Genomic DNA, 57671 nt, shown 5'->3' on the forward strand with positions numbered 1-57671 from the left:
GTCCGCGACACCGGGGGCGAGCAGCCCATGGCCGCCGCCTTCCTCTTCCTCCTCGAACGCCTGAACGTGATCGAACCCCGTGAGGACCGGCCATGACCGACGCCCCACCACCGCCGGACACCGGGCTGGACTACCGCGTCGCCCACCTCGCCGAACGCCTGGCCACGGGGAGTCTCGGCGAACTCGGCGTACGCCTGGAACTGCGCGGCGACACCGTCCTGCTCACCGGCACCGTCCCGTCCGCCCAGTGCCGGGACGAGATCCTGGCCACGGCCCGCGAGGAACTGGCGCACCACCCGGTCCACAGCGACCTCCTCGTCGCCGGCACCTCCTCGCCCGACCACGGAGAGGACCTGACATGATCCGCGTCGCGGCCGTCGGGGACATCCACATGGGCCCCGACAGCCAGGGCACGCTGCGCCCCTCCTTCGACACGCTGTCCGAGTGCGCCGACGTCCTGCTGCTCGCCGGCGACCTGACCCGGCACGGTACCCCTGAGGAGGCCGCGGTCGTCGCCCGGGAGATCAAGGACCTCGGGGTACCCGTGGTCGCCGTCCTGGGCAACCACGACCACCATGACGACCACCCCGAGGAGGTCACGGCGATCCTCCGGGACGCGGGCGCGCACGTCCTGGAGGGCCAGGCCGTCGTCGTCACCGCGGGGGACGCGCGCATCGGGGTCGCCGGGACCAAGGGCTTCGGCGGCGGCTTCGTCGGGCGCTGCGCCGGTGAGTTCGGCGAGCCCCTGATGAAGGAGTTCGTCCGCTACACCCGGCGCTGCGCCGACGGGCTCCACGCCGCGCTGAAGGACCTGGAGCAGTGGGACCCCGACGTGCGGATCGCCCTGACCCACTTCTCGCCCGTGCCCGACACCCTCGCCGGAGAGCCGCCGGAGATCTACCCGTTCCTCGGCAGCTACCTCCTCGCGGAGGCCATCGACACGGCGGGCGCCGACCTCGCCGTCCACGGCCACGCCCACGCGGGCAGCGAACACGGCATGACCACCGGCGGTGTCCGCGTCCGCAACGTGGCCCAGCCGGTGATCGGCCAGGCCTTCCACGTGTACCACCTGCCCGACCACCCGGGGTGAACCCGGCGCCGGACCACCGCGCCGCGGCGCGCGTTCCCGTACGGCTCGGGGCCGCCGCCGTACCGGCCGCCGCCCGTTCCGGTGCGACCCCCGTCAGGCTGCCGTGCCCAGGGCCGCCGCCGTACCGGCCGCCGCCCGCTCCTGTGCGACCTCTGTCAGGCCGCCGTGCCCAGGGCCGCCCGTTCCGGCACGTCCCCGTCCGGCGTCGGCACCGCGGCCACCGGCAGCAGCCCGCCACGGCTCCGGAGCAGCAGGCCCGCGCCCACCGAGGCGGCGATGAGCAGGCCCCCTGCGACCAGGGCGCCGCGCGCTCCGGCCGTCTGCATGAGCAGACCCAGCAGGGGCGGCCCGCCGAGACCCCACACGGTGCCGATGGTGCTCCACACGCCGAGCACCCGGCCCCGCAGATGCGCGGGCGGATCGGTCTGGAGCACCGCCGTGCCCGCGGTGTCGGAGACGGACTCCACCACGGCCATCGGCAGCACCAGCACCAGCAGCACCGCGAGCGAAGGCGACAGCCCGGCCACCACCTGGAGCAGGCCGCCCGCCGCCGCGAGCAGCCCCACCGTGCGCACCGACGGGCTGCGCAGCCGGGCGCCGAGGACCGCGCCGAGGATGCCGCCGACGGCCAGCACCGTGGACACGGTGCCGAAGGACCCGGCGCCTCCCGCGAGCGGTCCCGTGACCAGGACGGCGAGCGTGAGGCCGTAGTTGCGGCCGAAGACGGAGCTGACCGCGGTGATCCCGGCCAGTGCCATCAGCCGGGGCCGCCGCACGAAGTAGGCGAGCCCCTCCCGGGCGCTCGTCTCCACACGCTCGGGCCGGGGGCCTACCTCGGCCACGGGCCGCTCGGCGGCCCCGCGCACGGGCCGCAGGAACGGCACCACCGACGCCACGAACAGGAAGGAGAGCCCGTTGGCCGCGTAGGCGGCACCGGTGCCGAGGAAGGCCACCGTCACACCGGCCAGCGCGGTGCCCACGAGCCGCCCCGCGCTGTGCACCAGGGCGCCGACACCGATCGCGGAGGGCACGTCCTCCACGGGGACGAGATCATTGCCGAGCAGCGCACAGGCCGGGCCGTCCACGGTGGCGATCACACCCGTGACGGCGGCCAGCACCAGCAGCGCCGGCATGTCGATCCGGTCCAGGGCCACGAGCAGCGCCATGGTGAACGCCACCGCGCCGAGCAGCGCCTGGCTGACGGCGACCGTCAGCTTGCGGGGCCAGCGGTCCACGGCCGCGCCGCCCAGCAGACTCACGAAGAGCGCGGGCGCCGCCTGCACGGACATCGACAGACCGGTCGCCGCCGCCGAGCCGGTGATGTGCAGCACCAGCAGGTTCTGCACCGTGAGCTGCATCCAGGTGCCGGTGTTGGAGACCAGGTTCGCGACCGACCACCAGCGCATGCCGTGATGCCGCAGCGACCGCCACGGCGCACGTGAGGCCGGTGCGGCCATGTCAGGAGAAAAGGACACGGAGGTACTCGACAACCAAGGGTCGGGAGGAGTGACCGACGGTGACCCGCGAGCCGGCTGCGCTGCACGGCCGGACCACCCGGTCAGGGCGCAGCCCATCGTGACAGACGGCGGGGGAGGGCCGTCGGCGGACACCCGCGCCGGCAGGGTCGTACGGCGGTCAAAGTGCCTTGGGCGCCCGGCGGTTGGGGCACCGCGTGGGGTTGCTCACAGACTCCGCCGGGCGCCGGTTTACGGGCGCCGCCCCGGGCTACGCGGACCGTGGCACCCGAGGCGGCCGAGACGGGTGCGAGGAGGCTGTCATGGCTGATGACCAGCGTGGACGGACGTCCCCGCCGACGCGCCGCGCACCGCCCGCCCGCACCCCCGCCGGCACCGAACCGGCCACCGCCCGCAGCGCCCTCGGCCTGCGCCTGATCCTGTCCGTCCTCTTCCTCCCCCTCTTCACCGCCGCCACCGTGGGCTTCGCCCTCTGGTCCGCGCACCAGGGCCCCGGCGACAGCCCCGGCCGCGGCCCGCTGACCGCCCTCGCGGTGGTGTGCGGAGTCCTCGCCCTGGCCGCGGCACTGGACCTGGCGCGGGTGACGGGACGCCGGCGGCGGGAGCGCGGCACGAGCGACGGCCTGGGCTGACCGCGGCCCCCGAGGTGCCTCGCGCCTGGTGGCACGTGACACCCATTGCTCGGCTTTGGTCGGAAGAAGGCCGTGAATATGCCAATCGACCGCTACTGAATCCGGGATTCCGGGAGCAGTCTGCTGACGTACCGCCTGCCCCGCCGTGTCCCGAGGTCCGGAAGCCTCCCCGCACACGGCGGGGCTGGTCTGCCGGGGCCGCAAATGGGTTGCGGCGGGGACGGCGCGCTCGGTGAGCTGGGGTCATGGACTCCACGGCGGGCGGCATCGAGCGGGCGGAACGGGTCGGCACCGGGCGATCGGCCTCCTGGCGCGGGCCGGCCGTGCTCGGCGCCCTGATGCTGGCCGCCTTCACCTTCAACACGACGGAGAACCTGCCGGTCGGCCTCCTGGACCTGATCTCGCGGAGCCTGAAGGTGTCACCCTCCGAGGTCGGTCTCCTGGTCACCGGTTACGGCGTGACGGTCGCCGTCGCGTCCCTGCCGCTCGCCCACGGCGCGCGGTCGGTGCCCCGGCGCCATGTGCTCACGGGGCTGCTGGCCGCGCTCGTGGTGTCCAGCCTGCTCGCCGCGTCGGCACGTTCCTACGGGCCGCTGCTCGCGGCGAGGCTGCTCACCGCGCTCGCGCAGGCGCTGTTCTGGGCCGTGATGGGGCCGGTCGCGGTGGGCCTGTTCGCGCCCGAGGCCCGCGGGCGGGTGGTCGGGGCGCTGTCCGTCGCCGGTTCGCTCGCCCTCGTGCTCGGCGTGCCCGCCGGCACCTGGCTCGGCGGCCACACCGACTGGCGGATGCCCATAGGCGCGCTGGCCGCCCTGGGTCTCGTCTCGCTGGTCACGATCGCGGCGCTGCTTCCCAGCTCGCCCCCCGAGGCCGAGCCCGCCGCCTACGGGACCGCCCCCGACACCCGCCGCTTCGGGACCGTGCTCGCGGCCGGCGCCCTGTCCGCCACCGGGGCGTTCACGGGATACACGTACATCGTCAGGTTCCTCGGCGAGGTGAGCGGGTTCTCGCCGGGCGCCGTCGACGTCCTGCTCGTGACGTTCGGCACCGCGTGCCTGGCCGGCGTGAGCGTCACCGGGGCGCTGCTGGACCGCTTCGCGCGCGCCGCGCTGACCACCGCCGTGGCCGTCCAGGCGGTCGGCATGCTCGGTCTGTACGCGGCCGGTACGCGACCGGTGGCGGCGGTGGTGTTCCTCGCCCTGACGGGCGGCGCGCTCGGGCCGGTGTTCATGGCCGCCCAGAACGAGATGCTGACGTGCGCGCCCGGCCGTACGGACATCGCCCTCGCGGCCAACTCCGGTGCCTACAACGCCGGTATCGCGGCGGGCGCCGCCCTCGGCAGCCTGCTCCTGCCGCTCGCGGACGTGCGCGGCACCTTCCTCGCCGGCGGGCTGCTGACCGCCGGGGCGTGCGCGGTGCTGCTCGGCGGACGGCTGTCACATCCGTAGGCCCACCGGTGTCTTCATTCCGTACCCGCGGACATCGCCTACGGACGTACGGCGTACCGCACCCGGATCTACCGCATACGAGGAGAACACCATGGCGCTCCGCCTCCCCAGGGCCGCACTCCCCGCCCACATCGAGGAGAACATGATCAAGCAGCTCGGCGCCGTGCCCGAGAACGTCGAGGTGACCTGGCACAGCCCTCAAGTCGCCCAGGACAACCTGGAGTTCGGCGGCAAGGTGGGCGCCTGGGGGGCCGCCGACGCGGCCCTGAAGTCGTACGCGCACATGGCCGTCGCGGCGCAGGTCGGCTGCGGCTGGTGCCTCGACGTCGGCTACTTCCAGGCGCGGAACCAGAACCTGGACCTGGCCAAGGCGAGCCAGGTGCCCGTCTGGCGGGAGTCGGACGTGTTCACCCCGCTGGAGCGGGACGTGATGGAGTACGCCGAGGCCATGACGAACACGCCGCCGACCGTCACCGACGCGCAGTACGCGAGCCTCTTGGAACGACTCGGGGCCCCGGCGATGGTCGAACTCACCGCGTACGTCGCCTTCGTCAACCTGGCGACGAGGGCCAACGTGGCCAACGGCGTCACCTCCCAGGGCTTCTCCGACGCCTGCGAGATCCCGCTGGCGACGCGTCCGGAGCGGCCCGGGGGCGCCGCCCGATGACCGAGGACCCCTTCGTCGCCCACCGCAGCCTGCTGTTCACGGTCGCCTACGAGATGCTCGGCTCGGCCGCCGACGCCGAGGACGTGCTCCAGGAGTCCTGGCTGCGCTGGGCCGGCGTCGACCACGCACAGGTGCGCGACCCGCGCTCCTACCTCGTGCGGACCGTCACCCGGCAGGCGCTCAACCGCCTGCGGACACTCAACCGCAGCCGCGAGGACTACGTCGGAGAGTGGCTGCCGGAACCCCTGCTGACCAGCCCCGATGTCGCGGAGGACGTCGAACTCGCCGAGAGCGTCTCCATCGCGATGCTGACCGTGCTGGAGACGCTCGCTCCCGTGGAGCGGGCGGTGTTCGTGCTCCGGGAGGTCTTCGACGTGCCGTACGCCGAGATCGCCGAGGCCGTCGGCAGGTCCGCGGCCACGGTACGCCAGATCGCGCGCCGCGCCCGCGCCCACGTGGCGGCCCGGCAGCCGCGGGTACGGGTGAGCCGCGCGGAGCAACAGGCCGTGCTGGAACGGTTCCTGGCCGCGCTGCGCACCGGGGAGATCCGGGACCTCATGGATGTCATGGCCCCGGACGTGGTGATGGTCGCCGACGGCGGCGGGCTGGCGGCCGCCGCGCGGGTCCCGCTCCACGGGGCCGGACCCGTGGCGGCGCTCCTGTCCCGCGTGGACCGCTCGGCGTCCCGCACGACGATCGTATGGCTCAACGGCGCCCCCGCGGCCAGGATCGACACGGACGGCCGACCGGTCACCGTGAGCCTGGTGGTGGCGGACGGCCGGGTCAGCCGCATCTACGCGTCGGCGAACCCGCACAAGCTGACCCGGCTGGACGAGCCGGTCGCTCTCGCCCGGTAGGCCCGCCGGGTCCTGGTTCTCCCTTCCGTCCCCCTGTGGGGCTTCCCACCCGTTGAAGATCTTGACGCTCGTCGTCCGGATCGCTGAACTGTCCCCGGGCCGTGCGACCACGCGGCCCGGGGGAAATCCGCCGGCATTCACCTGGTGATGCCTGAAACGGGCGGACAACGGGAACAGCCTCGTACGGCCGATCACCGGACACGGGGCGAAGGGGGAGATGTGCATGGCAGGTGCGTCGAAGTCGAGGGCGAAGGCGACGGGCTGTCCCGTCTCATGACCGCCGAAGGGCATCTCGACCGGCTCCGCCCGACGGCGGCCCGCCTCGCCCGGTTCACCGGGCGCACCCTGCGCGGCGAGTGGCACGCCATCGTCGTCGACCCGGTACGGCAGCTCGCCCGGCGCGGGCTGTCCGGGCTGCTGCTGGCCTTCCTCGCCGCGTTCGGGGTCATCTTCTTCCACGACGTCGCCCAGCACCCCACCGGAGCGGTGTGGGTCACGCGGCTCGGCGGCGTCAAGGCCGACCTGCCGCTGTGGCTGTCGCTGCTGCGCACCCCGGTGTCGCTGTACGTCCCGGCGCTCGACCTCCCGGTCTGGGCCGGCATCACCCAGCTCTTCCTGGCCTTCGCCCTCGCCGAACTCACCCTCGGCCGCTCCCGCACCCTCGCGATCGCCTACGCCACCACGCTGGCCGGCACCCTCGTCGCCCGGCTGATGATCGCGATCGGGCCCGGCTGGCACGGCCTCGGCCTGCCGGCGGACTGCGGGCACGTCCTCGACACCGGGCCCTCGGCGGCGGTCGTCGGCCTGTTCACCTACCTCTCGGTCGTCCGGCGCGCGCCGGTGGTGTTCACCCTGACCGGCGGCTCGATGGTGTGGGAGTCGATCGCCGTCCCCAACCTCGCCGGCCGCGAGCACCTGATCGCGGTGGGCTCGGCCGTCGTCCTCGGCCTCCTGCACGGCCGCCGGGAGCGGCTGCGGACCCTCGGTCGCTCCCTCCTCCCCACCACCCGCACCCCTCGACCATCCCCTACGGCCCCTACGGCCCCTACGGCCCCTACGGCCCCTACGGCCCCTACGGCCCCTACGGCCCTCCCCGCGGCCGCCTCCGTCCCCGGCCCCGCGTCCCCTCGCCCGGCCGGCGGTCGGACCGGCACCACCGCGATGACCTCCCTCGAACGCTGACCGTGCCCTGTGGCGCCGCGCACACCCTCGGTGTGATGGTTTTCGCATACGGCCCCGCACGGGCAGCCCCTAGGGTTGCGCGGGAAATGGCAGGGCAGGGCGTGTCTCACACCATGACGTTCGTCGCCGCCAGGCAGCTGAAGGGATTCCAGGATGTTCCGTAAGGTGCTGGTCGCCAACCGCGGAGAGATCGCGATCCGCGCGTTCCGGGCGGGCTACGAACTCGGCGCGCGCACCGTCGCCGTGTTCCCGCACGAGGACCGCAACTCGCTGCACCGGCTCAAGGCCGACGAGGCCTACGAGATCGGGGAGCCGGGGCACCCGGTGCGCGCCTACCTCTCCGTGGAGGAGATCGTGGCCGCCGCCCGCCGGGCCGGCGCGGACGCCGTCTACCCCGGCTACGGCTTCCTGTCCGAGAACCCGGAGCTGGCCCGCGCCTGCGAGGAGGCGGGCATCACCTTCGTCGGCCCCGGCACGGCCACGCTGGAGCTGACCGGCAACAAGGCGCGCGCGGTCGCCGCCGCCCGCGCGGCCGGCGTACCCGTGCTCGGCTCCTCCCAGCCCTCCACCGACGTGGACGAACTGGTGCGCGCCGCCGAGGAGATCGGCTTCCCGGTGTTCGTCAAGGCGGTCGCGGGCGGCGGCGGGCGCGGCATGCGCCGGGTCGAGGACCGCGCCCAGCTGCGCGAGTCCATCGAGGCCGCCTCCCGCGAGGCCACGTCCGCGTTCGGCGACCCGACCGTCTTCCTGGAGAAGGCCGTCGTCGACCCGCGCCACATCGAGGTGCAGATCCTCGCCGACGGCGAAGGCAACGTCATCCACCTCTTCGAGCGCGACTGCTCGCTGCAGCGCCGCCACCAGAAGGTCATCGAGCTGGCACCCGCCCCGAACCTCGACCCCGCGCTGCGCGAGCGGATCTGCGCCGACGCCGTCCGCTTCGCCCGCGAGATCGGCTACCGCAACGCGGGCACCGTGGAGTTCCTGCTCGACAGGGACGGCAACCACGTCTTCATCGAGATGAACCCGCGCATCCAGGTCGAGCACACCGTCACCGAGGAGGTCACGGACGTCGACCTGGTCCAGGCGCAGCTACGGATCGCGGCCGGCGAGACCCTCGCCGACCTCGGCCTCGCCCAGGACACCATCACCCTGCACGGGGCCGCGCTCCAGTGCCGTATCACCACCGAGGACCCCGCCAACGGCTTCCGGCCGGACACCGGCCGGATCAGCGCCTACCGCTCACCGGGCGGCTCCGGCATCCGGCTCGACGGCGGAACCACCCACGCCGGTACGGAGATCAGCGCCCACTTCGACTCGATGCTGGTCAAACTCACCTGCCGGGGACGGGACCTCAAGGCCGCCATCGGACGCGCCCGGCGTGCCGTCGCCGAGTTCCGCATCCGCGGCGTGGCCACCAACATCCCCTTCCTGCAAGCCGTGCTGGACGACCCGGACTTCCAGGCCGGGCGGATCACCACCTCGTTCATCGAGGAGCGCCCGCACCTGCTCACCGCCCGCTCCTCCGCGGACCGCGGCACCAAGCTGCTCACCTTCCTCGCCGACGTCACGGTGAACAAGCCGCACGGCGAACGCCCCGACCTGTTCGACCCGTTGACCAAGCTGCCCGCGGTGCCCGCCGGTGAGCCGCCCGCCGGCTCGCGCCAGCTCCTGGTCGACCTGGGCCCCGAGGGCTTCGCCCGCCGGCTGCGAGAGTCGCCCACGATCGGCGTCACCGACACCACCTTCCGCGACGCCCACCAGTCGCTGCTCGCCACCCGGGTGCGCACCAAGGACCTCCTCGCTGTCGCCCCGGTCGTCGCCCGCACCCTGCCGCAGCTGCTGTCCCTGGAGTGCTGGGGCGGCGCCACCTACGACGTCGCCCTGCGCTTCCTCGCCGAGGACCCCTGGGAGCGGCTGGCCGCCCTGCGCGAGGCCGTGCCCAACATCTGCCTCCAGATGCTGCTGCGCGGCCGCAACACCGTCGGCTACACGCCGTACCCGACGGAGGTCACCGACGCCTTCGTGCAGGAGGCCGCCGCCACCGGCATCGACATCTTCCGCATCTTCGACGCCCTCAACGACGTCGGCCAGATGCGCCCCGCCATCGAGGCCGTACGCGAGACCGGCACGGCGATCGCCGAGGTCGCCCTCTGCTACACCGGCGACCTGAGCGACCCCGCCGAGCGGCTCTACACCCTCGACTACTACCTGCGGCTCGCCGAGCAGATCGTCGACGCGGGCGCCCATGTCCTGGCGATCAAGGACATGGCCGGGCTGCTGCGCGCCCCGGCCGCCGCCACGCTGGTCTCGGCGCTGCGCCGCGAGTTCGACCTGCCCGTGCACCTGCACACCCACGACACCGCGGGCGGTCAGCTCGCCACCTACCTCGCCGCGATCCAGGCGGGCGCGGACGCGGTGGACGGCGCGGTCGCCTCCATGGCCGGGACGACCTCGCAGCCGTCGCTGTCCGCGATCGTGGCCGCCACCGACCACTCCGAGCGGCCCACCGGCCTCGACCTCCAGGCGGTCGGCGACCTGGAGCCGTACTGGGAGGGCGTGCGCCGGATCTACGCGCCGTTCGAGGCGGGTCTCGCCGCCCCGACGGGCCGCGTCTACCACCACGAGATCCCCGGCGGCCAGCTGTCCAACCTGCGCACCCAGGCCGTCGCCCTCGGCCTCGGCGACCGCTTCGAGGACATCGAGGCGATGTACGCCGCCGCCGACCGCATCCTCGGCCGCCTGGTCAAGGTCACCCCGTCCTCCAAGGTGGTCGGCGACCTCGCCCTGCACCTGGTGGGCGCCGGGGTCTCCCCAAAGGACTTCGAACAGACCCCCGACCGGTTCGACATCCCCGACTCGGTGATCGGCTTCCTGCGCGGCGAGCTGGGCACCCCGCCCGGCGGCTGGCCGGAGCCGTTCCGCACCAAGGCGCTCCAGGGCCGCGCCGCGGCCAAGCCGGTGCCCGAGCTGTCGGCCGAGGACCGCGAGGGGCTGGCCAAGGAGCGCCGGGCGACCCTCAACCGGCTGCTGTTCCCCGCGCCCACGAGGGAGTTCGACACCCACCGGCAGTCGTACGGCGACACGAGCGTCCTGGACAGCAAGGCGTTCTTCTACGGTCTGCGGCCGGGCAAGGAGTACGCCGTCGACCTGGAGCCCGGAGTACGGCTGCTGATCGAGTTGCAGGCGATCGGCGAGGCCGACGAGCGCGGCATGCGCACGGTGATGTCCACGCTCAACGGCCAGCTGCGGCCCATCCAGGTACGTGACCGGGCCGCGGCCTCGGACGTGCCGGTGACGGAGAAGGCCGACCGCTCGAACCCGGGCCATGTGGCGGCGCCGTTCGCCGGTGTGGTGACCCTCGCCGTGGCCGAGGGCGACGAGGTGGCGGCCGGTGTCACCATCGCCACCATCGAGGCGATGAAGATGGAGGCCGCCATCACCGCCCCGAAGGCAGGCCGGGTGTCCCGGGTGGCCATCAACCGGATCCAGCAGGTGGAGGGCGGCGACCTGCTGGTCGAGCTCGGCTGAGTCGACGCGGGAGCGGCCAGATCCCTCCCGGATCCGGCCGCTCCCGCGTCGGGGACGTCTGTCCGGGGCCGTCCGGCCTCGGACGAGCCGCGCGTCAGGCCTGGGGCGACAGGGGTCCGTCCCAGAGCGGATACGACATGACCTGCTGGAAGCCCTCCGGCCGCGCGCCGGTGTAGGTCAGGCTCAGCCGCGTGTAGCGCTCGAAGGACGGGTGCTTCTTCCACTGCGTGTCGCCGCTGAGCCGGATGACCACCGGGTAGGGGTGGAAGGCGCCGGCCGCGCAGTACGGCTTGCAGTCGTTCACCCAGTTGGTGCCGGTGCCGGTGGCGCCGTCGGCACCCCAGGAGGTCCACCGGAGCCCCTTGAGGCGGCTGTTGCCGTCACCGCAGGCCAGGATGAAGTCCGTCGGGCGGACGTTGCGGTGGGAGAAGCAGTCCACCAGCACCCTGTCCCCGCGCGCGGCCGGCGCTGTCGCGGTCGGCGACGCGGTCGCGGTCGGCGGGCTGGCCGAAGCCGTCGTCATCCCCGCCGTCAGCAGCGCCGCCGCCGTCAGGGTCACCGCCGTTCCCGCCACTGTTCCGCGCATGGCCGCTCCCACCGTTCGTGCCGTGTCCGAGCAGGTGCCATCGACGCTACGGCCACGCGGCGTATTCCACCAGTCGCGCAGGTCGCACCGCGTGTCACCCGCCCGGACCGGCCGCCCGGCGGATGGGGACTCAGCAGGCGCCCTCGTCCTGCCAGGGACCCCAGGTCGAGGCGCCGGGCACCTCGTTCTGAGTCCACCACTTCGCCTTCCAGTTGTGCGCGCCGTACGACACCTCGGACCCGCCCGTGTACGCGGTGGTCGCGTTCCACGCTGGCTTGCACGAGGTCGGCGTGGGAGTGGGAGTGGGCGTCGGGGTGGGCGTCGGCGTGCCGGTCGGCGGGGTGACGCCCGCGAACTTCACCGAGTACTTCGCGAAGTCCCAGTCGCTCTGCGGGACGCTCGAACAAGTCCCGGACGTGAGGCCCCCGTTGTCGGCCGGGCTGCACTGGCGGTCGCGGTTGAGCGACCAGAAGGTGAACCGGTCCATGTGGTGGCTGGTCGCGTAGTCCAGCACGGTCTGGAAGTCGCTCTGGCTGAAGATCTCGCCGGTGTCGCTGCGGCCGTTCATGCCCGAGAAGCCCTCGTGGGCGTAGGCGGTGGCCGCGTCCCAGCCGAAGGTGGATTGCAAGATCGAGTTGAAGTTCGTCAGCGCCGCGGTCTGGCTCGCCGCCCCGTTGAAGCCGCCGTCGAACGGCATGATGGAGAAGTTGTTCGGGGTGAACCCCTGCGACTTCGCCTCCAGCAGCATCTGCTTGCCGAACCAGCCGGTGCCGTCCGCCGTGCCGGCCGTCGTCACGGAGACGTACAGGCCCGGGTTGTTCTGCTGGAGGATCTTCGCGGCGCCGATCTCGTTCTTGATGGCCGCGGTGTTCTCGTACTCCGGCTCCTCCAGGTCGAAGTCGATGGCGCGCAGGTTGTACTTGGTGATCACCTGCTGGTACGCCGCCGCCGTGGACGCCGCGTCCGCGCAGGCCTGGCCGAGCTTGGTGCCGCCGTAGCCGCCGATGGAGACGGACACGTCGCCGCCCTTGCCGCGGATGGTGTCGATCATCGACTTGACGGCCGTGTCCGAGGAGACGGGCGCCGTCCCGCCCCAGGTGGGCGAGCAGCCGCCGCCGTTGGGGGCGAGCACGAAGGCCAGCTGGAACGCCTTGAGACCGGTGGCGTCCATGATGGCGGCCGGGTTCGGCGGGTCGTTGTCCAGCGGCATCAGATAGGGAGCGGCCGCGTACCAGCGGTTGCTCAGCGCGTCCTGGGGCGTGGCGCCCGAGGCGTCGGCCGCGAGCAGCGCGGTGGTGCCCGCGGCGGCGAGCGTGACGGCGGCCGCCGCGCTCAGACAGGCGTGAAGACGTCTCACTGCGTGCCTCCAGAGGGTGGGGATGAGCCCGGGTGGGGGAGAGGAGTCCCCACCCTCCGGGAGCTGTTGCGTCCACGTCAATAAGTTGGACTAGACCAACGCGCTCTTTGGACTAGACCATACGATCCCTTTACCGTTTGCCGACCGGCCCCATACCGAAGTCGCGGCCCGTCGGGTGTCTCAGCCGGCCTGCTTCCGCAACACGATCTGCGTCTGCGTCGTCTGCCCGACCAGCCGGTCCCGGTCGTCGCGCAGGTCCGTCTGCACCACGATGAGCGTGCCGCCGAGGTGCAGCGGTCGGGCCGTGGCGTGGACGTGGCCCGAGGTGACCGCCCGCAGGAAGTTGGTCTTCGACTCGACCGTGGAGGTGCCGGCGGCGCCCTCGGGCAGGTTGAGGTAGGCGCACACCGCGCCCACGCTGTCCGCCAGCGCCATCAACGCCCCGCCGTGCAGCGCGCCACCGGCCGTGCACGCGCCGGGCGTCCAGGCGAGCGAGCCCACGGTGCGCTCGGCGGTGGCCTCCCGCAGCTCGATGCCGAGGCCGGCCGCGAACGGCATGGTGGCCAGCAGCTCGGCGGGCTCGGAGAGGGACGTCATGGCGTACCGCCTTTCATGAGGGCCAGGTTGATCAGGCAGTCTGCCAGCCGGCGTCTTCTCCCGCGCCGAAAAGGGAAGTTCGACGCCATTGCGGGGGCGGGCCCGGGGTGGCGCGGGGAGGAGCGCTACGGACGCGGGTGAGCGAGGTTCGCGTCAAATGTTCACCAAGTGGTGGAGGGCTGCCTGTTGATGTGATCGGGTCTCCTGCGTCGGCAGAGTCGAATGCCTGTTCATGGAGGTCTGGTGTCCGAACCCACCCGTAGAAGACGGTGGTTCACCGTCTGCGCGATCACCGCGTCCGCCGCGCTGGTCGCGATCCCCTCGTCGTCCGCCGCCGGTCGCTCGGCGAGCCCCTTCGGCGCCCGCGCCCTCGACCAACTCGCCAAGGAGCGGACGCAGTCGGTGGGCGCCAGGACGCCGAACCTGGCCGGGGAGGACGACGACGGCGGCAACGAGGCGGACGAGATCGCCGAGGGCGCGGACCAGTACGCCGAGGCCCGCACCTCGCCCGGCATCGTCGCGCCTGGCGCCTACGGCGCCGCCTGGGGCGACCTCGGCAAGCTCAAGAGCACCGGCGGCAGTTGGCACAACATCACCGACCTGCCCTACGACTCGGACGACCCGCGCTACCGCGACTACGACTCCAACTCCAGCGGCGGTTCGGGCAATGTCACCGGCCGGATGGCCGCCGTCGCCGCCGACGACGACGGCTACGTCTACGCGGGCAGCGCGGGCGGCGGCGTGTGGCGCTCGGCCACCGGCGGCGGGAAGTGGCAGCCCATCAGCGACAAGCTGCCCTCCCAGTCCACCGGCTCCCTCGCGGTCGACGGGGCCGGCCGGCTGTGGCTGGGCACCGGCGAGGCCACCACCAACTCCGACGCCTACCTCGGCAGCGGCGTCTACGTCCTCGCCCACCCGCACCACGGCACCTTCTCCCAGCGCACCCGGGTCGGCGGCGACGAGCTGGAGAGCACCACCATCCACGAGCTGCGCTTCGGCGGCGGCAAGGTGTGGGCGGCCACCAGCGAGGGCGTGTGGAGCCACTCCACGAAGGACCTGAGCGCTCCCTGGAAGCTGGAGTTCGCGCCCAACCCGGACTACCTGCCGAACGGTCCCAAGGCCCACGACGCGGACGCGGCGTACAAGAACATCGCCAACGACATCGCCATCGACCCCGAGGACCCCTCGAAGGTGGTCCTCGCCGTCGGCTGGCGCAGCGGCGACGACTACAACGGCTTCTACACCAGGACCGGCGGCACCTGGACGCGGATCACCAGCGGTCTCGGTGACCTCCCGGCCGACCCGGACAACGTCGGCAACGTGACCTTCGCCCGGTCCGCCGACGGCTCCCGCTACTACGCCATCGACCAGTCGCCGGAGCAGCTCAACACCAACCCGGACAGCGGCCTGGAGGGCATCTACGTCTCCAAGTCCGGTTCGCCGTCCGGCCCCTGGACGAAGATCGCCGACTACCAGGGTCTGGCCGCCGACAACTCGGCGCTGGACTCCGACGGTTACATGCCCGGCGTGCAGGCCTGGTACAACCAGTTCCTCGCCGTCGACCCGGCGAACCCGGAGCACCTGTACGCCGGTCTGGAGGAGGTCTACGAGACCAAGGACGGCGGCAGCACCTGGTCCACCGTCGGCCCGTACTGGAACTTCACCTTCTCCTGCTGGAACATCGACCCCGCCAAGCAGACCGGTGACTGCAACCCGACCACCCACTCCGACCAGCACGGCGTCGCCATCGGCACCTACCACGGCAAGCCGTACGTCTACGTGGGCAACGACGGCGGCGTCTACAAGCGCCCGGTGAACGGCTCCCAGGACGCCGACGGCCACGCCACCGACTGGACCTCGCTGAACGACGGCACCATCGACACCCTGGAGTACTACTCCGTGGGCATCGGCAAGGACCTCGACAACGGGGGCGTCTCCGTCACCGGCGGTCTTCAGGACAACGGCCAGTCCATACTGCGCAGCAACGACAAGGTGATGGGCTCCAACTTCGGCGGTGACGGCGGCGACACCCTCACCGACCCGGCCAACGGCTGCAACATCGCCCAGGAGTACGTGTACCTCGCCATCCAGGTCACCCAGAACTGCGCGGTGAACGACGGCGGCTGGGTCGACGACCCGAGCAAGATCACGTCGTACTCCGTCGCCCCGCCCGACAACGCCACCGGCGAGGCCCGCTTCATCGCCCCGCTCGCGGCGGACCTGAAGGACAGCGACACCTGGGTCGCCGGCGGCCGTCACGTCTGGGTGCAGCACCACGGCTACGCGATCCGCAGCGGCTCCGAGTGGACCAGCGCCTACGACCTCGGTGAGGGCCGTACCGCCACCGCCGTCGCCGCCTCCGGGGGCAAGGTCTACGCCGCCTGGTGCGGCCCCTGCAACGACCAGGGCTTCGCCCGCGGCATCTCCGTCGGCAACGCGGACGGCACCGGCTGGCACGACATCAACCTGCCCGTGGACGGCACGGTGCCCAACCGCTACCTCAGCGGCTTCGCCGTCGACCCGGCCGACGCCGACCACGTCTACCTGACGGTCAACGGCTTCTCCCGGCAGTGGACCGAGGGCCCCGGCGCCGGCATCGGCCACGTGTTCGAGTCCACCGACGGCGGCACCACCTGGAAGGACGTCTCCGGCAACCTGCCCGACGTGCCCACCAACGCCGCGCTGGTGACCGCGAACGGCGGCCTCGCCGTCGGCACCGACCTCGGCGTCGTCTACCGGGCGCCGGGTGGCACCACCTGGAAGCGCGTCGGCGACCTGCCGGCCGTCGCCGTGCTCCAGCTGAAGACCAGCCCCGACGGCGGCACGCTCTACGCCGCCACGCACGGCCGGGGCATCTACACCATCCAGGTCGGCAAGCTGCGCTGACCGGGACCGGGGGAGGGGCGGCCGTACGGTCCCCCCTCCCCTCGGGCTATGCGGAGGGCCCTACGACGCTCCGCAGTGCCACTCCCGAGGACGGCGCCGGCGTGAGACAGGCCCCCGTGGCCCGTGTCCACCAGTCGGCGCCGTCCTCGACGTAGCGCAGCAGGATGCCCTCGCGGATCGCCCAGGGGCAGACCACGGCCCGGCGCAGCCCCATCAGCTTCAGGGCCGTGTGCCCGACGACGGCACCGGCCAGGCTCTGGGCGGCGCGCGGCGCGGAGATGCCGGGTAACTGGGCGCGCTCGTCGGCGGGCAGGGCGGACAGGGTGCGCACCGCCTCCCGGAGGTCCCGGCGCAGCAGCGCGCGCGGCTCGAACGGGCCGAACCGTCCGGGCGCGGCCCCGCACAGCCGGGCCAACTGCTGGAACGTGCGCGAGCTGACGGCCGCGGTGCGCGGCGACTCCCACCGTATCCGCGCCGCCACGTCCCGCAGTTCGTGCCGGATCCGGCGGCGCAGTTCCTTCAACTCACCCGCGCCGGGCGGGTCCTGGACGTCCAGGTACTCACGGGTCAGCCGGTTCGCGCCCAGCGGCAGCGAGGCCGCGAAGTCGGGCAGCCGCCCCCGCCCGAAGGCCACCTCCAGCGAGCCGCCGCCGATGTCGAGCAGCGCGAGCGGGCCCGCGCGCCAGCCGAGCCAGCGGCGGGCCGCCAGGAACGTCAGCTCGGCCTCGGTCTCACCCGGCAGGGTGCACATCCGGATCCCGGTCCCGGACGTCACCCGTTCCAGCACCTCCGCGCGGTTCGGAGCACTCCGCACCACCGCGGTGGCGAACGCCAGCGGGCCCGCGGCGTTCCACCGCAGCGCCGTGTCGCCCGCCTCGGCCACCGCCTTGACCAGCCGCTCCACCGCCTCCTCGGCGATGGTGCCGTCCGCACCGACCTGTTCGGACAGTCGCAGCTTCCACTTGACGGTGTGCACCGGCAGCGGAACACCCCCCTCCACATCCGCGATCACCAGTCGGACCGTGTTCGACCCCGCGTCCACCACACTCACACGCATGGCCGGGTGCGTACCCACTCCACCCGCCGGAACGCCTGCGCACGAGGGGCGGCCGTACGCACTTAACGCCCCGGCGGGTGCCGCCCGGAGCACGCCCGGCACCGGCCGGCGCGCACCGGCCGCGCGTCCGCCCCTCACCGCGGACACCCCCGCCGAGGTCACGTCGTAACCGAGGGTGAACTCCTTCGTGCTGCGGGCGAGTTGCACGTAGGCTGCTCGCATGACGATCATCAACGGGGAATCCGACGCCCGGCTGGCCGTGACCGCGGCGAAGGCGGGTGCCGCCGTCGTGCGCGATCTGTACGGCGGCCGGCTCGCCCGCTACGAGAAGACCGCGGGCGACTTCGCGACCGAGGCGGACCTCGCCGCCGAGCGGGCCATCCTGGACGTGCTGGGCGCCGCCCGCCCGGACGACGCCGTCACCGGCGAGGAGGGCGGCAGCACCGGCTCCGCCGAGGCCCGGCGCCGCTGGCTGGTCGACCCCCTGTGCGGCACCCTCAACTACGCGGTGCGGTCCATGCTCGTCGGGGTCAACGTCGCGCTGCGGGTGGACGGCGAGACCACCGCGGCGGCCACGGCCGACCCGTTCAGCGGCGAGGTCTTCTGGACCGACGGCACCCGGGCCCGGCTGAGCGCCGAGCACGGCGACGAGGAACTGGTCCCGTCCGCCGCCTGCGCGCTGGTGGACGTCAATCTCGACCCGCCTTTCGTCAACGCCTCCGGGTTCCGGGCGGCCCTGCTGCTGGCCGACCCCGACTTCGCCGAGTGGTTCCGGCCCCGGGTGATCTCCAGCACCCTCGCCCTCGCGTGGGTCGCCGCCGGGCGCCGCGCCGCGTACGTCACCGACGGCGACATGCGCGACAGCGTGCACTTCACCGCCGGTATCGCCCTGTGCCAGGCCGCGGGCTGCACGGTGACCGGCCTGGACGGCGAGCCGGTGTACACGGGCAGCAGCGGACTGATCGCCGCGGCCGACCCCGGGACCCACGCCGCGCTCCTCGCCATGATCAAGCGGCAGGCGTGAAAAGGGGCTTGACGGTACGTCGATAAGAACCCCCGCCGAAACGTTCGACTCCCGAAGGCTTGTGCACCGCACGGCTCACCACTTAAATCAAAACATGAACTAAGTAGTGAGCAAGCGCGTTGATCCCACAGTCTTCAGGGAGCCGCACCATGAGATTCAGATCCGCGGGTGTCGCGCTGGCCGCCCTGGCCGCGCTGATCACCCTGCCCCTCGGCCACGGCCGGGCCGCGGCGGCCGAAACCCCGTTGTCCCAGGGGAAGACGGCCACCGCCTCGTCCGAGGAGAACAACGGCACCACCGCGGCGGACGCCGTCGACGGCGACACCGGGACCCGCTGGTCCTCCGCCGCCACCGACAGCCAGTGGCTCCAGGTAGACCTGGGCGCCACCGCCTCCGTCACCCGCGTCGTCCTCGACTGGGAGGCCGCGTACGCGACGGACTACAAGGTCCAGATCTCCCAGGACGCCACCAACTGGACCGATCTGAAGTCCGTCACCGGGTCGGACGGCGGGACCGACACCCTCGACGTGTCCGGTCAGGGCCGCTACGTCCGCATGCTCGGCGTGCACCGCGCCACCCAATGGGGCTACTCCCTCTGGGAGTTCCAGGTGTACGGCAGCACGGGCACCGCGCAGCCGGCCTGCGGCACGGCCAACGCCGCCCAGGGCAGGCCCGCCACCGCCTCCTCCACCGAGAACGCCGGCACCCCCGCCTCCGCCGCCTTCGACGGCGACACCGCCACCCGCTGGTCCAGCCAGGCCGCCGACCCGCAGTGGATCCAGGTAGACCTCGGCTCCGTGCAGGACCTGTGCAAGGTGGACCTGAACTGGGAGACCGCCTACGGCAATGCCTTCCAGATCCAGTCCTCCACCGACGGACAGAACTGGAGCACGCTCAAGAGCGTCACCGGCGCCACCGGCGGCACCGCGTCGTACGACGTCAGCGGCTCCGGCCGGTACGTGCGCGTCTACGGCACCGCTCGCGGCACCGTCTACGGCTACTCCCTGTGGGAGGTCGCGGTGCACACCGGCACCACCGGCACCCCGCCCGTGCAGGGCGGCGGCGACCTCGGGCCGAACGTCATCGTCGTCGACCCCTCCACGCCGAACCTCCAGCAGAAGTTCGACAGCGTCTTCGCCCAGCAGGAATCCGCCCAGTTCGGCACCGGCCGCTACCAGTTCCTGCTCAAGCCCGGCACCTACAACAACATCAACGCCCAGATCGGCTTCTACACCTCGATCTCCGGGCTCGGCCTCAACCCCGACGACACCCAGATCAACGGTGACGTCACCGTGGACGCGGGCTGGTTCAACGGCAACGCCACCCAGAACTTCTGGCGTTCGGCCGAGAACCTCGCCATCAAGCCGTCCAACGGCGACGACCGCTGGGCCGTCGCCCAGGCCGCGCCCTTCCGCCGCATCCACGTCGAGGGCGGCCTCAACCTCGCCCCGAACGGCTACGGTTGGGCCTCCGGCGGCTACATCGCCGACTCGAAGATCGACGGCACCGTCGGCCCGTACTCCCAGCAGCAGTGGTACACCCGCGACAGCTCGGTCGGCGGCTGGACCAACGGCGTGTGGAACATGACCTTCTCCGGCGTGCAGGGCGCGCCCGCCACCAACTTCGACAGCGGCCCGTACACCACGCTGGACAACACGCCCGTCTCCCGCGAGAAGCCGTTCCTGTACCTGGACGGCTCCACCTACAAGGTGTTCGTCCCGTCCAAGCGCACGAACGCCCGCGGTGTCTCCTGGCCCAACACGCCGGGCACCTCCCTCCCGCTCGACCAGTTCTACGTCGTCAAGCCGGGTGCGACCGCGGCCACCATCAACGCGGCCCTCGCCCAGGGCCTCAACCTCCTGTTCACCCCGGGCGTCTACCACCTCGACCGGACCATCGACGTCACCCGCGCCAACACCGTCGTCCTCGGTCTCGGGCTCGCCACCCTGGTCCCGGACAACGGCATCGACGCCATGCACGTCGCCGACGTCGACGGCGTCAGGCTGGCCGGCCTGCTGATCGACGCCGGATCCGTCAACTCCGACACCCTCCTGCGCATCGGCGACCCCGGATCCGCCGCCGACCACTCCGCGAACCCCACCACCGTGCAGGACGTGTTCTTCCGCATCGGCGGCGCCGGACCCGGCCTCGCCACCAACTCGCTGGTGGTCAACAGCGACGACACGGTCATCGACCACACCTGGATCTGGCGCGCCGACCACGGCAGCGGCGTCGGCTGGACCACCAACCGCGCGGACTACGGCCTGCGCGTCAACGGCGACGACGTCCTCGCCACCGGACTGTTCGTCGAACACTTCAACAAGTACGACGTCTACTGGAGCGGAGAGCGCGGCCGGACCATCTTCTTCCAGAACGAGAAGGCCTACGACGTCCCGAACGCCGCCGCCGTCACCCACGACGGCATCGTCGGCTACGCGGCCTACAAGGTCGACGACTCGGTCACCACGCACGAGGCCTGGGGCCTGGGCAGCTACTGCAACTTCACCGCCGACCCCTCGATCGTGCAGGCCCACGGCTTCCAGGTGCCCACGGGCTCCGGCATCAAGCTGCACGACCTGCTGGTGATCTCCCTCGGCGGCATGGGCCAGTACGCCCACGTCGTCAACAACACCGGGGCGGCCACCTCGGGGACCAGCACCGTTCCCTCCAAGGTGACGTCCTTCCCGTGACCCCACCGACGGCGCTCCGGCCTCCCCGGCCGGAGCGCCGCCGCGGGTTTGCGCGGCGCGCCCGGTGCAACCCGTCGGGTACGGCACCCAGCGGCACAGGAGGACGGGCATGGACCACTCACGCGCACCCGTACTGGAATCCATCAAGGAGTTCCGGCGCCGGGGAGACGTGGTGTTCGGCCCACCGGGACACAAACAGGGACGCGGCACCGACCCCCGGGTCGCCGACGTACTCGGCCTGGACGTCTTCCGCTCCGACGTGCTCACCCTGAACGGCCTCGACGACCGCCGGGAGTCCCAGGGCGTGCTGGAACAGGCCCAGGAGCTGATGGCGGACGCCGTCGGCGCCGACCACGCCTTCTTCTCCACCTGCGGCAGCTCCCTGTCGGTGAAGACCGCGATGCTGTCGGTCGCGGGACCGGGGGAGAAGCTGCTGCTGTCCCGCAACGCGCACAAGTCGGTCATCGCCGCGGTGATCATCAACGGCGTGGAGCCGGTCTGGGTCCACCCGAAGTTCGACACCGAGCGCCACCTGGCCCATCCGCCCGAGCCCGACGACGTGCGGCGCCGGCTGCGCGAGCACCCCGACGCCAAGGGCATGCTGCTGATCACGCCCACCGACTGGGGCACCTGCGCCGACATCCGCGGGGTGGCCGACGTCTGCCACACCCTGGACGTGCCGCTCATCGTGGACGAGGCATGGGGCGCCCATCTGCCCTTCCACCCCGGTCTGCCGGCCTGGGGCATGGACGCCGGCGCCGACCTCGTGGTCACCAGCGTCCACAAGATGGGCGGCGCCATCGAACAGAGCTCCGTCTTCCATCTCCAGGGCGACCGCGTCGCCCCCGACGTGCTCAAACAGCGCGAGGACCTGCTCGGCACCACCAGCGCCTCCTCCCTGGTGTACGGCGCCCTGGACGGATGGCGGCGCCAGATGGCCGAGCGGGGCCGGGAACTGATGGACGCCGCCCTGCACCGCGCCGAACGGATCCGCGCCGTGCTGCGCGAGCTGCCGGGGCGCCACCGAATGGCTACGAGCCCACTGCCACGTCGACATGGGCGGCTCCGACAGCTGCCGGATCAACGCCTCCATCACGCACGCCGACGACGACGAGACCGAGAAGGTCCTCGTGGAGTCGCTGCGCTCCCTGGTCGAGCGCGCCGGCTCGATCGAACGGCGGCCCCCGGTGCACCTGCCCGAGCCCGCCGTACTCGAACTGGAGCAGGCGATGCTGCCCCGTACGGCCTTCTTCGGGCCCGCCGAACAGGTGCCCGCCGAACGCGCCGCCGGACGCGTCGCCGCCGAGATGATCAGCCCCTATCCGCCCGGAGTGCCGGTCGTGGCACCCGGCGAGGTCATCACCGAGGACGTGCTGGACTACCTGCGCAGCGGCGTCGCGCACGGCTTCCTGATCGCGGACGCGGCGGACCCCTCCCTCGCGTCCCTGCGGGTCGTCGCCCGCGACTGACGCCCCGGGCCGCACCCTGACCGCCCCCGGACTCGTACGACCCGGCAGGCCCGGGTACGCCTGACCGGCCGCTCCGAACTGCGCGGCCGCGGGACTGCCCCTAGGGTGTCGTATGCGGGCGGCCGGGTGCTGCCCTCCCCCTCGGGTCAAGCAACCGGCCCCTGGCGAACACACCCTCGGCAGGGAGCACTTGACCCTGCCCGAGCGGTCTCCGGGTCCGGACCAGCGCGTCCGGCGGGCCAGCTGTCCCGGCAACTCGACGGGAGACGGCCCGACTTCACCCCGGCCGGAAATCCTCGATTCCCGGTTTCGGACGCCCCGGCCCGGGGACCTCGGTGGACGACCGACCCAACCCTTTCCCACTTCTGGCCCGACCCGTCCGGCCAGTCGCGCCTCGCCATGCCGAGCCCGCCCCGTGAGCAGCGAAGGAATGGTATTGATGAGCGAGAAGAACCCTCTGAAGCGAGCGGCAGACGCGCTGATGGGCGCGGGCGAGGAACCGCAGGAGGGCATCCCCGGCAAGCCGGGAGCCGAGTCGCCACCGGTCGCCGAGCCGACCGAGCCCCGCGAACCGCTGCCCCCCAAGCCCGACCAGAGCGGCCCGGACACCGTCTCGCCGACCGGCCAGCCCACCGGCGCCGACCAGGCCCGGATGGCCCAGAGCGGCAGCTATCTCACCAACGCGCAGGGCACCCGGCTGGCCGACACGGACCACTCCCTCAAGGCGGGACCCCGGGGCCCGGTCCTCCTCCAGGACCACCATCTGCGCGAGAAGGTGATGCACTTCGACCACGAGCGCATCCCCGAGCGCGTGGTGCACGCCCGCGGCGCCGGTGCCCACGGGGTCTTCCGCAGCTACGGCACGGCCGCGAACGTCACCAAGGCGGCCTTCCTCGCCGAGGACGTCGAGACGCCGGTGTTCGTGCGCTTCTCCACGGTCCTCGGCTCCCGCGGCTCCGCCGACACCGTCCGCGACACCCGCGGTTTCGCCACGAAGTTCTACACCAGCGAGGGCGTCTTCGACCTGGTCGGCAACAACATGCCGGTCTTCTTCATCCAGGACGCGATCAAGTTCCCGGACGTCATCCACGCCGGCAAACCGCACCCGGACCGGGAGATCCCGCAGGCGCAGAGCGCCCACGACACCTTCTGGGACTTCGTCACCCTGCACACCGAGGCCACCCACCACACCATGTGGAACATGTCCGACCGGGGCATCCCGCGCTCCTTCCGCACCATGGAGGGCTTCGGCGTCCACACCTTCCGTCTCGTGGCGGCCGACGGCGGGACCACCCTGGTGAAGTTCCACTGGAAGCCGAAGCTGGGCGTGCACTCCCTGGTGTGGGAGGAGGCGCAGATCATCGGCGGCGTGGACCCCGACTTCCACCGCCGGGACCTCGCCGACGCGATCGAGGCGGGCGCCTACCCCGAGTGGGAGTTCGGCATCCAGACCTTCCCCGACACCCCCGACCAGACCTTCGAGGGCATCGACCTGCTGGACCCGACGAACATCGTCCCCGAGGAACTGGCCCCCGTGCAGCCGATCGGTCTGCTCACCCTCGACCGCAACCCCTCGAACTTCTTCGCCGAGACCGAGCAGGTGGCCTTCCACGTCGGCCACCTCGTCCCCGGCATCGACATCACCGACGACCCGCTGCTGGCCGGCCGGCTCTTCTCCTACCTGGACACCCAGGTCACCCGACTCGGCGGCCCCAACTTCCCGCAGATCCCGATCAACCGGCCGCACGCGCCCGTCAACGACATGCTGCGCGACAGCTTCCACCAGACGGCCGTGCACCGCGGCGTGGCCCCCTACCGCCCCAACTCCCTCGACGGCGGCTGCCCGTTCACCGCGGGCGCCGACATGGGTGCCTACGTCGAGGCGCCGGTACGGGTGCCGGAGGCCACCAAGGTCCGCGAGGCGCCGGAGTCGTTCGCCGACCACTTCAGCCAGCCGCGCCGGTTCTGGCTCAGCATGAGCCCGGTGGAGCGCGAGCACATCATCGGCGCCTACACCTTCGAACTCGCCAAGTGCTACGAACAGGCCATCCGCGAGCGGGCGTTGCAGGTGCTGGCGAACATCGACCCCGAGCTGTGCGAGGGCGTCGCCGAGGGCCTCGGCCTGCCGGTGCCGAAGCCCACCGAGCCGCTGGCCGACGTGGCGCCGAGCCCCGCCCTCTCCCAGGTCGGCCGCACCTGGCCCACCGACGGCCGGGTCATCGGCATCATCACCGGCGAGGACGGCGACCTGGACGGCGTGGCGGCCGTCCGCCAGGAGGTGCTGAACGGCGGCATGGTCCCGCTGGTCATCGCCCCCAAGGGCGGCAAGCTCGGCGCGGGCGGCGACGCCCTGACCGTGCAGCGGACCTACGCCACCGCACGCTCGGTGGAGTACGACGCGCTGCTGGTGGCCGGCACCCCCGGCGTCGGCGCCGACGCCTACGGTGCCCGCGACGCCAAGGCCGGCCTGTCCACGGCACTGTCCACCCCCGACCCCCGCGTGGGGCTGCTGCTGGCCGAGGCGTACCGGCACGGCAAGGCCATCGGCGCCGCCAAGGGCGGCGAGAGCGCGCTGGAGGCGGCGGGCATCCGGCTCGACGAGCCCGGCGTGATCGTCGGCGACGGCGCGACGGCGGTCCTTCAGCAGCTCGTCGAGCTGCTGGGCGCACACCGGGTCTGGGAGCGCTTCCCGTCCGCGGCCTGAGTCCGGCCGGTGACGACGGCCCGCCCGTGCGCCGGTACCCCGCCCCGGGGGCCGGCGCACGGGCATGTCAGGCGGCGGTCCGGCACAGCAACAGACAGATGTCGTCGTCGTGCTCGGAGTCCCGCAGCATCGGCTTCAGCAGGGCGTCGGCCGCCGCGTCCAGCTCCCGCAGCTCCGCCGCGCCGAGCGTGCCCAGGGCCTGGGCCAGCCGCTCGATGCCCGCGTCGATCCCGGCGGACCGGCGCTCCACCAGGCCGTCCGTGTAGAGCGCGAGGGTGGCGCCGGGTGCCAGTTCCTCGCGGTGCTCCTCGTACTCGTACGGCACCGGCACCCCGAGCATGATCCCCGGCTTGGCGTCCAGCACCCGCACCTCGCCCCCGGGTCCGCGCACGAGCGCGGGCGGATGCCCGGCCGCCGCCCACACCACATCGGGCTCACCCGGCGTGAACCGGGCGATGGCACAGGTGGCGTACAGCTCCGGCTGCTGGTGGCGGAGCATCCGGTGCAGCAGGGTGAGGATGCGGGCGGGCCCGTTGCCCTCGACGGCGTAGGCGCGCAGCGCGGTGCGCAACTGCCCCATGATCACCGCGGCGCGCAGCCCGTGTCCGGTGACGTCCCCGATCACCGCCAGCACACTGCCGTCGGGCCCCGGGAAGGCGTCGTACCAGTCGCCCCCGATGTTCAGCCCGTGGGTGGCCGGCAGATAACGCGCCGCCAGCGCGAGCCCCGGGGTGTCCGGCAACTCGGTGAGCTGGGCGCGTTGCAGGGCCTCGGCGACGTCCCGGTGCTGCTCGTACTGGCGGGCGTTGTCCAGCGCGATGCCCGCCCGCCGGGCCAGCTCCAGCAGCATCACCGTGGTGTCCGGCGCGAACCGCTCGCCGGGCGCCGCGAGGGTCAGCACGCCCTGCACGGTACGCGCGCCGAGCGGCAGGCACAGCAGCGGCCGGTCGGGGGAGAGCGCGGAGGCCGGCAGATCGTCCACGCCCGGCAGCCCGCCGGGATGCGGCCCCGCGTGCTGGGGGCGCCCGGTGCGGGCCGCCGTCACCGCGGCCGCCGCCCGCTCGGCCGGCGGGGTCTCCTCGTCGTCCACCAGCCACACGTCCACGTGCCGGGCGTACTCCGGGACGAGCAGCTTGGGCAGCCGGCGCAGGATGTCCTCGTGGTCCAGGGAGGCGTTGAGGGCGGCGCTGGCGTCGGCGAGGAAGGTCAGCAGCCGGCGGGCGTCCTCCGCCTCCGCGCGGGCCGCGCGCTCGGCGTCGAGCAGTTTCCGCTGCGCCACCGCGGCCGCCTCCAGCTCGCCGTGCAGCGCGAGCACGCCCTGGTTGGTCTGGTGCAGCTCCTCCCGGTGGAACCGGACCAGCTCCTCCGCCTCGTCCAGCCCCGCGAGGACGGCGGCGGTGTCCTCGCCCGCGTCGAGCAGCGCGGCGGCGAGGTCGGCCTCGGCCAGGTCGCCCGGCCGGGGCAGGGGCCGGGGCGGCGGGGAGGCGCAGGCCACGGTGTGCCGCCAGGGCTCGGGACCGTCCAGGGCGAGGTGGAGGTTCCCGTCGACGGTCACGGTCAGCTTCTGGGGCCGCCCCTCCCAGCAGGGCCGCAGTTGGGCGGTCAGCGCGGCCAGGAAACCGGCGCGCTCCCGTGCCGGCACCCCCGCGTCCGCCGTGAGCCGCGCCAGCAGGGCACGGGCGCGGGCCGCGTCGACGGGGCCCGCGAGGGTCCAGGTGTCGCAGGTCGTGGTCATGGGCGCCGGTCCGGGACGAGTACGGCGACGCTGATGTCGTCGCGCGGGGGGCGGGCGGGGCTGCCCGCGTCCCGCAGCACGGTCGCGGCCAGCACCGACGGGTCGTGGGCGAGCAGCCGCGGGTCCGTCGGCGGGGTCCAGCGGCTGGGCAGCCCGTCACTGTGCACCACGAGCAGACTGTCCCGGTGCCACGGCACCCGGCGCAAGGGGACGTGCGCCGGGAAGTACGCCCCGACGATCCCCGGATGCGACACCAGGGACTTCCAGCCGTCCGCCGCGTCCGAGGCGCGCAGCCGGGCGCCGATGTTGCCGACCCCGGAGAAGGCGAGTTCCCCCTTCTCCGCGTCCACCTGGGCCACGGCGACCGCGGCCCCCCGGGTGGGGCGCAGGGCCGTGTGCAGCCGCCGCAGGATCTCCGGGGGCGGCAGATGCGCGGCCCGGCGCAGCTCCGCCACCGCCGCGGAGGACGCGTGCGCGGCCTTGGGCCCGTGCCCCAGCCCGTCGGCGAGCAGCAGGCTCACCAGCCCGCCGTGGTGCACGCAGCCCCAGGCGTCACCGGAGGTCTCGGCCCCGGCGAGCGAGAGGACGATGCCGCCGGCCGAGGGGCCGTCGAGCGCCCGGCCGCCCCTCTCGGACTCCGGGTCGATCCGCGCCGTCGCCACCGTGCCGCGCCCCGGGGCGCCGTACAGCCGGAAGGCGTCGGCGTTGCGCAGGCAACTGCCCAGGCCCGCGCCGAGGGAGGACTCGGCGGTGGTGCAGCCGTCGCGCAGGGCCGCCGCGACGTCGGCGATGCCCGGCCCGTGGTCCAGCGTGAACAGCCGCACCGAGGTTGCCTCGCCCGACGGCGACGGCACCAGGTTGACCACCAGGGTGCCCCCGCCCGCGTGCCGGAGCAGGTTGGTGGCCAGCTCGGTGGCCACCAGCTCCCCGGCCCCCGTACGCTCCGGTCCAAGGCCCGCCTGCCCGCACGCCTGACGGACCGCCCTACTGGCGTCCCGTACGCGCGTGGAGTCGTGGACCGGGACCTCCCAGACCCGGCTCATGCCATCCCCGGTCGCGACGAGGGCACCTGGGCCACCCAGGCCACGGCCGTGACGGTCGTACCCCGGCCCGGCGCGGTGTCCACGCTGAACTCCTGCACCAGCCGCTTGGCCCCGCTGAGCCCCAGCCCGAGGCCGCCCCCGGTGGTGTAGCCGTCGGTCATGGCCAGCTCCAGATCGCGGATGCCGGGGCCGCTGTCGACGAAGCTCATCCTGAGGCCGCGGGCGCGGCCGTTGTCCAGCGGGGTGATCTCCGCGTGCCCGCCACCGCCGTGCACCAGGGTGTTGCGGGCCAGCTCGCTCGCCGCCGTGACCAGCTTCGTCTGCTGCACCAGACCGAATCCGAGGGCCGCCGCGTACTGCCGTACCTGCTGCCGGACCCAGGCCAGATCCGCGTCCGAACCGATGGGCAAGCTGGTCGCGGACGCCTGGCCGGACGGCTGCATCATCTCCCCCTCTGGGACAGCACTTCCATGGCCCGGTCGACGTCCAGCGCGGTGGTCAGGCCGGGCAGGGCCAGCCCCAGCTCGACCAGGGTGATCGCGACGGCGGGCCGCATCCCGGCCAGGACCGTACGGGCGGCGAGCAGCCGGGCGGCGGACGCGATCTCCGCGAGCACCCGGCCGAGGAAGGAGTCGACGATGTCCACTCCGGAGATGTCGATGACCACCCCGGTCGCCCCGGTGGTGGCGATGCGGTGGCTGAGGTCCTGCTGCAACTGCTCGGCGAGGCCGTCGTGCAGTTCGCCCTGGAGCGAGACGAGCAGCACGTCGCCGAGGGCGAGCACCGGTACGGGGCCCGGGTGGCCGGGTACGGGTTCGTTCACCGGGCGTTCGTACCCGTCTGCGCGCGGGAGACCTCGATGCCCTGCCGGCCCAGCGCGTAGGCCAGCGCGTCGGCGAGCGAGGCCCGGGTGAGCACCGAGCCGAGGTCGATGCCGAGCTGCACGATCGTCTGGGCGATCGCCGGACGGATGCCGGAGACGATGCACTCGGCCCCCATCAGCCGCGCGGCGGCCACCGTCTTCATCAGGTGCTGCGCCACCAGCGAGTCCACGGTGGACACCCCGGTGATGTCCAGGATGGCGTACCGGGCGCGCTGGTCGACGATGGCCTCCAGCAGCGACTCCATCACGATCTGGCTGCGCGCGCTGTCCAGGGTTCCGATCAGCGGGACGGCGACGGTGCCCTCCCACAGCTTGATGACGGGTGTGGCCACTTCGAGCAGCTGCTGGCGCTGCCGCTCGATCAGCTCCGCGTTTGCGTCCAGAGCGGTCTCCATCACGACCAGGCGCAGGGTGCCCACCAGCAGCGTCAGCGCCAGCACGCTCTCCTGGGCCTGCGGGGCGGTGGGGTCCGCGAACTCCTCGCGCAGCAGGTCGACGGCGGAGGCGCGCAGGGCGGCCACCTCGTCGGCTATCCCGGAGGGTGTCGCACCGGTGCGTGCGCGGTTCTGGGTCATCCGCCCCAGCTGATCGCGCACCGGTTCGTACCCGGGCGCGCCGGTGTCCTCGAGACGCCCGCTGACGGCGACGTCGGAGAGGGCGTCCACGACCGCCTTGCTGGCCTCGACGGCCTCGTCCCGGGAGACCGTGAACACCGACCTGAACAGGGGGGCGTCCGCCCAGCGCTGGGCGATCTGCTCCCTGCGCCGCTCCAGGAAGGAACCCACCAATTGCGGCGCCGACGCGGCCACGTCCTGCTCCTTCGGCACTGTCACGTTCTCCTCTCGCACAACCCGGGAGCCGCCGGCCGGCGGCTGATCTCCACCGTCCGGCAACCCTAGCCGCCGCTGTCCGGCCCGGCCAAACCCGAGAAGGGCGCTGACGTGCCAACTTCCCTTGCCGTATGGCCAGTTCACAGCGGCTGCCGACCGGTGACGACCGGCCGGCGCCGCGGTCCGGCGCGGCTGCCGGTGGGCCGTCTACCCAGGATGGCGCGAGACTCTCCCGACTGTTGCGGACATCACCTTTGCCGGCCGTCGGCCGCGGCGGCCCGGTCGGCGGTACCCGAGGTGGCCTCCCGCCGTCCCGGCACGGGGTCCGGCTCCTGCCGCGGCTGCCGTGACGCCGCCGCGGGCTCCCGTCGGCGGCGCAGCAGCAGCCGTCTGGCCGGGCACTCGACCGCCTCGTAGAGCACCCAGGACAGCCCGAGCGAGACGGCGAACGCGGTGGCGGTGACGGCGAGGCCCGCGAGGACGCCGAAGTGGGGCTTCGCGCCCAGGAGGTTGGTGGCGGCGCGCAGCACCAGCAGATGGATCATGTAGAAGGAGAACGACAGTTCCCCGAGCCGCACCAGGCGCCGGTGCCGCCACAGGGACGGCAGCCCGTTCAGGTCGGCGACGGCCGCCGCCGGGATGAGCAGGGTGAACCCGGCGAGGGTGCACACGGTGGCGGAGTAGCCGGGGGTGACCTGGGGTACCAGGAAGTAGCCGATGATCGCCAGCGCGAGCGAGGCCTCCAGCCCCGGCCCGCGCCACCGGCCGAGCAGCACCAGGCGGGCGGCGACCGCGCCGAGCACGAACTCGGGCAGCCGGGCGGCGGGGAACGAATAGAGCGTGTACGTCCACCAGTGGTGCGCGTCCGACCAGGCCAGCAGCAGCACCGAGGCCGCCGACAGGGCGCCCAGCGCGGTCGCCGCGCGCGCCCCGAGGCGGCGCAGCACCAGGATCAGCAGCGGGAAGCAGGCGTAGAAGAACGCCTCACAGGCGAGGGACCAGCTGACCGGGTTGAGCGTCTGCCACCAGGGGTGCCACCAGGAGTGCAGCAGCAGGACGTTGGCCAGCGCCTGCCGCGGCGCGGGTCTGCCCTGGTGCGCCAGGGTGAGGGCCATCAGCAGGGCCACGGCGAGGGTGACCAGGTGCACCGGGTAGATACGGGCGATGCGCCGCCGCCAGAAGGCGAGGGGTCTGTCGCCCGGCCGGGCCGACCAGGTCAGGACGAATCCCGACAGGACGAAGAAGAACGACACTCCGGTGGCACCGGCACCGAATCCCCAGCCGACCAGGTGGCCGCCGGTGCCTCCGAAGTAGCCGAAGTTGTTGACGTGCAGTCCGAACACCAGCAGCGCCGCCATCCACCGCAGCCCCGTCAGGGACGGCAGGGAGGGATTGGCGGCGGGCGGAACACGGGCGTTCGGCGTGCCGGTCGGAGCGGGCGGCGTCGTCCGGAGCGCCCGGGTCGTCGCCGTGGTCATCGAATCACCTGCCGCAGAGGGTTGGTGTGGGGCATGGAGGGGAACGTTGCCGGTCCACTTCCGTTCATCGCATCACGTGGCAAACATCACACAGATGCCGAACGACCCAACCCCCCACGCGCCACGGACCCGACCCCCGCTACACCCATACGAGCGACAGGGTCTCCACCGGCTGGCGGCCCCCTGGCCACGGGCACGAAGCCGGCCGGTACGGCGGTCACCGCTCGCGAAAGGGGCGCGGTTCCGTGAACCGCGCCCCTTGGAGGTACTCGGGGGTCAGTCGGTGTCGTGGTGGCCCACGTGGAGGTCCAGTTCGCAGGTCTTGCCCTCGCCCAGGGTCACCCCCGTGGGGACGGGGGCGTAGCCGGAGGTGACGACGGTGTAGGTGCCCGGGGCCAGGTTCTCCAGGGTGTACGTGCCGTCGGTGTCCGTCGCCGCCGAGGCGACCACCTCGCCGGAGGCGCTCAGCAGGGTGATGCGCGCGTCCGGGACCGGCCGGCCGGTGTGCTCGTGGCGCACCGTGCCGTGGACGTTGCCCGTGCCCGTGAGGGTGACGTCCGGTACGGCGGGACCGGCTCCGGCGTCGAGCTGTACGGCCCGCGGCTGGTGTCCGGCGGCCGAGACGACCAGGGTGGACGGCGAGGCTTGCGCCGGGGTCAGCTCGTACGTGCCGTCCTCGTCGGTGCCGGTGAGCGCCTGCTGGCGCCCGGACCGGTCGACCAGGGTGACGGTCGCCTCGGCGAGGGGCCGACCCGTGCTGTCGTACACCCGGCCGCGCAGCACCCCGGCGGGCGGGGCGGTGGTCGTCGCCGCCGCGGCCGGTGCCGGTGCGGGAGACGGTGAACCCGCCGTCGCAGGTCGGCGGCTGCGGATCAGCGACGCGCCCGCCGCCGCCAGTGACATCGCGATGGCGAGGGAGAAGACCACGACCAGGCCGTCGTGGAACGGCTGCGAGATCAGGTGCGGGAAGAACTCGCGGCCGGTGAGATGCGCGGACGCGGACGGCGACAGATGGCCGAGGATGTCCGGACCGAGCAGATGCTGGATGGGGTTGTAGCCCAGGAACGCGGCGAACAGGACGCCGACCGGCGGAATTTGGGCCACCGTGTGCGCGGCCCCCGCGGGCACGCCCTGGGCCGTCAGGCCGGTGGAGAGGGTGTCGGGGAGGGACCCGGCGAGCCCCGCGACCATGAGCGAGAAGAACACGCCCATGGACAGCACCATGCCCGCGTTCTGGAAGGTGGCGCGCATGCCGGAGGCCGCACCGCGGGCATCCGCAGGCACGCTGGACATGATGATCGCCGTGTTGGGGGCGGCGAACAGGCCGCCGCCGAGCCCGTTGAGGAAGATCAGCGCGGCGAACACCCAGTACGAGAAGTCGCTCGGCAGCACGAGCAGCCCGGCGAAGGACACCGCCATCACCAGGAAGCCGCACGCCGCGAACAGCCGCGCCCCGAACTTGTCCGACAGCGCGCCCGAGAGGGGCCCGGCGAGCAGGAAGCCGATGGTCAGCGGGAGCATGTAGATGCCCGCCCACAGGGGGGTGTCGGCGTAGTCGTAACCATGCAGCGGCAGCCAGATGCCCTGCAACCAGATGATCAGCATGAACTGCAGCCCGCCCCGGGCGATCGCGCCGAGCAGGGTCGCCGCGTTGCCGCCGGTGAAGGCCGCGTCGCGGAACAGCCGCAGCGGGAACATCGGTTCGGGGACCTTGGTCTCCACGACGCAGAAGACCGCGAGCATCACGGCGCCGCCGATCAGGCCCGCCAGCACCCAGGGGTTGCTCCAGCCCATGGTGTGGCCGCCGTACGGCTGGATGCCGTACGTGATCCCGGCCAGCAGCGCGGTCAGGCCGATGGCGAAGGTGATGTTGCCCCACCAGTCCATCCGCCCCGGTCTGCGGATGCCGGTCTCGTGCAGCGACTTGTACGCCCACACCGTGCCGATCAGGCCGATGGGCACGTTCACCCAGAAGATGGAGCGCCAGTTCCAGGTGACGAGCACACCGCCGAGCACCAGGCCGAGGAACGAACCGGCGATGCCCGCCACCATGTTGACGCCCAGGGCCATGCCGCGCTGGCGCGCCGGGAACGCGTCGGTGAGGATCGCCGCCGAGTTGGCCATCAGCATCGAACCGCCGACGGCCTGCACGATGCGCCAACCGATCAGCCACAGTGCGCCGTTGCCGCCGTGGAAGGGGTCGAGCGAGAGGACCACCGAGGTGAGTGTGAAGATCAGGAAGCCCGCGTTGTAGATGCGGACCCGGCCCATCATGTCGCCGAGCCGGCCGAGCGCCACGACCAGCACCGCGGTGACGAGCATGTAGCCCATCAGCATCCACAGCAGATAGCTGACGTTGGCGGGCTGCAGCGGGTCAAGGCGGATGCCGGTGAAGATGCCGGGCAGCGAGATCAGCACGATCGAGCTGTTGATCGTGGCGAGCAGCATGCCCAATGTGGTGTTGGTCAGCGCCACCCACTTGTAGCCCGGGTGGTCCGCGCCGATCCATCCGCGCCGGCGGTGCGGCCCGGTGTCGGCGGCACCGGATATCCGGTCGGTCTCGTGGGTCGTCATCGGTTGCTCCCGGTGTCAGGCCGTTCGGGCAGGGGGGCGGGCGGGGCGGTGTCGGTGAGCATGCGCCGGACGAGCGGGGCCACGACGCGCATGGCCGCGGTGAGCGCGCGCTGGTCGTCGGCCGGCAGACCGGCCATCAGGTCGGCCAGGCGTGCGTCCCGGGACCGGCGGCGGGCGGCGAGCACCTCCCGCCCGGCGTCGGTGACGGCGACCAGCGTCACCCGGCCGTCCACGGCGTCACCGACGCGCATGACCAGGTCCTGGCGTTCGAGCCGTTGCACCAACTGGGTCATGGACGGCTGGGCCACGCCCTCCGCCGCCGCCAGGAGCGTGAGCCGGACCGGACCCTCGCGTTCCAGCCGCGCCAGGGTGGAGGCCGCGGTGAAACTGAGGTCCCTGTGGTCCGTCACGGCTCTGATCACGGCAGATGCCGTCTCCGCCAGTAACTGTGCGGTCTGCTGCACGTCCGCATCTCTGTGAGAGTGATCCACACCCTTTAAGTATCACCCGCCTATATAGGAATCCTATGAAAATCTTCGTTAAGAAGTTTGGGGGCGGCGCGGGGAGGGATCGGACCGGCGGGCGGAGGGACCGGACCGGTGGGCGGAGCGTCAGGACATGCCGGTGCCGGGACGGATGAGCCCGTCCCGGCACCGGTTCCTCGGGGAAAAGCGGTCGCTCAGAGCACCGTGACGCCGAAGACCGGGGACGCCGTGCCGCCGCCGATCATGCGCAGGTCGTTCCTGCCCTTCAGGCCCAGCTCGACGCGCAGCGCGTAGGAGCCGCCGCGGTTGACGGGCGTGGACGCGGGCAGGGTGACCCACTTGCCGCGCTGCTTCTGCTGGAGGGTCAGCTTGGTGCCCGCCGCGATGCCGGTGGTCTTGCCGGTGACCCGGAACAGCGTCCAGGCGCGCACGGACGACACCGACGGCGTGGCCGTGATGCCGGGCTCGGCGACCGTGGCCGCCCGGACGCCGGCCGGGGCCGCGATGGGGGCGGCCGGGGTGGCGGCCGGCGCCGTGCCCGCGAGGGCGAGCGAGGCCGTGCCCAGGACGCCGACGACGGCAACGCGCAGGGAACGCCGCTTCGTGACCGTCATGAATCTGTCCTTTTCTGTGGTGAGTTCAACTGTTCACGCCAAAGGAGAGGAACATGCCGATTGGCGCGGTCACTTGAGACGACGTCACCACAAGGGCGGGCGTTCACTGACGGTTTGTCCCCGTCCCGTAACAGCCGGTGCGGTCCTCACGCGCGGGGCCCGATCTCCTTCCCGTCGGCGTCCCGGACGGTGATGGCCTGCATCGGGCAGATGTCGGCCGCGTCCAGGGCGCGTTCGTCGCCCTCCGGGATGTGCTCGCGCACCGGGTGCGAGCGGTCGCCGTCGAGGGCGAACAGGTCCGGCGCGGTCCCGGCGCACATGCCGGAGCCGATGCAGTGGCCGGGGTCCACGCGCAGCCGCCAGCTCATCGCCGCCTCACCACCCCACCGGCATGACGCGGGGCCCGCGCACCAGCATCTCGGTCTTCCAGGTGATGTCACCGGCGACATGCAGTGCGGGGAAGCGCGCCACCAACGCCCCGATGGCCTCCTGGAGTTCGAGGCGGGCGAGCGGAGCGCCGAGGCAGTGGTGCACGCCGTGGCCGAAGCCGAGGTGCGCGTTGCCGTCACGGGAGATGTCGAGCGCCCCGGCCTCGGTGAAGCGCAGCGCGTCCCGGTTGGCCGCGCCGATGGCGACCAGCACCGGCTCCCCGGCGCGCACCAGGGTGCCGCCGACCTCGATGTCCTGCGTGGCGTACCGGGCCTGACCGGCCCCGCTGCCCAGCGGGACGAACCGCAGCAGCTCCTCGATCGCCTGCGTGATGAGCGCGGGCTCCGCGCGCAGCCGGGCCAGCGCCTCGGGGTGATCGAGCAGGGTGAGCACGAAGTTGGGGATCTGGGTGGCGGTGGTCTCGTGACCGGCCACGAGGATGCCGACGCACAGGTCGACCAGCTCCAGTTCCGACAGCCGGTCGCCGTGGTCGCGGGCCTCGATCAGCGCCGTCATCAGATCGTCCTGGGGCTCGGCGCGGTGCGCGGCGATCAACTCGGCCGTGTAGGCGCGCAGTTCCCCGCGGTTGCGGTCGAACTCCTCGGCCGTCAGCGAACTGGTGGACAGCGCCGCGTCGCTCCACACGCGGAACTGCGGACGGTCCTGCTCCGGCACCCCGAGGAGCCGGCAGATCACCGCCACCGGGATGGGCAGCGCGTAGCTGTCGACCAGGTCGACGGGCGGCCCCGCCGCCTCCATCGCGTCCAGCAGGGTCGCCGTCAACTCCCGTACCTGCGGCCGGAGTTTCTCCACCTGGCGCACGGTGAACGCCTTCGCCACCAGGGAACGCAGCCGGGTGTGGTCGGGCGGGTCCATGCTGAGGATCCCGCTGTCCCGGCGGCCCTCGGAGGCGCGCGGCTCGTCGTGTTCGAGGCTCAGCGCACGGCTGAAACGCTGGTCGCCGAGGACCAGCCGGGCGTCCGCGTACCGGGTGGCGAGCCAGGCCGGCTCCCCGTACGGCATCCGCACGCGCAGCAGTCCGGGGGTGTCACGGGCGCGGTCGTACGCCTCGGACAGTTCCAGGTCGTGGCCGGAGTTGAAGGGGTAGGCGAGGGGGGTGTGGTCCGTTGCGGTCACAGCTGTCTCCCTTGTGTAAGCACACGCTTACAACGCTAGGAGCCGCTCAACGGGCACGCAACGACACTAATCGGCCGTTAGTCTGCGGGTCCTCGGCGGACGCGCGCGGGCGCGGGGCGGCGGAAGGAGCAGCGGGTGGGCGGCGGCGAGTGCACGCGGGACCAGGACCGGAGCACGGGCGGTGCCCCGGGCGGGGAGCCGCCCCAGCGTCCGCGCGATGCCCGGGAGACCCGCGCGCGCATCCTCGGCGCGGCCGGCGCGGTTTTCGCCGAGCGCGGTTACGAGGCGGCCACCGTCCGGGACATCGCGGCTCGCGCCGGGGTGAACCAGGCGCTCATATTCCGGTACTTCGGCTCCAAGAAAGCCCTGGTCACCGAGGTGATGGCGCAGGACGGCAAGGAGCAGCTGAGCACCACGCCGCCCGAGCGGCTGTTCGAAACCGCGCTGCGCGGCGTGCTCACGGAGGGCGGCGGGGCCGGTGCGGACCGGCTGCTGGCCGTGTATCTGCGCTCCATCGGCAGCGCCGACGCCGCCCCGGAGACGGTCCGCGCGCTGGGCGAGGAGTACGCCGCCGCGCTCGCCTCGCTCTCCGAGGCCGACGACAGCACCCTGCGCGCGCAGCTCGCGATGGCCTGGCTGCTCGGCATCGGCCTGATGCGGGTCGTCGTCGGCCAGGAGCCGCTGGCCAGTGCCGCACCGGACGCGGTCTGCGCGCACGTCCTCACGGCCCTGAACCGGCTGCTGCCGGTGCTGCCCGGCGGGGAGGCGGGGGCGGGCGATGCGGGTACGGAGGAGGCGCGGCCCGGCGTACGGTCGTAGACACCGCGCGGTACGACCCTCGGGCCTCGGGCCGCGGGCCGAGTCGAACCGGTGACCGGCGCGCGAGGCGTGGCCGGACCGGTCCTGACCCGGCCGGAAAACGGAAGCGGCGACCGAAGCGGTCCCGGCCCAGGCGCGAAACCGCGGCCGGACCGGCCCCGGCGCGGCGGAAATCCCTGCCCGGACCCCGCCCCGGTGCGAAGACTCCTGCCACCCCTGCTCAGGTAGCCGCGGTCGACCGTACGCCGAGTCCCGTGAGATACGCGGTGAGCACCCGGTTCAGCCGCGGTTCCACCTCCACCACCGCATGGCTGAGCCGGGGATCGCTCGTGTACAGCTCGCGCAGGCGCGGGCCGGGCGTGGCCATCTGCCACAGCGCCCCGGCGAGGCTCGTCGCCGTGGCGACAGTGTCGACGCTCTGCGCCTCGTCGAGGCCGAGCAACCGGCCCAGCTCGCCGCTGATCAGCTCGACCGCCCGCAGCGTGACGAGCTTGAAGGAGCGCACCGACTCGATCGACACGTTCCGCTCCAGGTTCAGCGGCGCCTGCGCGAGCAGGTCGCAGAACATGGGGCGCGCCGCCAGCGTGCCCGCGAGCACCGCCGCGACCTCGGCGGGCGTGGCCTCGGACCGCTCTGCCAGGTCGCCGAGCAGGGCGGCGGACCACTCCCGCCAGCCCTCGGCGGTCAGCGCGAGGAAGATCTGCTCCCGCGTCTCGAAATAGCGCAGCAGCGCCGACTTGTGCATGCCGACGGCGGCGGCGATGTCCGTGAGGGTGACGTCCCGTACCCCCCGCACCCCGCCGAGCGTCCGGGCGGCGTCCAGGATCGCCGCCTCCCGCGCCTGTTTGGCCTCGGCACTGCGCGCACGCTGAAAGGCAGGCTCACTCATGGAGGCCATCATAGAAAGCCGTAAGGCAACGGTGTTGCATTAATAAGAGAACGGTGTTGTACTAATGGCATGAGTGCACAGGATGATTCACAGGTCTGGTTCGTCACCGGTTCGTCGCGCGGCTTCGGCCGTGCCCTCGTCGCCGCCGTCCTGGAGGCCGGCGACCGCGTCGTGGCCACCGCCCGCCGCCCCGAGGCCCTCGCGGAGGCCTTCGCCGACTACGGCGACCGCGTTCTGCCCCTCGCCCTGGACGTCACCGGCCCGGACGCGGCACGCGCGGCCGTCGACGCGGCCGTCGCCCACTTCGGCCGCATCGACGTGGTCGTGAACAACGCGGGGTACGCGAACGTGTCGCCCATCGAGACGACCGAGGACGACGACTTCCGCGCCCAGTTCGAGACGAACTTCTGGGGCGTCTACCACGTCACCAAGGCCGCGCTCCCCGTGCTGCGCCGGCAGGGGGCCGGCACCGTCGTGCAGTTCTCCTCGGTCGGCGGCCGGGTCGGCGGTTCGCCGGGCATCGCGTCGTACCAGGCGGCCAAGTTCGCCGTGGACGGCTTCAGCCGGGTCCTGGCGACGGAGACCGCGCCGTTCGGCGTGCGGGTCATGGTGGTCGAGCCGAGCGGCTTCGCCACCGACTGGGCCGGCTCCTCCATGACCGTCCATGACGTTCCGGAGGCCTACGAGGCGACCGTGGGCGCGATGAACCGGCTGATGCGGCAGAACACGGCCGGCGCGGCCGGGGACCCGCGCCGCGCCGCCGAGATCATCGTGGAGACGGTGCGGCGCGGCGAGGTCCCGAGCCATCTCCTGCTCGGGGTGAACGCCGTGACCATGGCGCTGGACTACTCCCGGCGCCAGCTCGCCGAGGCGGGCGCCTGGGAGAAGGTGAGCCGTTCGGCCGACTTCGGCGAGCCCTACCCCGCGCCGCTCCCGTCGTGAGAGCCCGCGCGGCCCTGCCCGCGGGCCCGTGGGCCGCTCACTTGCCCACGAGCAGCCCCGTCCCGCTGACGTAGACGTGGACGCCGTCCCTGTCCACCGCGACCCGCCGCAGCCGCAGGGCGCCGGAGGGCGGTTCCGGGATCCGGAAGGCGAAGGCGAAGCGGTCGGCGATCTGCGGGCGGGTCAGCTTGGTCAGGGCGGTGAGCAGGGAGGGGTCGACGCCGAGCCGTTCGAGCACCTCGGGGTGGGCGAGCGCCACGTCCGCGAGGTTCACCCCGGTCAGCCGGTGCAGGAAGTACGGCGCGCCGGTGAGCCGGTGGAGCCGGTCCTCGTCGTGCAGCGCGGCGCGCACCGTGCCGTCCGGCACGCCCAGCCGGTGCACGAGCTCCGGGACGCCCAGCAGCGCCTTGACCTTGTCCGCCTCCCGGGTGATCCGGCGCGCCGCGGGCCGGGTGAGATGCAGCCCCTCGGCGGGGCCGGTGCCGGGGCGGTAGGTCGCGAGGTCGCCGATGTCCAGCCGCATCCCGTCCACCGAGGTGCTGATGCCGCGGTCCCCGTCGCGCCGCACGTGGGCGTCCGCGCGCACCCGCACATCGCGTCCGGCCAGGCGCAGCGAGCCGAGCGCCCTGATCCGGCCCGGCCCCTGGGCGCTGAACGACACCTGGGAGGCGCCCAGTTCGCGGTTCATGTCGGCGAAGGACAGCAGCACCTGCCCGTTCATCCGCGGAACGAGTGCTCCGCGTATGGCGGTTGGCCCGTCGCCGTCGATGCGTATGCCGCGTGCGGTGGCGGTGACCTGGGTCAGGGTGACCCGCTCGGCCGGCACGTCCGGGACGGTGATCCGGACCGAATCCAGGCGCCGGTCGAGCAGTTGGGTCAGGAACGGGAAGCCGCCGATCCGTACCTCGGGCGCGGCGGTGAGATGCAGCCGGTCCTTGAGCTGGTCGGCGGCCTGGCGCTCGGCGTAGAGCAGCGCCCAGCGGTCGGCGAGGGTGACGAGACAGGCGAGGGTGAGCACCCAGACGAGCAGCCTGAGCATGGTGGGCAGCCCGGTGGCCCGGTTACGGCGGCGGCCCCGGCGCCTGTGGTTGGGTGGCATCCAGGCGTCGGCCTCGCCGTCCTGCCGGTCCGGGTCGTCGTCCACGCGGAGGAAGTCGTCCAGCGGACTGCCCGCCGGGCCGTCCAGCGGATCGGCCGCCGGACCGTCCACCGGACCGGCCGCTGAAATGCCTGCGGGACCGTCCGCCGGGGCGCCCGCGGGATCGTCCGAGAGTGCCGCCAGTTCGTCGTACGGGCTTCGCGCGGACGGAACCCGGGCGGGGTCGGGTCCGTCGGAGTGAGTGGTGTGATGCGTCGATGTGTGGGGGGTACGCATCGGCAGATTTGATCACATAACCCCACCAGGCCCGCAACTCTGACGAGGGGGCGGACGCGGAATGGCCCGATTCGCACGTGTTGTCGAGCCATGCTCAACTCGTCCCTGAAGAGCCGCCGTTGGAATCCGGCGGCGACGGGCCCGTGCAGCGCAGGAAGGAAGACCTCCATGACGGCGAGGGACAGCGGGCGTTTCGTGGGCAAGGCCGCGGTGGTGACCGGCGGCAGCCGGGGGATCGGCGCGGCGGTCGCCACGCGCCTGGCGGCCGAGGGGGCGGCCGTCGTCGTCGGCTACCGGAACAACCGGGCGGCGGCCGACGCGCTGGTCACCGCGATCGAGGCCGACGGCGGCAAGGCCCTGGCCCACGGCGCGGACGTGGCCGATCCCGGTCAGAGCGAGGCGCTGATCGAGCGGGCGGTCGCGGAGTTCGGACGACTGGACGTGCTGGCCTCCTGCGCGGGCATCGAGCACTTCGGCGCCCTGGCGGACCTCACCCCGGCCGATTTCGACCACGTCTTCGCCGTGAACACCCGCGGCCAGTTGTTCGCGGCCCAGCACGCCGCCGCCCGGATGGGGGAGGGCGGCAGGATCGTGCTCACCTCCTCGGTCAGCGCGTCCCGCGCGGTCTTCGCGCACACCCTGTACGCCGCGTCCAAGGCCGCCGTGGAGTCGATGGTCCTCAACCTCTCCGCCGAGCTGGGACAGCGCGGCATCACCATCAACGCCATCGCGCCCGGCGGCACCGACACCGACATGGCCGCCGAGAACGCGGCCGCGTACCAGCACCCCATGCTGCGCGGTGAGATCCCGCTCGGGCAGTGGATGTCGGCGCACGGCGCGCTCGGCCGGCTGGCCCGGCCCGAGGAGATCGCGGCGGGCTACGCCTACCTGGCCAGCGACGACGCCGCGTACATGACCGGTCGTACCCTCCCCGTGGACGGCGGATTCTTCTGAGCCGCCGCGCCGGTCACGACCTCCCGGAGCGCACCGGATCGCCGGCCACCTCCCGCGGGTGCTTCCCGCCGCCCGAGCCCGCCGGGCGGTCCCGCCGCCAGTCGAACGTCGCGAGCGCCAGCGACGCCACCATCCCGACGAGCGCGGCGACCAGCGCCACGACGACGGCGGCACGGTAGTCGTGGTGCCGGCCGAGCACCAGGTAGTAGAGGCCGGGCAGCGCGGCCGTACCCACCGCCGCCCCGAGCCGCTGCCCGGTCTGCAGCGCGCCGCCCGCCGCGCCCGCCATCCGGACGGGCACGTCCCGCAGCGTCATCGTGAAGTTGGGCGAGACCACGAACCCACCGCCGATGCCGCCGAGGAACAGCACCGGGGCGGCGACCCAGGGGGCGATGCCGAGGTCCACGGAGTGCAGCAGCAGCGCGGTGCCGCCGAGACCGGCGATCACGCCCGCGAGACCGCACACGGTGAGCAGGCGGCCGAGCCGCTCGACCATCCGCCCCGCGACCACGGCCGCGACCGCCGACCCCACGGCGAACGGGGTCACGGCGAGCCCGGAGCGCAGCGGGGAGAAGCCCAGACCGTGCTGGTAGAAGAGCGCGAAGACCAGCCACACGCCGCTGAACCCGATGAAGTACAGCGTGCCGACACCCGCGCCGACCGCGTAGCCGCGCACGGTGCTGAACAGCCGGGGATCGAGCAGCGGCTGGTCGCCCCTGGCCACCAGGCGCCGCTGCCACCGGACGAAGACGGCGAGCACCACGGCACCCACCGGGAACAGCCACCACAGCCGGCCGATCCCGCCCGAGTCCGCCTGGACCAGCGGATACATCAGCGCGAGCACACCGAGACCGAGGAGCAGCACACCGGCCACGTCCACGTGGCCCCGCCCGGACCCCTCGACGCGGGGCAGCAGCCGGCGGCCGAGCAGCACGGCGAGGATGCCGATGGGCACGTTGACGTAGAAGATCCAGCGCCAGCCGTCGGCGCCGGAGGCCAGCGCCAGGATGGCGCCGCCGGTGATGGGCCCGACGGCGGAGGAGATGCCGACGGTCGCGCCGAAGAACCCGAAGGCCCGCCCGCGTTCCGCGCCCCGGAACAGCTGCTGGATGAGCGCGGAGTTCTGGGGCGCCATGAACCCGGCCGCGAGCCCCTGGGCGAGCCGCGCCACCACCAGCAGCGTGATGTCCGGAGCCGCCCCGCAGGCGGCGCTGAACAGCACGAAGGCGCTGAGCGCGAGCAGGAAGATCCGGCGCCGGTCCAGCGCGTCGCCGAGCCGTCCGGCGGTGACGAGGGCGAGGGCGAACGTGAGCGCGTATCCGGACACCACCCACTGCACCTGGGCCGGGGAGGCGCCCAGATCGCGCTGGACGGTGGGCAGGGCGACCGCCACGATCGTCACGTCCAGCAGGCTCATGAAGCCGGCCACGAGCGTCACCCACAACGCCCGCCACCGGCGCGGATCCGGCTGCCGACCGGCCTCCTGAGCCCCCTGACCGCGACCGCCTGCCGCCGACGTCGACGTTGTCACCTGGGCTCCTCTCGGCTCGGACCCCGCCCGAAGGAAACCAGGTTCCCGCGCGGGGCGCGGACACACACCTCTAGCTGCAACCGCAAAGGGCGGGAAGAAAATCCGTCCGGACGTGAATCCGTGCCGTCCTCGGCAAGATCCCGTTGTCAGTGGTGGCTGCGAGGCTTGGACCATGAACGGCGACGACGAGCAGCTGCTGCGCGGCAGGGTCTACGGCCACGACCACGAGGACCCGGGCCCGCGCCCGGACCGCAGGTACGCCGAACTGGTCGGCGGCCCCCTGGACGGACTGCTGCTGGACATCACCGACCGGGCCGACGACGCCCCCGCCACGGGCATCCCGCTGCGGACCGAGCTGGGCCGGTTCGGCACCGGCGGCCGGGCGGTGTACGCCCCGCGCCCCGGCGACCGCGCCCGCCTCGACTGGACCGGCGACATCCCCTGACGCGCGGCGTACCGGACCTTCACGTACTCACCGTAGCGGTACGAACACCGTACGAAGCGGTTAGTTTGAGCCCGCGAGATCTGCACAGGCGTTGGCTTGTGCAATGGACAGGCGAAAGGAACACCGTGATGACGGCGACTGACCACGACGGCCCGGTGGACCCCGCCGCGGTCAGACGCCACCGCATGCTCTTCCGGGCCATCGAGAAACGGCGCCATCCGAAGCTGCGCCGCAGCGACATCACCGTGACCGACGAACCGGCGGTCAAACGCGCCACGAAGGCGGCCGCGCTCGGCAACGCGATGGAGTGGTACGACTTCGGTATCTACAGCTATCTGGCCGCGACCCTGGGGAAGGTCTTCTTCCCCTCGGACAACCACACCGCCCAGCTGCTCAGCACCTTCGCGACCTTCGCGGTGGCCTTCCTGGTGCGGCCCATCGGCGGCATGGTCCTCGGGCCGCTCGGCGACAAGATCGGCCGCAAGACCATCCTCGCCCTCACCATGATCATGATGGCGATCGGCACCTTCGCCATCGGGCTGATCCCCACGCACGCCGCCATCGGCATGTGGGCCCCGGCCCTGCTGATCTTCTTCCGTCTGGTGCAGGGCTTCTCGACCGGCGGGGAGTACGGCGGTGCGTCCACCTTCATCGCCGAGTACGCGCCCGACAAACGGCGCGGTTACTTCGGCAGCTTCCTGGAGTTCGGCACGCTCGGCGGGTACGTCGGCGCGTCCGGCCTCGTCGTCGCCCTGACCAGCGTCCTCAGCGACGAGCAGATGCTGCACTGGGGCTGGCGCATCCCCTTCCTGGTCGCCGCCCCGCTCGGCTTCATCGGCCTGTATCTGCGGCTCAAACTGGACGAGACGCCCGCCTTCCAGAAGCTGGAGGGCGGCCAGGCCAGGGCGACCGAGGCCGCCGACCCGGTGGAGACCTCGGCCGCCGCCGACCTCGGCAGGATCTTCACCCGCTTCTGGCAGCCGCTGCTGCTGTGCGTCGCGCTCGTGGCGGCGTACAACATCACCGACTACATGCTGCTGTCGTACATGCCGACCTATCTCTCGGACGAACTCGGCTACGACACCAACCACGGGCTGCTGATCCTGCTGATCGTGATGGTCCTGCAGATGTGCGTCATCAACCAGGTCGGCCGCCTCTCGGACCGTTTCGGCCGTAAACCCCTGCTGATGACGGGGATGCTCGGCTTCCTGGTCCTTTCCGTGCCGTCGTTCCTGCTCATCCGGCAGGGCTCCGTCGCGCTGATCGCCCTCGGCCTGCTGCTGATGGGCCTGTCCCTGGTGGCCATGCTCGGCACGATGTCGGCGGCCCTCCCGGCGATCTTCCCGACGCACGTCCGCTACGGCTCCCTCTCGGTCGCCTACAACTTCTCCGCCTCGCTCTTCGGCGGCACCACCCCGCTGGTGATCACGGCCCTGATCGGCGTCTTCCACACCAACCTGGTGCCGGCCTTCTACGCCATGGGCGCCGCGGCCGTGGGTGTCATCGCCGTCCTGTGCATGAAGGAGACGGCGAACAAGCCGCTGGACGGCTCCCCGCCGTCCGTGGAGTCGGAGGCGGAGGCCGCGGAACTGGTCAGGTCCCAGTCACCCGACCCGAAGTTCTGACGGGCCCACGACCGGTCCTCCCGGACCACCGCCTTCTCCCGGACCACCGGGCTCACCGCGCCCGGTGGTCCGGCACGCGCAGCGCGAGCAGGGTGACATCGTCGTCGAACAGCTGACCGCGGCCCGTGACCAGCTCGGCGCGCAGCCGCTCCAGCGGGGCGTCGCGCAGGGTCACGGCCTGCTCGGCCAGCGCGGCCAGGCTCGCCCCGATGTCCTGGTCCCGGCGCTCCACCAGTCCGTCCGTGAACAGCAGCAGGGTGCTGCCTGCGGACAGCCGGTGCTCGTGGTCGTAGCGGGGGAAGGCGGGGTCGACGCCCACCGGAATCCCATGGTGGTCCGGGGAGAGGAAACGGGCGCCGTCCGCGTCGAGCAGCAGCGGCGGGGGATGCCCGGCGTTGCTCCAGCGCAGGAGGTACTCCCCGCCGGCGCGTTCGAGGCGCGCGAGCACCAGGGTGGCCGTGGGCGGCTCGGCGAAGGTCGTCAGGGCGCGGTCCAGCCTGGAGACGACCAGGCTGGGCGGCCCCCCGTGGTCGAAGACCAGGGGCACGCAGCATGTTGCGGACCTGCGACATGTACGGGGCGGCCGCCACGGCGTGACCGGTGACATCGCCGACCACGACGGACGTGGCGCCGTCCGGCAGGTTCACCGCGTCGCACCAGTCCCCGCCGACGCGGGGCACCTCGGAGGCCGGCTCGTAGCGGATCTCCGCCGCGAGCGGGCTCAGGTCGGGCAGGGCCGGCAGCATGCGCTCCTGGAAGTGCATCGCCGCCCGCTTGAGCTCCTGGTACAGCCGGGCGTTCTCGATGCTGACGCTCGCGGCGCCGGCCAGGGCGGCCAGGATGGCCTCGTCGTCGGTGAACGGCGCGCCGTCCTTCTTGTCCGCCAGGTAGAGATTGCCGTACACGGTGTCGCGCACGGTCAGGGGTACGCCCAGCAGCGTGGTCATCATCGGGTGGCAGGGTGGGAAGCCGACCGCGCGGGAATCGGCCTGGATGTCGTCGACGCGCATCGGCTTGCGCTCCGCGACCAGCCCGCTCAGCAGGCCGTGCCCCTGGGGAACCCTCGGCCGCGAGCATCCGCTCCTCGTCCACGCCCACCGTGACCAGGTCGGTGAACTCACCGTCCCGGCCGAGGACCCCCAGCGCGCCGTACCGCGCGCCGACCAGGTCGGCGGCCGCCTCAATGATGTGCTGGAGCACCGCACGCGGTTCCATGTCCGCGCTGATGGCCACCACCGCGTCCAGCAGTCGCCGCAGCCGGCGCTGTCCGAGCGCCAGCCGCCGCACCCGGGCACCCAGCTCCTCGGGCGTCATCGCGTCCGGCCGCAGGTCCATCCCCTCCAGCCCGGGGACCGGACTCCCGGCCATCGCGTCCGGCCACTGTGGATCCTCCGGCATGACGAGCACCTCCCGGCACGACGGGAGCGACATCCGCTGTCCGTCTTCCCTCCGATCGTGCCCCTATGCGGGGGTTCGTCCCTTGATGGCGACCCGGCGACGGCGGCAGGCGCGTATCACCCCGGACCGGCACCCCGCGACGGTGCCCCGTACGGCCCGCACCTCACGCCCCTGTGTCCCTCCGGAACCGTGCGTTCACTCGGGTCGCGCGGGCTTCGGCTCGATGAAAACGGCATTTATCTGGGAGCGCTCCCGTGGGAGCGCTCCCAGATTGGCATAATGAAGGTCCACCGTTCCCGCAGGCGTGTCAAGGGAACGAACACTTCGAGTTGGCTACTGACGGGTTGTCATCCATGGGGACGGGCAAGGGCGCGATGGCTGCGGGCGGGGGACGGGGCGGCCGGCCGACCCTGGAGATGGTGGCCGCGCGGGCCGGTGTCGGGCGGGGCACGGTCTCGCGGGTGGTCAACGGCTCCCCGCACGTGAGCGACCAGGCGCGGGCGGCGGTGCAGGCGGCGATCGCGGAACTGGGCTACGTGCCCAATCGTGCCGCCCGCGCGCTGGCCGCCGACCGCACGGACGCGGTCGCCCTGGTCATCCCCGAGCCGGAGACGCGGCTCGGCGCCGAGCCGTACTTCCTGGACATCGTCCGCGGCGTGAGCACCGAACTCGCCGACACGGACATGCAGTTGCTGCTCACCCTCATCCGCACCCCGCGCGAACGCCAGCGCCTGGCCCAGCACCTGGAGGCCCGCCGCGTGGACGGCGTGCTGCTGGTGTCCGTGCACGAGAACGACCCGCTGCCCGGCCTGCTGGAGCGGCTGGGGGTGCCGACCGTGCTGAACGGCCGGCGCTCCGAGCGGGAACGGATGTCCTACGTCGACGCCGACAACGTCGGCGGCGCGCGGTCGGCCGCCGAGCACCTGCTGGGGCTCGGCCGGCGGACCGTCGCCACCATCACCGGCCCCCTGGACATGTACGTCGCCCGCTGCCGGCTCGACGGTTACACCCAGGCGATGAACTCCGCGGGCCTCGGCGGCGACACCTCGCTGGTCGCCCACGGCGACTTCACCGAGGAGGGCGGCCGCGCCGCCATGCGGGCCCTGCTGGAGCGGCACCCCGGCCTCGACGCGGTCTTCGCCGCCTCCGACGTCATGGCCAGCGGAGCCCTGCACGTCCTGCGCCAGTCGGGGCGGCGCGTGCCCGAGGACGTGGCACTGGTCGGCTTCGACGACTCCGCGGTGGCCCGGCACGCCGACCCGCCGCTCACCAGCGTGCGGCAGCCGACCGAGGAGATGGGCCGCACCATGGCGCGGGTGCTGCTGGAGGAGATCGAGTCCCGCACCGGCATCCGGCGCCATGTGGTGCTGTCCACGGACATGGTGCTGCGCGAGTCCGCCTGAAGGGCGTCGCGTGACCTCCTTCGGGGGGCTTGCCTTCGGATTTTGTCGGCGGTCGCGGGTCTCGGGTCGGCCGCAAGGCACCGTCGCCTGAGCCGGTCCGATCCGGAGGAAAGGCCCTGAGCATGCCGTCGGGGCCCCGCTCCGGCCCCCGTACGCCGAGCCGGGGAGCGCGGGGCGCGGCGCGGGGGCGCCGCCGTCCGTGCAATTGCCGAATGGCTGTTTCTCCGTCTTGCTTCCGGCTCCGCGCGGCGGCCGGCGCCCCGACGGCTCGTGGCGGAATCCCGGCGGCAGGGCATCGCGCCGTTCCGCATAGCCGCCGGATGTGGCCTGTTCCACGCCGTCTCGGACGGTGGTGACCCGCCGCCGTCGAGCCCGCCGACCCCCGCGCCGAGGGGGAACGTGAACACGCCATTGCGCCCAGGTTTCGCCGGGCCCCTTCACAGCGCTGTTTCGAGTTGTTACTTTCCTCAACTGTTGGGAGCGCTCCCACGTTCAACCCCTTGGAAGCAACCCGGAGTTGGCCACCGCGGCACCAGGTGGCGGAGGCCTCCGGTCCGTTCGCACCCGGGTGGCGCTCCCCGGCGTAGCACCACCACGTACGCACCGCATACGAACCGCACGCGAACCGCGTTCCAACCGCACCGCGGCCCGGCCTGGGGCACGGCGCGGCAGCGCTGTCAGTCGGAGCAACGCGATACGAAGAGGAGCTGGCTGCCATGAGACCTGCGGACCTGGGCCCACCTCGGCGGTATACGGTCATGGGCACCGTGGCCGCGATCCTGCTCGCCCTGCTGGCCACTCTGGCCGGTACGGCGCCCGCGCGGGCGGCGGGCACCGCGGGAGCGGGCTACTGGCACACCAGTGGCCGTCAGATCCTGGACGCGAACGGCAACTCGGTGCGCATCGCCGGGATCAACTGGTTCGGGTTCGAGACCGACATCCACGTGGTCCATGGCCTGTGGTCGCGGGATTACAAGAGCATGCTCGACCAGATCGCCGCGACGGGATACAACACGCTCCGCATCCCCTATTCCGATGACATCTTCAAGTCCGGCACGATGCCGTCCAGCATCGACTTCTCCAGCGGCAAGAACACCGACCTCCAGGGGCTCAACTCCCTTCAGGTCCTGGACAAGATCGTGGACTACTCGGGGCAGATCGGCCTGAAGGTCATCCTCGACCGGCACCGGCCGGACTCCAGCGGCCAGAGCGCGCTGTGGTACACCAGCAGCGTCCCGGAGTCGACCTGGATCGCCAACCTGAAGTCCCTGGCGAGCCGTTACGCGAACAACCCCACGGTCGTCGGGATCGACCTGCACAACGAGCCGCACGATCCGGCCTGTTGGGGCTGCGGTGACACCAGCATCGACTGGCGGCTCGCGGCCCAGCGCGGCGGCAACGCGGTGCTGTCGGTCAACCCCAGCATGCTGATCTTCGTCGAGGGCATCCAGACGTACAACGGCGACTCCACCTGGTGGGGCGGCAACCTGGAGGGCGCCGGCACCTACCCGGTCCAGCTCGACGTCGCCAACCGCGTGGTCTACTCGGCCCACGACTACGCCACCAGCGTCGCCAACCAGCCCTGGTTCAGCGACCCGTCCTTCCCGAGCAACATGCCCGGCATCTGGGACAAGCACTGGGGCTACCTCTTCAAGAACAACATCGCTCCCGTCTGGGTAGGCGAGTTCGGCACGACGCTCCAGTCGGCCACCGACCAGACCTGGCTGAAGGCCCTGGTCGACTACCTCCGGCCGACCTCGCAGTACGGCGGCGACAGCTTCCAGTGGACCTTCTGGTGCTGGAACCCCGACTCCGGTGACACCGGCGGCGTCCTCAAGGACGACTGGCAGACGGTCGACACCGCCAAGGACGGCTATCTGGCGTCCGTCAAGGCACCCGGGTTCGCCGGTGGCGGCGGTGGCGGTGGCGGTACGACCGACACGACCGCGCCGTCCGCGCCCACGGGTCTGGCGGTGTCCGCGACGACGGCTTCGAGTGCGTCGCTGACGTGGAACGCCTCGACGGACAACGTGGGTGTGACCGGGTACGACGTGTACCGGGGGTCCACGAAGGTGGGCAGCACCACCTCGACGTCGTACACGGACTCCGGCCTTACGGCGTCGACGGCGTACTCGTACACCGTGAAGGCGAAGGACGCCGCGGGCAACGTGTCGGCTGCTTCCGGCGCGGTGACGGCGACCACCTCGGCCTCCGGTGGCGGCACCCCGGGCACCGGCGCGGTGAAGGTGCAGTACAAGAACAACGACAGCGCGCCGGGTGACAACCAGATCAAGCCGGGTCTGCGCCTCGTCAACACCGGGAGCAGTGCGGTGGATCTGTCCAAGGTGACGATCCGCTACTACTTCACCGGCGATGGCGGTGCCTCCACCTTCTCGGCCTCGTGCGACTACGCGGCCGTCGGGTGCTCGAACGTCTCGCAGAAGGTCGTCGCGCTGTCCTCGCCGAAGTCGGGCGCGGACCACTACGTGGAGATCGGCTTCACGTCCGGCGCCGGTTCGCTCGCCGCGGGTGCGAACACCGGTGACATCCAGAGCCGGATCAACAAGAGCGACTGGTCGAACTTCAGCGAGAGCGACGACTACAGCTACGCGACCAACACCGCCTATGCGGATGCCACCAAGGTGACCGTGTACGTCAACGGGACCCTCGCCGGCGGCATCGAACCCTGAGTTCTCCCTCCCCCAACGGCGCGCGGTGTGCCGTACGGCGGCACCGCGCGCCACACAACCCCACGGAAGGAACCTTGGTGAAGAAGTCTCCGCCTCCCCCGAGATCCAGGCTCACCCGCGGATTCGCGGTGGTGTCGGCGCTCGCCCTGAGCTCCGCGCTGGCCATGACGCTCAACGCCCCGACCGCCTCGGCCGCCACTCGGGTGGACAACCCCTATGTGGGCGCTAAGGCTTATGTGAACCCGGAGTGGTCCGCGAACGCCGCCGCCGAGCCCGGCGGCAGCGCGATCTCCAACACGCCGACCGCGGTGTGGCTGGACAGCATCTCGGCCATCCAGGGCACCAGCGGCAAGATGGGTCTGAAGGCCCACCTCGACAAGGCCGTGTCCCAGGGCGCCAACCTGATCACCCTGGTCATCTACGACCTGCCGGGCCGGGACTGCTCCGCGCTCGCCTCCAACGGCGAGCTGGGCCCCACCGACATCGGCCGGTACGAGACCGAGTACATCGACCCGATCGCCAAGATCCTCGCCGACCCGGCCTACGCCAACCTGCGGATCGTCAACGTGGTCGAGCCCGACTCGCTGCCGAACCTGGTGACCAACGCCGGTGGCACCGACGGGTCGACGACCCAGTGCGAGACGATGAAGGCGAACGGCAACTACGAGACCGGCGTCGGCTACGCGCTGAACCACCTGGGCGCGATCCCGAACGTGTACAACTACATCGACGCCGGCCACCACGGCTGGCTGGGCTGGGACACCAACCTCGGCCCGTCCGCGGACGAGTTCTACAAGGCCGCCAACACCGCCGGCGCCACGGTCGACGACGTGCAGGGCTTCATCGTCAACACGGCCAACTACTCGGCGACCGTGGAGCCCAACTTCAAGGTGACCGACAGCGTCAACGGCACCACGGTGCGCCAGTCGAAGTGGGTGGACTGGAACCAGTACGTCGACGAGCAGTCCTACGCCCAGGGGCTGCGCAGCATGCTGGTGTCGAAGGGCTTCAGCTCCAGCATCGGGATGCTGATCGACACCTCCCGCAACGGCTGGGGCGGTTCCGCCCGGCCGAGCGGCCCCGGCCCGACGACCTCCGTGGACGACTACGTCAACGGCGGCCGGATCGACCGCCGGATCCACGCCGGCAACTGGTGCAACCAGAGCGGTGCCGGCCTCGGTGAGCGGCCGACCGCGGCCCCGGCCTCCGGTATCGACGCCTACGTGTGGGTCAAGCCCCCGGGGGAGTCGGACGGTTCCAGCCAGGCCGTCGACAACAGCGAGGGCAAGGGCTTCGACCAGATGTGCGACCCGACCTACGGGGGCAACGCACGCAACGGCAACAACCCGACCGGTGCCCTGCCGAACGCCCCGCTGGCCGGTCACTGGTTCTCCGCCGAGTTCCAGCAGCTGCTGCAGAACGCCTACCCGCCCATCTCCGGTGGTGGCGGTGGCGGTGGTGGCGGTACGACCGACACGACCGCGCCGTCCGCTCCCACGGGTCTGGCGGTGTCCGCGACGACCAGTTCGAGTGTGTCGCTGAAGTGGAACGCCTCGACGGACAACGTGGGTGTGACCGGGTACGACGTGTACCGGGGGTCCACGAAGGTGGGCAGCTCCACCTCGACGTCGTACACCGACTCCGGCCTTACGGCGTCGACGGCGTACTCGTACACCGTGAAGGCGAAGGACGCCGCGGGCAACGTGTCGGCGGCTTCCAGCGCGGTGACGGCGACCACGGCCGCGAGCGGCGGTGGCGGTGGCACCCCGGGCACCGGCGCGGTCAAGGTGCAGTACAAGAACAACGACAGCGCGCCGGGTGACAACCAGATCAAGCCGGGTCTGCGCGTCGTCAACACCGGCAGCAGCGCGGTGGACCTGTCCAAGGTGACGATCCGCTACTACTTCACCAGTGACGGTGGTTCGTCCACCTTCTCGACCTCGTGCGACTACGCGGCCGTCGGCTGCTCGAACGTCTCGCAGAAGGTCGTCGCCCTGTCCTCGCCGAAGTCGGGCGCGGACCACTACGTGGAGATCAGCTTCACGTCCGGCGCGGGTTCCCTCGCCGCGGGTGCGAACACCGGTGACATCCAGAGCCGCATCAACAAGAGCGACTGGTCCAACTTCAGCGAGAGCGACGACTACAGCTACGCGACCAACACCGCGTACGCCGACGTCTCCAAGGTGACCGTGTACGTCAACGGCACCCTCTCGGGCGGCATCGAGCCGTAACCCGAGGCTCTCCCCGCAGCAGCCCGGCCGCCCCGCCCCGCCTGCCCCGCTCCGGGCCGCGGCCGGGTTTCCGGAGCATGGCGCCCATCAGGGGTGGCGCCATGCTCCGGCTCCTCCCGCTCCCTTCGGACCCCCCGTCCGCAGGATCCCCATTCCCTTGAGGAGAAGCCATGTCCGCTCCCGGTTTTTCCCGCAGACGATTCGCCGCCGCGGTCGGCGGAGCTCTGTTCGCGGCAACCGTCTCGCCCTCGCTCGCCAGCGCGGCGCCCTCGGCCAAGAAGCCCGCCACCACGTCCCCCAAGGCGGCCGCCGACGACCCGTACACCACCGCGTTCCTGACTCAGTACAACAAGATCAAGGACCCGGCGAACGGCTACTTCAGCGACGAAGGCATCCCCTATCACAGCGTGGAGACGCTGATCGTCGAGGCCCCCGACCACGGCCACCAGACCACCTCGGAGGCGTTCAGCTACTGGTTCTGGCTGGAGGCCACCTACGGCCGGGTGACCGGCAACTGGACGCCGTTCAACAACGCGTGGGCCACCGCCGAGAAGTACATCATCCCCACCCACACCGACCAGCCGAGCAACAGCTCCTACAACCCGAGCTCCCCGGCGACCTACATCCCCGAGTGGCCCGAGGTCAACAAGTACCCCTCGGCGCTGGACAGTACGGTCACCTCCGGCCAGGACCCGATCGCGAGCGAGCTGAACTCGGCCTACGGCACACCGGACGTGTACGGCATGCACTGGCTGATGGACGTGGACAACGTCTACGGCTACGGCAACACGCCGGGCACCGGAGCCGAGAACGGACCGACCGCGACCGGGCCGTCGTACATCAACAGCTACCAGCGCGGCGCCCAGGAGTCGGTGTGGGAGACGGTCCCGCAGCCGACGACCGACCTGTTCAAGTACGGCGGTCCCAACGGGTATCTCGACCTGTTCGTCAAGGACAGCAGCTACTCCCAGCAGTGGAAGTACACCAACGCCCCCGACGCCGACGCCCGCGCGGTGCAGGCGGCGTACTGGGCCTACCGGTGGGCCTCCGCCCAGGGCAACGCCTCCGCGGTCTCCGCCTCGGTGGCGAAGGCCGCCAAGATGGGCGACTACCTGCGCTACTCCCTGTTCGACAAGTACTTCAAGAAGATCGGCAACTGCACCGACCCGAAGAGCTGCGCCGCCGGCACCGGGCGGGACTCCGAGCACTACCTGCTGGCCTGGTACTACGCCTGGGGCGGCGCGGAGAACGGCGGCGGCTGGGCCTGGCGGATCGGGGACGGCACCGCCGCGCAGGGCTACCAGAACCCGCTGGCCGCCTGGGCGCTGGCCAACGTGCCCAGCCTCACCCCGAAGTCGCCGACCGCGAAGAGCGACTGGACCACGAGTCTCCAGCGGCAGTTGGAGTTCTACCAGTGGCTTCAGTCCGCCGAGGGCGCCATCGCGGGCGGCGCGACCAACAGCTGGGACGGACAGTACGGCACCCCGCCGGCCGGCAGCCCGACGTTCTACGGCATGGCCTACGACTGGGAGCCGGTCTACCACGACCCGCCGAGCAACAACTGGTTCGGCTTCCAGGCCTGGTCGATGGAGCGGGTCGCCGAGTACTACTACGTGACCGGGAACGCCGCCGCCAAGGCGATCCTGGACAAGTGGGTGGCCTGGGCCTCCTCCAAGACCACCGTCTCGGCCACCGGCTTCCAGATCCCGGCCACGCTGAACTGGACCGGACAGCCCAACACGTGGAACCCGAGCAGCCCGGCCGCCAACACCGGCCTGCACGTGTCGGTCGTGGACTACAGCAGCGACACCGGGGTGGCCGCCGCCTACATCAAGACGCTCACCTACTACGCCGCCAAGTCCGGTGACACGGCCTCCGCCGACCTCGCCAAGAAGCTGCTGGACGCGATGGCGAGCCTCGCCGACCCGAAGGGCATCACCACCCCGGAGATCCGCAAGGACTACAGCCGGTTCGCCGACCCGGTGTACGTCCCGTCCGGCTGGTCGGGCAAGATGCCCAACGGCGACCCGATCAACTCCAGTTCGACCTTCATCTCCATCCGTTCCTGGTACAAGCAGGACCCGGACTGGCCCAAGGTCCAGGCGTATCTGAACGGTGGATCGGCGCCCACCTTCAGTTACCACCGCTTCTGGGCGCAGGCCGACATCGCCATGGCCTACGCGGTCTACGCCGAGCTGATCGTCGGCGCCCCCGGGGGCGGTGGCACCGGGGACACCACGCCTCCGACCGTGCCCACGAACCTCGCGGTGTCGGCGACCACGGACACCACCGTCTCGCTGACCTGGACCGCGTCGACCGACGACGTGGGCGTGGCCGGCTACGACGTCTACCGGGGCGGGACCCTCGCGGGCAGCGCGGCCACCACGTCCTTCACCGACTCGGGGCTCAAGGCCTCGACGGCGTACAGCTACACGGTCAAGGCGAAGGACGCGGCCGGGAACGTCTCGGCGGCCTCCAGCGCGGTCACCGCCACCACCAAGGCCGGCACCGGCGGCGGCACCACCGGGGCGGTCAAGGTGCAGTACAAGAACAACGACAGCGCGCCGACGGACAACCAGATCAAGCCCGGCCTGCGCGTGGTCAACACCGGCAGCACCGCGCTGGCCCTGTCGACCGTCACCCTGCGGTACTGGTTCACCGGCGACGGCGGCGCGAGCACCTACGGAGCCTGGTGCGACTACGCGGCGGTCGGCGCGTCGAACGTGACGCAGAAGGTGGTCGCCCTGTCCTCGCCGAAGACGGGCGCGGACCACTACCTGGAGATCGGGTTCACCTCCGGCGCGGGTTCCCTCGCCGCGGGGGCGAACTCCGGTGACATCCAGAGCCGGGTGAGCAAGACCGACTGGTCGAACTTCAGCGAGAGCGACGACTACAGCTACGGCACCGGCACGGCCTACGCCGACGCCACCAAGGTGACCGCGTACGTCAACGGCACCCTCGCCTGGGGCACCGAGCCGTGATCCGCCGAGGAGAGAAGGAGAGCACACACATGCTGTCATCGTGGAGGCGGCTGCGCGCGGCCGCATGGGCGGGCACCCTGGCCGCCATGCTGCTCGGTGCGCTCATGGTCGTCACCCAGCCCGCGTCGGCCAGTACGACGTCGGACTGCACGCAGTGGGGGACCACATCGCTCCAGGGCGGGGAGTACATCTACCAGCAGAACGAATGGAACTCGTCGGACACGCAGTGCGTGAGCATCGACGACACCACGGGTGCGTGGTCCCTCACGCAGGCGAACTTGAACGTGCCCACCAACGGCGCCCCGGCCACCTACCCCTCGGTCTACAAGGGCTGCCACTGGGGTGCCTGCACCACCGGCAGCGGACTGCCCATCCAGGTGAGCCAGTTGGGCAGCGCGACCACCTCCTGGTCGACCACGCAGCCGGCGTCGGGCGCCTATGACGTCGCGTACGACCTCTGGTTCAACTCGACGCCGACCACGGACGGCCAGCCGGACGGCACCGAGGTGATGATCTGGCTCAACCACCGCGGGAGCGTCCAGCCGTTCGGCAGCCAGACCGCCACCGCCAACGTCGCCGGCCACGGCTGGGACGTCTGGACCGGGCAGCAGACCTCCTGGAAGATCATCTCCTACGTCCTCCAGGGCGGCGGCACCTCGTTCAGCAACCTCGACGTCAAGGCGCTGATCAACGACGCGGTCGGGCGCGGTTCCATCAACCCCGCGCACTACCTGATCGACGCCGAGGCCGGATTCGAGATCTGGCAGGGCGGCCAGGGCCTGGCCAGCAACAGCTTCTCGTTCAGCGCGACCAAGGGCTCCGGCGGTGGTGGCGGTACGACCGACACGACCGCGCCGTCCGCGCCCACGGGTCTGGCGGTGTCCGCGACGACGGCTTCGAGTGTGTCGCTGAAGTGGAACGCCTCGACGGACAACGTGGGTGTGACCGGGTACGACGTGTACCGGGGGTCCACGAAGGTGGGCAGCACCACCTCGACGTCGTACACGGACTCCGGGCTCACGGCGTCGACGGCGTACTCGTACACCGTGAAGGCGAAGGACGCCGCGGGCAACGTGTCGGCGGCGTCCGGCGCGGTGACGGCGACCACGGCCGCGAGCGGCGGTGGCACTCCGGGTACGGGCGCGGTGAAGGTGCAGTACAAGAACAACGACAGCGCGCCGACGGACAACCAGATCAAGCCGGGTCTGCGTCTCGTCAACACCGGGAGCAGTGCGGTGGACCTGTCGAAGGTGACGATCCGCTACTACTTCACCAGTGACGGTGGTTCGTCCACCTTCTTGACCTCGTGCGACTACGCGGCCGTCGGGTGCTCGAACGTCTCGCAGAAGGTCGTCGCGCTGTCCTCGCCGAAGGCCGGTGCGGACCACTACGTGGAGATCGGCTTCACGTCCGGCGCCGGTTCGCTCGCGGCGGGTGCGAACACCGGTGACATCCAGAGCCGGATCAACAAGGGCGACTGGTCGAACTTCAGCGAGAGCGACGACTACAGCTACGCGACCAACACCGCGTACGCCGATGCCACCAAGGTGACCGTGTACGTCAACGGCTCCCTCGCCGGCGGCACCGAACCCAACTGACAAGGAGACAGCGGTGAGATCAATTCTGCACCCCTTGCGCGGTGGGGGGCTCGCGGTCGCGCTGGCCACGCTGGTGAGCACCGGCTTCGGTCTGCTCGCCGTCGGGGCCGCCCCGGCCGCCCAGGCCGCGGGTTCCACCCTGGCCCAGCTCGCCGAGGCCCAGGGCCGCTACTTCGGCTCCGCCACCGACAACTCGGAACTCAACGACTCGTCCTACACCGCCGTCCTGGGCAGCGAGTTCGACTCGATCACGCCGGGCAACTCGATGAAGTGGGACACCGTGGAGCCCACGCAGGGCCAGTTCAACTTCAGCGGTGGTGACGCGATCGTCTCGTT

General features: G+C 72.0%; 43 protein-coding genes and 5 pseudogenes (2 of these 48 cut by a window edge). 26 read left to right on the plus strand and 22 right to left on the minus strand.

All coding sequences use genetic code 11. The features are described 5' to 3' along the window. The 3 genes in view from AB0927_RS09450 to AB0927_RS09460 are tightly spaced (each overlapping or abutting the next) and all read left to right on the plus strand, a layout consistent with a single transcriptional unit that may run on beyond the window. Positions 1 to 96: the end of a hypothetical protein gene (locus AB0927_RS09450; protein WP_366666950.1), read on the plus strand. Its footprint begins 717 nt before the window's first position; the window shows 96 of its 813 coding nt (coding positions 718-813); the start codon falls outside the window, past its left edge; it ends in the stop codon at positions 94 to 96. After that, on the plus strand, positions 93 to 362 hold the full coding sequence (locus AB0927_RS09455) for a BON domain-containing protein (protein ID WP_366666951.1): 270 nt from the start codon (positions 93 to 95) through the stop codon (positions 360 to 362). The genes AB0927_RS09450 and AB0927_RS09455 overlap by 4 nt, the downstream gene beginning before the upstream one ends. Further along, positions 359 to 1090 (plus strand): metallophosphoesterase, encoded by a 732-nt coding sequence (locus tag AB0927_RS09460; protein ID WP_366666952.1) that lies wholly within the window; start codon positions 359 to 361, stop codon positions 1088 to 1090. Before AB0927_RS09455 ends, AB0927_RS09460 begins: the two co-directional genes overlap by 4 nt. Positions 1091 to 1245: 155 nt before the next feature. Here the strand turns inward: AB0927_RS09460 and AB0927_RS09465 are convergent, their stop codons facing one another. Further along, positions 1246 to 2547 carry an MFS transporter gene (locus tag AB0927_RS09465; protein WP_366666953.1) on the minus strand — a complete coding sequence of 434 codons (1302 nt, stop codon included), beginning with the start codon at positions 2545 to 2547 and terminating at the stop codon, positions 1246 to 1248. Between the two features lie 320 nt (positions 2548 to 2867). Here AB0927_RS09465 and AB0927_RS09470 point away from each other — a divergent pair, with 320 nt between their 5' ends. The 6 genes from AB0927_RS09470 (at position 2868) to AB0927_RS09495 (ending at position 10876) form a co-directional block, all read left to right on the plus strand. Beyond that, positions 2868 to 3197: a hypothetical protein gene (locus tag AB0927_RS09470; protein WP_366666954.1), complete on the plus strand. Its 330-nt coding sequence runs from the start codon at positions 2868 to 2870 to the stop codon at positions 3195 to 3197. A gap of 338 nt (positions 3198 to 3535) precedes the next feature. Continuing rightward, the gene (locus tag AB0927_RS09475; RefSeq protein WP_366667103.1) at positions 3536 to 4642 is read left to right on the plus strand and encodes an MFS transporter; all 1107 of its coding nucleotides are present in this window, start codon (positions 3536 to 3538) and stop codon (positions 4640 to 4642) included. A gap of 91 nt (positions 4643 to 4733) precedes the next feature. After that, positions 4734 to 5309, plus strand: a complete 576-nt coding sequence (locus AB0927_RS09480; protein ID WP_366666955.1) for a carboxymuconolactone decarboxylase family protein — start codon at positions 4734 to 4736, stop codon at positions 5307 to 5309. Next, positions 5306 to 6166, plus strand: coding sequence for an RNA polymerase sigma factor SigJ (gene sigJ / locus AB0927_RS09485; RefSeq protein WP_366666956.1), 861 nt, complete (start codon positions 5306 to 5308; stop codon positions 6164 to 6166). The genes AB0927_RS09480 and sigJ overlap by 4 nt, the downstream gene beginning before the upstream one ends. 273 nt (positions 6167 to 6439) lie before the next feature. Continuing rightward, positions 6440 to 7348, plus strand: coding sequence for a hypothetical protein (locus AB0927_RS09490; protein ID WP_366667104.1), 909 nt, complete (start codon positions 6440 to 6442; stop codon positions 7346 to 7348). A 153-nt stretch (positions 7349 to 7501) separates the two neighbouring features. Further along, positions 7502 to 10876 (plus strand): pyruvate carboxylase, encoded by a 3375-nt coding sequence (locus AB0927_RS09495; protein ID WP_366666957.1) that lies wholly within the window; start codon positions 7502 to 7504, stop codon positions 10874 to 10876. A 94-nt stretch (positions 10877 to 10970) separates the two neighbouring features. Here the strand turns inward: AB0927_RS09495 and AB0927_RS09500 are convergent, their stop codons facing one another. From AB0927_RS09500 to AB0927_RS09510, 3 genes are all read right to left on the minus strand, one after another. Then, positions 10971 to 11462: a hypothetical protein gene (locus AB0927_RS09500; protein WP_366666958.1), complete on the minus strand. Its 492-nt coding sequence runs from the start codon at positions 11460 to 11462 to the stop codon at positions 10971 to 10973. Positions 11463 to 11592: 130 nt separating this feature from the next. Beyond that, positions 11593 to 12819, minus strand: a complete 1227-nt coding sequence (locus AB0927_RS09505) for a carbohydrate-binding protein (protein ID WP_366666959.1) — start codon at positions 12817 to 12819, stop codon at positions 11593 to 11595. 180 nt (positions 12820 to 12999) lie between these two features. Then, positions 13000 to 13416: a PaaI family thioesterase gene (locus tag AB0927_RS09510; RefSeq protein ID WP_366666960.1), complete on the minus strand. Its 417-nt coding sequence runs from the start codon at positions 13414 to 13416 to the stop codon at positions 13000 to 13002. A gap of 243 nt (positions 13417 to 13659) precedes the next feature. On the opposite strand from AB0927_RS09510, the gene AB0927_RS09515 reads away from it, so the two are divergent. Beyond that, positions 13660 to 16302 (plus strand): glycosyl hydrolase, encoded by a 2643-nt coding sequence (locus tag AB0927_RS09515; RefSeq protein ID WP_366666961.1) that lies wholly within the window; start codon positions 13660 to 13662, stop codon positions 16300 to 16302. Positions 16303 to 16348: 46 nt separating this feature from the next. Here the strand turns inward: AB0927_RS09515 and AB0927_RS09520 are convergent, their stop codons facing one another. Then, positions 16349 to 17359, minus strand: coding sequence for a Ppx/GppA family phosphatase (locus AB0927_RS09520; RefSeq protein ID WP_366666962.1), 1011 nt, complete (start codon positions 17357 to 17359; stop codon positions 16349 to 16351). Positions 17360 to 17579: 220 nt separating this feature from the next. Here AB0927_RS09520 and AB0927_RS09525 point away from each other — a divergent pair, with 220 nt between their 5' ends. The 4 genes and pseudogenes from AB0927_RS09525 (at position 17580) to AB0927_RS09540 (ending at position 25246) form a co-directional block, all read left to right on the plus strand. Further along, a complete protein-coding gene (locus AB0927_RS09525; RefSeq protein WP_366666963.1) occupies positions 17580 to 18383 on the plus strand; it encodes an inositol monophosphatase in 804 nt (267 codons plus the stop codon). 149 nt (positions 18384 to 18532) lie between these two features. Beyond that, positions 18533 to 21073, plus strand: a complete 2541-nt coding sequence (locus tag AB0927_RS09530) for a discoidin domain-containing protein (RefSeq protein WP_366666964.1) — start codon at positions 18533 to 18535, stop codon at positions 21071 to 21073. 109 nt (positions 21074 to 21182) lie between these two features. Further along, positions 21183 to 22542, plus strand: a pseudogene (locus AB0927_RS09535) (ornithine decarboxylase). Between the two features lie 439 nt (positions 22543 to 22981). After that, the gene (locus tag AB0927_RS09540; RefSeq protein ID WP_366666965.1) at positions 22982 to 25246 is read left to right on the plus strand and encodes a catalase; all 2265 of its coding nucleotides are present in this window, start codon (positions 22982 to 22984) and stop codon (positions 25244 to 25246) included. A gap of 67 nt (positions 25247 to 25313) precedes the next feature. Here the strand turns inward: AB0927_RS09540 and AB0927_RS09545 are convergent, their stop codons facing one another. The 12 genes and pseudogenes from AB0927_RS09545 to AB0927_RS09600 form a co-directional block, all read right to left on the minus strand. Further along, on the minus strand, positions 25314 to 26981 hold the full coding sequence (locus AB0927_RS09545) for a PP2C family protein-serine/threonine phosphatase (RefSeq protein WP_366666966.1): 1668 nt from the start codon (positions 26979 to 26981) through the stop codon (positions 25314 to 25316). Then, positions 26978 to 28024: a SpoIIE family protein phosphatase gene (locus AB0927_RS09550; protein WP_366666967.1), complete on the minus strand. Its 1047-nt coding sequence runs from the start codon at positions 28022 to 28024 to the stop codon at positions 26978 to 26980. The genes AB0927_RS09545 and AB0927_RS09550 overlap by 4 nt, the downstream gene beginning before the upstream one ends. Further along, entirely contained in the window at positions 28021 to 28467 is a 447-nt protein-coding gene (locus tag AB0927_RS09555) for an ATP-binding protein (protein WP_366667105.1), read from the minus strand. The genes AB0927_RS09550 and AB0927_RS09555 overlap by 4 nt, the downstream gene beginning before the upstream one ends. Then, positions 28467 to 28847, minus strand: coding sequence for an STAS domain-containing protein (locus AB0927_RS09560; RefSeq protein ID WP_366666968.1), 381 nt, complete (start codon positions 28845 to 28847; stop codon positions 28467 to 28469). The genes AB0927_RS09555 and AB0927_RS09560 overlap by 1 nt, the downstream gene beginning before the upstream one ends. Further along, entirely contained in the window at positions 28844 to 29740 is an 897-nt protein-coding gene (locus AB0927_RS09565) for an STAS domain-containing protein (RefSeq protein WP_366666969.1), read from the minus strand. The genes AB0927_RS09560 and AB0927_RS09565 overlap by 4 nt, the downstream gene beginning before the upstream one ends. 245 nt (positions 29741 to 29985) lie before the next feature. After that, positions 29986 to 31215: an acyltransferase gene (locus AB0927_RS09570; protein ID WP_366666970.1), complete on the minus strand. Its 1230-nt coding sequence runs from the start codon at positions 31213 to 31215 to the stop codon at positions 29986 to 29988. 276 nt (positions 31216 to 31491) lie between these two features. Beyond that, the gene (locus AB0927_RS09575) at positions 31492 to 31998 is read right to left on the minus strand and encodes a carboxypeptidase-like regulatory domain-containing protein (protein WP_366667106.1); all 507 of its coding nucleotides are present in this window, start codon (positions 31996 to 31998) and stop codon (positions 31492 to 31494) included. A gap of 72 nt (positions 31999 to 32070) precedes the next feature. Next, positions 32071 to 33789: pseudogene (locus AB0927_RS09580) on the minus strand (MFS transporter); the annotation flags it as partial. Beyond that, a complete protein-coding gene (locus AB0927_RS09585) occupies positions 33786 to 34199 on the minus strand; it encodes a MarR family winged helix-turn-helix transcriptional regulator (RefSeq protein ID WP_366666971.1) in 414 nt (137 codons plus the stop codon). The pseudogene AB0927_RS09580 and the gene AB0927_RS09585, both read right to left, overlap by 4 nt. Positions 34200 to 34468: 269 nt before the next feature. Then, the gene (locus AB0927_RS09590; RefSeq protein ID WP_366666972.1) at positions 34469 to 34888 is read right to left on the minus strand and encodes a hypothetical protein; all 420 of its coding nucleotides are present in this window, start codon (positions 34886 to 34888) and stop codon (positions 34469 to 34471) included. Between the two features lie 146 nt (positions 34889 to 35034). Then, entirely contained in the window at positions 35035 to 35256 is a 222-nt protein-coding gene (locus AB0927_RS09595; RefSeq protein ID WP_366666973.1) for a ferredoxin, read from the minus strand. 7 nt (positions 35257 to 35263) lie between these two features. Then, positions 35264 to 36454, minus strand: coding sequence for a cytochrome P450 (locus tag AB0927_RS09600; protein WP_366666974.1), 1191 nt, complete (start codon positions 36452 to 36454; stop codon positions 35264 to 35266). Between the two features lie 135 nt (positions 36455 to 36589). On the opposite strand from AB0927_RS09600, the gene AB0927_RS09605 reads away from it, so the two are divergent. Further along, positions 36590 to 37273, plus strand: a complete 684-nt coding sequence (locus tag AB0927_RS09605) for a TetR/AcrR family transcriptional regulator (protein ID WP_366666975.1) — start codon at positions 36590 to 36592, stop codon at positions 37271 to 37273. A gap of 220 nt (positions 37274 to 37493) precedes the next feature. On the opposite strand, the gene AB0927_RS09610 is transcribed toward AB0927_RS09605, so the two are convergent. Beyond that, positions 37494 to 38162, minus strand: a complete 669-nt coding sequence (locus AB0927_RS09610) for a TetR family transcriptional regulator (RefSeq protein WP_366666976.1) — start codon at positions 38160 to 38162, stop codon at positions 37494 to 37496. 69 nt (positions 38163 to 38231) lie between these two features. Here AB0927_RS09610 and AB0927_RS09615 point away from each other — a divergent pair, with 69 nt between their 5' ends. Then, entirely contained in the window at positions 38232 to 39104 is an 873-nt protein-coding gene (locus AB0927_RS09615; protein ID WP_366666977.1) for an SDR family NAD(P)-dependent oxidoreductase, read from the plus strand. Positions 39105 to 39141: 37 nt separating this feature from the next. Here the strand turns inward: AB0927_RS09615 and AB0927_RS09620 are convergent, their stop codons facing one another. After that, entirely contained in the window at positions 39142 to 40479 is a 1338-nt protein-coding gene (locus AB0927_RS09620; RefSeq protein ID WP_366666978.1) for a DUF2993 domain-containing protein, read from the minus strand. 168 nt (positions 40480 to 40647) lie between these two features. Between AB0927_RS09620 and AB0927_RS09625 the strand changes: the two genes are divergently transcribed. Next, positions 40648 to 41433 carry an SDR family oxidoreductase gene (locus AB0927_RS09625; protein WP_366666979.1) on the plus strand — a complete coding sequence of 262 codons (786 nt, stop codon included), beginning with the start codon at positions 40648 to 40650 and terminating at the stop codon, positions 41431 to 41433. A gap of 13 nt (positions 41434 to 41446) precedes the next feature. On the opposite strand, the gene AB0927_RS09630 is transcribed toward AB0927_RS09625, so the two are convergent. After that, complete coding sequence (locus AB0927_RS09630) at positions 41447 to 42964, minus strand: MFS transporter (RefSeq protein WP_366666980.1); 1518 nt, start codon at positions 42962 to 42964, stop codon at positions 41447 to 41449. Positions 42965 to 43136: 172 nt separating this feature from the next. On the opposite strand from AB0927_RS09630, the gene AB0927_RS09635 reads away from it, so the two are divergent. Together AB0927_RS09635 and AB0927_RS09640 are read left to right on the plus strand one after the other, a co-directional pair. Next, complete coding sequence (locus AB0927_RS09635) at positions 43137 to 43409, plus strand: hypothetical protein (protein ID WP_366666981.1); 273 nt, start codon at positions 43137 to 43139, stop codon at positions 43407 to 43409. Between the two features lie 128 nt (positions 43410 to 43537). Next, positions 43538 to 45034: an MFS transporter gene (locus AB0927_RS09640; RefSeq protein WP_366666982.1), complete on the plus strand. Its 1497-nt coding sequence runs from the start codon at positions 43538 to 43540 to the stop codon at positions 45032 to 45034. A gap of 52 nt (positions 45035 to 45086) precedes the next feature. On the opposite strand, the gene AB0927_RS09645 is transcribed toward AB0927_RS09640, so the two are convergent. Further along, positions 45087 to 45581: a PP2C family protein-serine/threonine phosphatase gene (locus AB0927_RS09645; RefSeq protein ID WP_366666983.1), complete on the minus strand. Its 495-nt coding sequence runs from the start codon at positions 45579 to 45581 to the stop codon at positions 45087 to 45089. Positions 45582 to 45846: 265 nt separating this feature from the next. After that, a pseudogene (locus tag AB0927_RS09650) lies at positions 45847 to 46329 on the minus strand (GAF domain-containing protein); the annotation flags it as partial. A gap of 477 nt (positions 46330 to 46806) precedes the next feature. Here AB0927_RS09650 and AB0927_RS09655 point away from each other — a divergent pair. The 7 genes and pseudogenes from AB0927_RS09655 to AB0927_RS09685 form a co-directional block, all read left to right on the plus strand. After that, on the plus strand, positions 46807 to 47835 hold the full coding sequence (locus AB0927_RS09655; protein ID WP_366667107.1) for a LacI family DNA-binding transcriptional regulator: 1029 nt from the start codon (positions 46807 to 46809) through the stop codon (positions 47833 to 47835). 758 nt (positions 47836 to 48593) lie between these two features. Continuing rightward, positions 48594 to 50525, plus strand: a complete 1932-nt coding sequence (locus AB0927_RS09660) for a cellulase family glycosylhydrolase (RefSeq protein ID WP_366667108.1) — start codon at positions 48594 to 48596, stop codon at positions 50523 to 50525. Positions 50526 to 50689: 164 nt separating this feature from the next. After that, entirely contained in the window at positions 50690 to 52756 is a 2067-nt protein-coding gene (locus AB0927_RS09665; protein ID WP_366667109.1) for a glycoside hydrolase family 6 protein, read from the plus strand. Positions 52757 to 52926: 170 nt separating this feature from the next. Beyond that, positions 52927 to 55737 (plus strand): glycoside hydrolase family 48 protein, encoded by a 2811-nt coding sequence (locus AB0927_RS09670; protein ID WP_366666984.1) that lies wholly within the window; start codon positions 52927 to 52929, stop codon positions 55735 to 55737. Positions 55738 to 55841: 104 nt separating this feature from the next. Continuing rightward, a pseudogene (locus AB0927_RS09675) lies at positions 55842 to 56531 on the plus strand (hypothetical protein); the annotation flags it as partial. Between the two features lie 27 nt (positions 56532 to 56558). Then, a pseudogene (locus AB0927_RS09680) lies at positions 56559 to 57335 on the plus strand (cellulose binding domain-containing protein); the annotation flags it as partial. 13 nt (positions 57336 to 57348) lie between these two features. Beyond that, positions 57349 to 57671 carry the 5' portion of an endo-1,4-beta-xylanase gene (locus tag AB0927_RS09685; RefSeq protein WP_366666985.1) on the plus strand. 1510 nt of this gene lie beyond the right edge of the window, so 323 of the gene's 1833 nt are visible here — the first part of the coding sequence; its start codon is at positions 57349 to 57351; its stop codon lies off the right edge, out of view.

This window comes from Streptomyces sp. NPDC048106 (assembly GCF_040706415.1).
Classification (GTDB): domain Bacteria; phylum Actinomycetota; class Actinomycetes; order Streptomycetales; family Streptomycetaceae; genus Streptomyces.

Bases quoted from the DNA above. Each gene is read 5' to 3' on its own strand.
- AB0927_RS09465 (WP_366666953.1), bottom strand. From the start codon at position 2,547: ATGGCCGCACCGGCCTCACGTGCGCCGTGGCGGTCGCTGCGGCATCAC.
- AB0927_RS09490 (WP_366667104.1), top strand. From the start codon at position 6,440: ATGACCGCCGAAGGGCATCTCGACCGGCTCCGCCCGACGGCGGCCCGC.
- AB0927_RS09470 (WP_366666954.1), top strand. From the start codon at position 2,868: ATGGCTGATGACCAGCGTGGACGGACGTCCCCGCCGACGCGCCGCGCA.
- AB0927_RS09615 (WP_366666977.1), top strand. From the start codon at position 38,232: ATGAGTGCACAGGATGATTCACAGGTCTGGTTCGTCACCGGTTCGTCG.
- AB0927_RS09555 (WP_366667105.1), bottom strand. From the start codon at position 28,467: ATGCAGCCGTCCGGCCAGGCGTCCGCGACCAGCTTGCCCATCGGTTCG.
- AB0927_RS09665 (WP_366667109.1), top strand. From the start codon at position 50,690: ATGACGCTCAACGCCCCGACCGCCTCGGCCGCCACTCGGGTGGACAAC.
- AB0927_RS09655 (WP_366667107.1), top strand. From the start codon at position 46,807: ATGGCTGCGGGCGGGGGACGGGGCGGCCGGCCGACCCTGGAGATGGTG.
- sigJ (WP_366666956.1), top strand. From the start codon at position 5,306: ATGACCGAGGACCCCTTCGTCGCCCACCGCAGCCTGCTGTTCACGGTC.
- AB0927_RS09495 (WP_366666957.1), top strand. From the start codon at position 7,502: ATGTTCCGTAAGGTGCTGGTCGCCAACCGCGGAGAGATCGCGATCCGC.
- AB0927_RS09525 (WP_366666963.1), top strand. From the start codon at position 17,580: ATGACGATCATCAACGGGGAATCCGACGCCCGGCTGGCCGTGACCGCG.
- AB0927_RS09570 (WP_366666970.1), bottom strand. From the start codon at position 31,215: ATGACCACGGCGACGACCCGGGCGCTCCGGACGACGCCGCCCGCTCCG.
- AB0927_RS09480 (WP_366666955.1), top strand. From the start codon at position 4,734: ATGGCGCTCCGCCTCCCCAGGGCCGCACTCCCCGCCCACATCGAGGAG.
- AB0927_RS09640 (WP_366666982.1), top strand. From the start codon at position 43,538: ATGACGGCGACTGACCACGACGGCCCGGTGGACCCCGCCGCGGTCAGA.
- AB0927_RS09500 (WP_366666958.1), bottom strand. From the start codon at position 11,462: ATGCGCGGAACAGTGGCGGGAACGGCGGTGACCCTGACGGCGGCGGCG.
- AB0927_RS09610 (WP_366666976.1), bottom strand. From the start codon at position 38,162: ATGAGTGAGCCTGCCTTTCAGCGTGCGCGCAGTGCCGAGGCCAAACAG.
- AB0927_RS09510 (WP_366666960.1), bottom strand. From the start codon at position 13,416: ATGACGTCCCTCTCCGAGCCCGCCGAGCTGCTGGCCACCATGCCGTTC.
- AB0927_RS09545 (WP_366666966.1), bottom strand. From the start codon at position 26,981: ATGACCACGACCTGCGACACCTGGACCCTCGCGGGCCCCGTCGACGCG.
- AB0927_RS09660 (WP_366667108.1), top strand. From the start codon at position 48,594: ATGGGCACCGTGGCCGCGATCCTGCTCGCCCTGCTGGCCACTCTGGCC.
- AB0927_RS09620 (WP_366666978.1), bottom strand. From the start codon at position 40,479: ATGCGTACCCCCCACACATCGACGCATCACACCACTCACTCCGACGGA.
- AB0927_RS09635 (WP_366666981.1), top strand. From the start codon at position 43,137: ATGAACGGCGACGACGAGCAGCTGCTGCGCGGCAGGGTCTACGGCCAC.
- AB0927_RS09595 (WP_366666973.1), bottom strand. From the start codon at position 35,256: ATGAGCTGGCGGCTGCGCGTGGACCCCGGCCACTGCATCGGCTCCGGC.
- AB0927_RS09590 (WP_366666972.1), bottom strand. From the start codon at position 34,888: ATGACGGTCACGAAGCGGCGTTCCCTGCGCGTTGCCGTCGTCGGCGTC.
- AB0927_RS09670 (WP_366666984.1), top strand. From the start codon at position 52,927: ATGTCCGCTCCCGGTTTTTCCCGCAGACGATTCGCCGCCGCGGTCGGC.
- AB0927_RS09540 (WP_366666965.1), top strand. From the start codon at position 22,982: ATGAGCGAGAAGAACCCTCTGAAGCGAGCGGCAGACGCGCTGATGGGC.
- AB0927_RS09455 (WP_366666951.1), top strand. From the start codon at position 93: ATGACCGACGCCCCACCACCGCCGGACACCGGGCTGGACTACCGCGTC.
- AB0927_RS09475 (WP_366667103.1), top strand. From the start codon at position 3,536: ATGCTGGCCGCCTTCACCTTCAACACGACGGAGAACCTGCCGGTCGGC.
- AB0927_RS09530 (WP_366666964.1), top strand. From the start codon at position 18,533: ATGAGATTCAGATCCGCGGGTGTCGCGCTGGCCGCCCTGGCCGCGCTG.
- AB0927_RS09520 (WP_366666962.1), bottom strand. From the start codon at position 17,359: ATGCGTGTGAGTGTGGTGGACGCGGGGTCGAACACGGTCCGACTGGTG.
- AB0927_RS09625 (WP_366666979.1), top strand. From the start codon at position 40,648: ATGACGGCGAGGGACAGCGGGCGTTTCGTGGGCAAGGCCGCGGTGGTG.
- AB0927_RS09460 (WP_366666952.1), top strand. From the start codon at position 359: ATGATCCGCGTCGCGGCCGTCGGGGACATCCACATGGGCCCCGACAGC.
- AB0927_RS09550 (WP_366666967.1), bottom strand. From the start codon at position 28,024: ATGAGCCGGGTCTGGGAGGTCCCGGTCCACGACTCCACGCGCGTACGG.